Raw genomic sequence first — 51,194 nt, 5'->3', positions numbered from 1 at the left:
GGGATCGGCGATCAGCGCCCGCAGGGCCGCGGCGAGGGCCGGCGCGTCGTCCGGCGGCACCTTGAGGCCGGCCGCGTCCGGCACCGTCTCGGCGGCGGCTCCCCCCGTGGTGGCGACGACGGGCAGGCCCCGGCCCAGGCTCTCGGCGAGCGCCATGCCGTAGCCCTCGAACAGCGAGGAGGAGACCACGAGGTCGGCCTCGGCGTAGAGCCGGTCCAGCGCCGCGGCCGGGACCGCGCCCGCGAGCGTGACGCGGCCCGCGAGCCCCGCGCCCGCGACCGCCTCCCGGAGCGCGGCGGCGCAGGCCGGGGCCCGGTCGAGGGCGCCCGCGATCGTCAGGCGCCAGTCGAGGTCGGCGAGGTCGCGCAGGGCCCGCACCAGGACGCCGTAGCCCTTGCGCGGCGTGACGGCGCCCACCGCCAGGAGGGCCGCGCGCGCGCCGGGGCGCGGCGCGACCCGGGCGGCGGGGGACGTCCCGGGCTCGGCCACGGTGATGCGCGCCGCCGGCACGCCGAAGGCGCGGGCGATGAGCCGCGCCGTGAACCGGCTCGTCGCCACCACGCCGCGGGCGAGCCCGAGGGCGGCCCGCTCGCTCTCGATCAGGACCGCCGCGCGCTCGGGCGCGAGGCCGGCCTCGAGGCCGACGGGATGGTGCACGAGGGCCACCAGCGGGCGCGGCGCCGCGGCCCGGATCAGCCCGGGCGGCAGGGCCCCGTAGGCCAGCCCGTCGACCAGCAGCACCGCGTCGGGCGCGAGCGCCGCGAAGGCCGCCGCCGTCGCGGCGAGGTCGGCCGGCGTCGGATCGGGGAAGGAGTCCGGCAGCCGCAGCGGCGCGACCGCGACGCCCGCCGCCGGCAGGTGGGCCAACAGCGCCCGCGCGTAGGCGTAGCCGCCGGTCGGCGCCGCGAGGTCGCCCGGGACGGCGAGGACGGCCTCAGGCACCGGGGAGCGGCCCCTCGAACCAGGCGCGCGCGAGGTGCGACTCGTGCAGCGTCACCCGGATGCGGCTCACGCCCTCGCCGCCGGGCCCGAGCTCGCCCGCCCGCGTCGCCGCCGCCATGGCGCCGTGGATGTGGCCGCACAGGAACTCGGTGGTGGTGTTCACCCCGGCGAAGTCCGGCAGGGCGTCGAGGTTGCGGTAGTTCAGGGGCGCCAGGACGCGCTTCAGGGCCTCGCCGGCCCGCCCGATATCCACCACGACGCCGTCCGGCGTCAGGCTCTCCCGGAAGAAGGCCACGTCGACCACGAAGGTCGCCCCGTGCAGGGCCTGGGCCGGGCCGAACAGGGCGCCCCGGAAGCTGTGGGCGATCATCACGTGGTCACGGACCTCGACGGCGTACATCTCGACCTCGTCTGCCTCAGTAGCGGATCGCGGTGCAGAGGCCCGGCGCCCCCGGCGCCAGCAGGCGCGGCAGTGCCCCCGGCAGGTCCGCGAAGGCGACCTCCTCGGTGATCAGGGCGTCGAGCCGGGGGTCGGCCAGGAGCGCCAGCGCCTTCGCGAGCCGCCGCCGGCGGCTCCAGCGCGGGCGGCGCGAGGCCGCGACCTCGCCCACCTGGCTCCCGAGGAGCCGCAGGCGCCGCGCGTGGAAGGCGAGGCCGAGGGGGACCGCGACCGTGCGGGCGCCGTACCAGCTCAGCTCCACCACCGCCGCCTCGTCGCCCGCGAGCCCGAGGGCCAGGGCCAGGCCCTCCTGGCTGGCGCTGGCGTGGAACACCACGTCGGCCTCCGGCGCGCCGCCGCCCGGGGGCCGGAAGGCGGCGCCGAGGCCGACCGCGACCGCCTCCCGGGCGGGGTCGCGGTCGATCACCGTCACCTCGGCCCCCGGCAGGCCCGCCGCCAGGTAGGCGACCAGGAGGCCGACCGCGCCGCCGCCGACCACCGCGATCCGGTCGCCCGGGCCCGCCCCCGAGTCCCAGACGGCGTTGAGGGCCGTCTCCATGGTCGCCGCCAGCACCGCCCGGCGGGACGGCACCGCCGCCGGCACCGGGCAGAGGCCGTCGCGGGGCGCCACGAAGGCCTCCTGGTGGGGCTGGAGCGCGAAGACCCGCTCCGGCGGGCCGTCCTCCGGCTCCGTCTCCCCGACGGCGCAGTAGCCGTACTTGACCGGGAACGGGAAGTCGCCGGCCTGGGCGGGGGCGCGCATCCGCGCCGCCACGGAATCCGGCACCTGGCCCTCGAAGACCAGCCGCTCGGTGCCGCGGGACAGGCCCGTCCACAGCGTGCGGACCCGGACCTCGCCGGGGCCCGGCGGGGCCGGGCGCTCGCTGCGCAGCTCGGCGCGGCGGAAAGCGCTATACCAGAGCGCCCGTACGGCGACGCTCTCCCGCGCCGCCCCGCTCCCGGATGCCGAATGATGCTGCACCCCGACTCCCCGGCCATGACCATGAGCGGCCCCCGGCGGAGTGTCGCACGGGCCGCCGGAAGCGACGAGGCGGCACCGGACGGGGCGCGGCCGGCGGGCGAGGGCGAGGCCGCGCCCGCCGACCCCCGCGGCGCTCCTCTCACGACGCCGGCGGGCCTGCAAGCCCGCGCGACGCTGCGACGCCGCCGCGCCCTGGTGCTCGGGCTGAACCTCGCCGCCTGCGCGGGCCTCGCGGCGGCGGCCGCCCGCGCGCTCGGCGCCGACGGCTGGGACGGCCTCGACGTCGCGCTGCTCGCCTGCTTCCTCACGACGCTGCCCTGGACGGTGCTGGGCTTCTGGAACGCCGTGATCGGCTTCCGGCTGCTGCGGGCGGGGCCGGCCGGGCTCGCGGCGGCGGCGCCCTTCGCGGCGGCGGGCGACGGGCCCGAGGCGCCGCGCCTCACCACCGCCGTGGTCATGACCCTGCGCAACGAGGATCCGGGCCGGGCGCTCGCGCGCCTCGCGACCGTGCGCGAGAGCCTGGAGCGCACCGGGCACGGCGCCTGGTTCAGCTACCACGTGCTCAGCGACACCGACGATCCCGCCATCGCGGCCGCCGAGGACGGGGCGGTGGCGGCCTGGCGCGCCGCCCTGCCGGCCGCCGCGCGCGGGCACGTCACCTACCGGCGGCGCGCGGGCAACGACGGCTACAAGGCCGGCAACCTGCAGGAGTTCTGCGCCCGCAGCGGGCACGACCTGATGCTGCCCCTCGACGCCGACAGCCTCGTGACCGGGGCCTGCGCCCTGCGGCTCGTGCGCATCATGCAGGCCCATCCGCGCCTCGGCATCCTCCAGAGCCTCGCGGTCGGCGCCCCGGCGGCGAGCGCCTTCGCGCGCCTGTTCCAGTTCGGCATGCGCCACGGCATGCGGCCCTACACCCTCGCGGCGGCGTGGTGGGGCGGGGATTGCGGCCCGTTCTGGGGCCACAACGCGCTCGTGCGCATCGCGCCCTACGCGCAGCATTGCCGGCTGCCGGACCTGCCGGGCGGCCCGATCCTCTCCCACGACCAGGTCGAGGCGGTGCTGATGCGCCGCGCCGGCTACGAGGTGCGGGTGCTGCCCGTGGAGGGCGGCAGCTACGAGGACAACCCGCCGACGCTCCTCGACCACCTGCGCCGCGACCTGCGCTGGTGCCGGGGCAACCTGCAGTACCTGCGGCTCCCGCGGCTGCCCGGCCTGCTGCCGATGAGCCGCTTCCAGCTCGCCTGGGCGGTCCTGATGTTCCTCAACGCCCCGGCCCTGACCCTGGGGCTCGCCCTCCTGCCCCTGCGGGCCGCGACGGCCGGCGGGGAGGGGGCGCCGGGGGCGGCCGGGCTCTACGGCCTCTGGCTCCTGCTCTCCCTCGCGCCCAAGCTCGCCGGCTACGCCGACGTGCTGGCGAGCCGGGCCGCCCGCGCGGCGAACGGGGGCGCGGCCCGGTTCCTGGCGGGCATCGCCGCCGAGACCGCGTTCTCGTTCCTGCTGCTCGGGGTCTCGGCCGTGCGCCTCACCGCCTTCCTGGCCGTCCTCGCGGCGGGGCGCGGCGAGGTCTGGACGGCCCAGGGCCGCGACGCGCGCGGCGTCGCGGCCGGCGAGGCCTGGCGGGCGCTGCGGGGCGTCGTCCTGTTCGGGGCCCTCCTGTGCGGGGCCCTCGCGCTCGCCTCGCCGGCCCTGCTCGCCGCGACGCTGCCCCTGACCCTCGGCGCGCTCCTGGCCGTGCCCTTCGCGGTCCTCACCGCCCTCCCGGGCCTCGGCCGCGCCATGGCCCGGGCCCGGCTCTGCGCCACGCCGGAGGAGATCGCGCCGCCCTGGGAGATCGCGCGGGTCGCCGCCGGCCCGGCAGGGGCCGGGTGATCCGGGCGCGGCCGTCCCGGCGCCGGTCGCGGCCCCCGCGGGCCGGATCGGGCCGGCCGCCGGTCGAAATCGCTCTCGGCGGGGTAGACAGGCAGCCCGCCGGCCGCCTAACCCCCGCGAGGATCCACGATGACGCTCTCCCCGACACACGCCTCCCGGCCGCAGGAGCCCGCGCCCGGCCCCGCGCTCGGCGCGGCGGTGATGGACCGGCTCGCCGCGCTCGCCGGGTTCAGCGGCGACGCCGACGGGTTGACGCGCCTCTACCTGACGCCCGCCCACAAGGCCGCCGCCCTCGCGGTCGCGGGCTGGATGGAGCAGGCCGGCATGGCGGCGGGCCTCGATCCCGCCGGCACGGTGGTGGGCCGCTACGAGGGCGCCCGGGCGGACGTCCCGACGCTCCTCCTCGGCTCGCACATCGACACCGTGCGCCACGCCGGCCGCTACGACGGCAACCTCGGGGTGGTGGTGGCGATCGCCGCCGTCGCGGCCCTGCACGCCGCGGGCGTGCGGCTGCCCTTCGCCATCGAGGTGCTGGCCTTCGGGGACGAGGAGGGCGTGCGCTTCCCCGTCACCCTCACGGGCTCGCGGGCGGTCGCCGGGACGGTCCCGCCCGCCTTCCTCGAGGCCCGCGACCCGGACGGCGTCAGCCTCGCGCAGGCGCTGCGGGATTTCGGCTGCGACCCGCTCGCCCTCGGCCGCGCGGCCCGGGACCGGGCCCGCATCCTCGGCTACCTCGAGGTCCACATCGAGCAGGGGCCGGTGCTCGAGGCCGAGAACCTGCCCGTCGGCATCGTCACGGCCATCGCGGGGGCGAGCCGCCTCGCCGTCACGGTCGAGGGGCGGGCCGGCCACGCCGGCACGGTGCCGATGCGGCTGCGCCGCGACGCCCTGGCGGCGGCGGCCGAGATGGTGCTGGCGATCGAGGCGGCGGCCTGCGCGACGCCGGACCTCGTCGCCACGGTGGGGCGGATCGCGGTGCCGCGGGGCGCCGTCAACGTCATCCCGGAGCGCGCCGAGTTCACGCTCGACCTGCGCAGCCCGAGCGACCGGGTGCGCCGCGAGGGCCTCGCCGGGATCCTGCGGGCCTGCGAGGCCATCGCGGCCCGGCGCGGCGTCGCGATGCGGGCGACGGCCTCCTACGACGAGCCCGCCGGCCCTTGCGCGCCCTGGCTGATGGAGGCGATCGCGGAGGGCGTCGGGCGCCTCGGCCTGCGCCCGCTGCGGCTCCCGAGCGGCGCCGGGCACGACGGCCTCGCCCTCGCGGGCTTCTGCCCGATCGGCATGATCTTCGTGCGCTGCGCCGGCGGCCTCAGCCACTCCCCGGCCGAGTCCGTCGCGGTCGAGGACGTCGACGTCGCGACGCGGCTCCTCGTCGACGTCCTGCGCCACCTCGATCCCGCCCGGCTCCCGGGCCGGGCCTGAGCCCCGTCCCTCCCGCGAGCCTCCCACCCCCGTGAACCGGAGACCACCCCCGTGCAGGAACTCAAGATCAAGGCGGGTCCCTACGACCTCGTCGGACGGCTCGAGCTGGAGAAGGCGCCCGCGACCTGCGCGGCCTTCGTCAAGGCGCTGCCCTTCGTGAGCGAGATCATCCACGTGCGCTGGAGCGGCGAGGGGGTGTGGATGCCCCTCGGCGATCTCAGCTTCGGCGTCGGCTACGAGAACCACACCAGCTACCCGGCGCCGGGCCAGTTGATCCTGTATCCGGGCGGCATCAGCGAGACCGAGATCCTGCTCGCCTACGGCGGCGTGCACTTCGCCAGCAAGGTCGGCCAGCTCGCCGGCAACCACTTCCTCACGATCACGACGGGCCTCGAGCACGTCCACGACCTCGGCCGCATGACCCTGCTCAAGGGCGCGCAGCCGATCCGCTTCGAGGCGATCTGATCGCGCGAGGGCGCCCGCCCGTCCCCGGGGCCGGGCGGGCCCCCCGCCCGCGCCGGCCGGGCGGGCCCCGGCGGTCAGGCCGAGCGGCGCCCGCCGCAGGCCGTGCCGGGGGCCGCGGCCTTGCGCCCGCGGGGCGTGTGGCCGCTGATGTCGGAGCCGGCCTCGGGGGCGAAGCGCAGGTTCCAGAGCGTCGCCGAGAGCGAGACCGCGCTCACCGCCAGGAAGGCCGCCGAGAAATCCGCGAAGGCGGGCGCGGCGTGCCCGTTGACCCACATGGCGCCCTGGAGCACCCCCGCCGCGACGCAGATCCCGACCGACAGCATCAGCTGCTGGAACGTGGTGTAGAAGCTCGTCGCCGCGCTCATGCGGGACGCCGGCACCTCCGCGTACGCGACCGTGTTGTAGGCCGTGAACTGGAACGACATCAGGAACCCGCACGCCGCCAGCGCCCCGAACAGCGCGGGGCCGGGCCAGTCGGGGCGGAGCAGCGCGCAGGCCGCGGAGCCGCCGCTCGCCAGCACGCCGTTGGCGACGAGGCTCGTGCGGAAGCCGAAGCGCCGCAGCAGGCGCGGCGCCAGCGCCTTCATGGTGAGCGAGCCGCCGGCGCTCGCGAGGGTGAGGGCGCCGCTCTGGGCCGCGCTCATCCCGAAGCCGACCTGGAGCATCAGGGGGAGCAGGAAGGGCTGCGCGCCCTGCGCGACCCGCGTGAGCGAGCCGGCGACGACCGAGAGGCGGAAGCTCGGCAGGCGCATCAGCGAGAGGTCGAGGATCGGGTGGGCCACCCGCCGGGCATGCACCCCGTAGGCGGCCCCGGCCGCGAGGCCGACGGCGACGAGGGCGAGGGCCGCCCGGCCGTTCCCGCCGTGGCTCGCGAGCTCGAAGCCGAGGAACAGGGTGCCGAGGGCCAGGCCGGACAGGGCGAGGCCGGCGAGGTCGAAGGGGCGGCGCGCCTCGCCGCGCACCTCGTCGATGAAGAGGCCGGCCAGCACCACGCCCAGGAGGCCGACCGGCACGTTGACGAGGAAGATCCAGCGCCAGTCGAAGTAGGTCACCACGAGCCCCCCGAAGGGCGGGCCGAGGATCGGCCCGATCAGGGCCGGCACCAGGAGCCAGGACATGGCCGAGACGAGGTCGCGGCGCGCCACGCTGCGCAGGAGGACGAGGCGCCCGACCGGCATCATCATGGCGCCGCCGAGCCCCTGGACCAGCCGCGCCGCCACGAAGGCCCCGAGGGTGGGGGCGAGCGCGCACAGGATCGACCCGAGGGTGAACACCGCGATGGCGGCGCGGAACACCGTGCGCGACCCGAAGCGGTCCGCCACGGAGCCGCTCGCCGGGATGAAGACCGCGAGGCTGAGGAGGTAGGAGGTCAGCGCCACGCTCATCCCGGGCGCCGTCACGCCGAAGTCGCGCGCCATGGTGGGCAGGGCGGTGGCGAGCACCGTCGCGTCGAGCTGCTCCATGAACATCGCGCTCGCGATGATCAGCGCGGTGGTGCGGTAGCCCCGCGGCCCGGCGCGGCCGGGCGGGCCGGCACGGCCGGGCGGGCCGGCGTGGCCGGGCGGAGCGTCGGCGGGGATCGGGTCGGGACCGGGGGCCGGCATGGTGTCGGGCTCGTGGGGACGGGCGCGGACCCGTCGGGCGGGCAGGAGGGGAGGGCGGGCCCCGGCGCCGCGCGGGACCGCCGTCGGGCCCGCGCATAGCATCTTCGCGCGCCGGCCGGTCATGCAACCCCGCCCGGCCTCCCATGCTCCGGCGCCGCGACGCCCGCGCCGGGCCGCCCGGCCCGCGCCGGCCCGCGTCCATGCCGCCCGGCGTCCATGCCGCGTAGCGCGCGGGAGGGCGGCTCCTGTAAGGATAGCCGGTCCGCGCGCCGGTGAGCGGGCGCCCCGGGGCCGGGGTGGGCCGGATGCGCGGCCCGGGGTCCGGGGGCGGGGCGGTCTCGGAGCGTGGCATGAGCTTGAGGCGGTCTTATCGCAGTCTCGTCGCGGGCATCTGGGCCGGCGTCCTCACGACCTGCCTGACGCTCGCCGCCGTGACCGCCTGGACCGACATCCGCGACCACGACCGCACCATCCGCGACGCCAAGGGCACCGCCACGGCCCTGGCCCAGGCCCTCGACCAGGAGGCGAGCCGCCTCGTCGCGGCGGTCGACATGATGCTGAACGCCGCCGCCGTGCGGGTGGACGCGCACACCGAGGGGGCGAGCAGCCGCAACACCCACCGCCTCCTCGACGGGCTGATGGGCCACGTCCCGGCGGTCCTCGCCCTGCGGGTGCTCGACGGCAGTACCGGCAGCGCCCTGTTCGTGCAGGGCGGCGGCCAGGGGTCCGGCCCGGTCCCGGGCGACGCCGACCTCCTGCGGGCCTTCGAGGCGGCGCCCGGGACCGGGCTGCTGATCGGCCGTCCGGCCCGCCTCGGCGGCGGCTGGATCGTGAGCCTCGCCCGCAGGGTGGTGCCGCGCCCCGGCGAGACCCCGCTCATCGCGGTGGCGGACCTCTCGCTCGCCGAGCTGCAGCGGCTCTACGGCCGCCTCGATCTCGGCCCCCGGGGCTCCATCGCCCTGCTGCGGTCCGACGGCGTGCTCCTGGTGCGCCACCCCTACACGCCCGAGAAGGTCGGCATGAGCGTCGCCGGCGGGTCGCTGATGCGCGCCGCCGAGGCGGCGCCGGCCGGCAACCTCGACGTCGAGGCCTCGATGGTCGACGGCGTGGGGCGCTACGGCAGCTTCCGCCGCCTCAAGGACGCCCCGCTCCTGATCGCCACCGCGGTCTCGCGGGACGAGGCCCTCGCCGCCTGGCGCACCGCCGCCCGGCAGGACGCCGCCATCGTGCTCGGCGTCAGCGGCGTCCTCGTGGCGCTCGGCTTCGGCCTGACGCGGGTGCTCGCCCGGCACCAGCACCTGGAGGAGGAGGCGCGTCGGGCCGCCGGGATGCTGTCGGCGGGCGAGGCCCGGTACCGGCTGCTGGCCGAGAACACCAGCGAGCTGATCGTGCTCGCCCACGACGACGGGCGGCGCAGCTACGTCTCGCCGGCGGTGCGGCGCCTGCTCGGCTTCACGGTCGAGGAGGCCGAGTCCCTGACGCTGCGCGACTGCGTGCACCCGGACGACCTGCCGGCGCTGTTCGGCCGGACGCGGGCCCTCGGCGCCGGCGAGGCGCAGGTGAGCGTGGTCTGCCGCGCCCGGCACAAGGTCGAGGGCTGGGTCTGGGTCGAGGGCGCCTTCCGGCGCATCCCCGACGCGGGTCCCGGCGAGCCCGCCATCATCGCGACCTTCCGGGACGTGAGCGAGCGCCAGCGGCAGGCCCAGGCGCTGGAGGAGGCGCGGGTCGCCGCCGAGCGCGCGAGCCAGGCCAAGTCCGACTTCCTGGCCGCCATGAGCCACGAGATCCGCACGCCCCTGAACGGCGTGCTCGGCCACGCCGACCTGCTCCTCGCCGACCGCACGCTGACGGCCCGGCACCGGCGCTACGCCGAGCGCATCGCCAACGCGGGCGGCGCCCTGCTGACGGTCGTCGACGACATCCTGGACGTCTCGCGGATCGAGGCCGGCGGGATCTCCCTCGCGCAGGAGCCCTTCGCGCCGGAGGCCCTCGTCGACAACTCGGCCTCGATCGTGCGCGGCCTCGCGGAGCAGAAGGGCCTCGCCCTCGACGCCGTCCTGGACCCGGACGTGCCCGCCTGGGTGACCGGGGACGCCGACCGGCTGCGCCAGATCCTGCTCAACCTGCTCAACAACGCGGTCAAGTTCACCCCGGCCGGGGGCGTGACGCTGCGGGTGAGCGTCGCGGCGCCCGGGCGGCTGCGCTTCGCGGTGGCGGATACCGGCATCGGCATCGCGCCCGAGCAGCACGGCCGCCTGTTCCGGCGCTTCAGCCAGGTCGACGGCTCGATCCGGCGGGAATACGGCGGCAGCGGCCTCGGGCTCGCCATCTGCAAGGGCCTGGTCGAGCTCATGGGCGGCGCGATCGGCTTCGAGAGCCGGCCCGGCGCCGGCTCCTGCTTCTGGCTCGCCGTGCCCCTGCCGGCCTGCGCCCCGCCGGCGGCCGAGGCGGAGGCGAGCCGGCCCGCGCCCGCGCGCCCGGCCCGCCTGCTGCTGGTGGAGGACGTGCCGGTGAACCAGGACCTGGCCCGGGCCGTCCTGGAGGCCGACGGGCACGCCGTCGACCTCGCGGGGGACGGTGCGGCCGCCGTGCAGGCGGTGCAGGCGCGCGCCTACGACCTCGTGCTGATGGACGTGCAGATGCCCGGCATGGACGGGATCACGGCGACCCGGGTGATCCGGGGCCTTCCCGGCCCGTCCCGGTCCGTCCCGATCGTCGCGATGACGGCGAACGTGCTGCCGGCGCAGATCGAGGCCTTCCGGGCGGCGGGCATGGACGGCCACGTCGGCAAGCCGTTCAAGCGCGCGGAGCTGGCGGCGGCGATCGCCCGCCACCGCGCCGACCGGGGCGCGGCCCCGTCCCTCCGCCCCGCGCCGCTCCAGCTCGCCGGCGCGGCGGCCCCCGGGTTCCCGTCCCCGGCCGTCATGGATCCGGCCGCCTTCGCGGCGATGCAGGCGCTCATGGGGGCCGAGCGGGTGGACGCGCTGCTGCAGCTCCTGGCGACGGAGCTGCGCCAGCGCTTCGGCCCGCCGGCCGGCGACCGCCAGCGCCTCGCCCACGACGCGCACGCGATGATCTCGGCCGCCGCCGTCCTCGGCTTCACGAGCCTGTCGGACCTCTGCCGCGAGGTCGAGGATGCCTGCCGGGCCGGCCGCGACCTCGCGGTGTTCCAGGCCCGCCTCGAGACGGCCGGGCAGGCGGCGCTGGCCCAGATCGCCGCGATGCGCGCGGCGGCCTGAGGCGCCGGCCCGGCTCCGGGCCGGGCCGCGGGGCCGCAAGTTTCTGGGCGGCCCCGCCGGGCGGCATTGCGCGGCCGGCTCAGCCCAGGGCCGCGAGGGCGAGCCGCACCTCCGGCGCGCCGACGACGCGCCCGCCCGCGGCCTCGGCCTGCCGCGCGGCGGCCTCGACCCAGTCCCGGTTTCCCCGCGGGCTGCCCCAGGGCGCGTCCTCCAGCCCGACCCGGACGTGCCCGCCGCGCGCCACCGCCTGCGGCACCAGCGGCAGGATGTCGACCCCGAGGCCCGCCACCATCCAGGGCGCGCCCGGCGCCGCCTCGGCGAGCAGGGCCAGGTGCGCGTCGAGGTAGGGCGCGCGGGGCGGGAAGCCCCAGGCGAACTCGTCCGAGAACATGAAGCGGTAGACCGGCGTCGGCGGCCGCGGCGCGAGGGCCGCCAGGGCCGCGCCGAGCCGGGTGAAGCCCGGCTCGTAGATGGCGTAGCCGGGGCGCACCCGGTGAGTGCGGGCGATGCGCAGGCCCTCGCGGATGTCGGCGAGCGGGTTCTGGTAGAGGAAGCCGCTGTCCGCCTCGGCGACCTCGTCGAAGCGCATGAAGGTGGTCGAGCCGGGGTCGAGCACCGCCCACTCGATCAGGCCGCGCCGGGCGAGCTCCTCGGTGTGGGCGTAGCGCCGGGCCGCGCTCGCCGCGTAGTCGGACCCGGCGAGGGGGATCGTCGGGTAGACGATCACGTCGGCCCTCGCCCGGATGCCCTCGATGATGCGGGCGTAGGTCTCCCAGGCGTCGTTCTGGCGCCCGGTGGCGGGGTCGTAGGCGTGGACGTGCACGATGGCCGCGCCGGCCCCCGCCGCCGCGAGCCCGTCCGCCACCACCTCGTCCACCGTGATCGGGATGCCGGGCTGGCGCTCCCGCCCCCACGGCCCGTTGAGGGCCGCCTCGATCCACACCTCGCCCATGCGGCGCTTCCTCCCCCGGCGGGCGCGCGCCCGGCGATCCTGCGGCCCCGGTCCCGCCCTGCGGAGGCATCATGCGCCACGGCGCGGCGGGCGGGAACCGGGCGGCGCGCCCGCGGCCGCCGGGCCCTCGCCTCCGGGATCTGCCTCCGGGACTTGCCTCCGGGATCTGCCTCCGGGACTTGCCTCCGGGATCTGCCTCCGGGATCTGCCTCCGGGACTTGCCTCCGGGACTTGCCTCCGGGACTTGCCTCCGGGACTTGCCTCCGGGACTTGCCTTCGGGACTTGGCGTCAGGATTGGCCCCCGATGCGTGCCGCCGGGATCTCCCGGCCTCGCCTCCGGCCGGCTCGCGTTTTGCAGGCGGTGCACGGTCTGCGCCCCGGGGGCCCCGCGCCCCCAGATCCGGAGATCCGCCTTGCCGTCGCACCACGAGATCCCCGCCACGCCCGACACCATGGTGCTGGGCTACTTCGACGCCAGCCTGCCGCCGGTGCTCACGGTCGAGTCCGGCGACACCGTCACGCTCCACTCCCACCCGGCGGGCGGGCGGGCCACGCTGCATCCCGATCCCGCCCGCAACCCGGCCGACTACCTCGCGGCCCTCGACGCCCTCTCGCCGGGCATCGGCCCGCACTTCGTCACCGGCCCGGTCCACGTCCGCGGCGCCGTGCCGGGCGACGTGCTCCAGGTCGACATCCTCGACCTGAAGTTCCGGATGGACTGGGGCTTCGTCTCGATCATGCCGCTCCTCGGCACCCTGCCGGACGAGTTCACCGAGTACGAGACCATCCACCCCGACATCGACGCCGCCCGGGGCGTCGCCGTGCTGCCCTGGGGCACCGAGCTGCCCCTCGAGCCCTTCTTCGGCATCCTCGCCACCGCCCCGCCGCCGGCCTGGGGCCGGGTCACCTCCCCGGTGCCGCGGCGCTTCGGCGGCAACATGGACAACAAGGAGCTGAAGGCCGGCACCACGCTCTACCTGCCGGTTCTCGCCGAGGGCGCGGGCTTCTACGCCGGCGACGGCCACGGGGTGCAGGGCGACGGCGAGGTCTGCATCACGGCGCTGGAGACGGGGCTGACCGGCACGGTCCGGCTCACCCTGCGCAAGGACCTCGGCTACGACTGGCCCTTCGCCGAGACGCCGAGCGACCTCATGTCGATCGGCCTGCACGAGAGCCTGGACGAGGCGATGCGCCAAGCCGTGCGCGAGATGGTCAGGCACGTCTGCGCCCGCACCGGGCTCACGCGCAACCAGGCCTACATGCTCTGCTCCCTCGCCGGGAACCTGCGCATCACCCAGACGGTGGACGGCAACAAGGGCGTGCACATGCTGATGCCCCGCGCCGCGCTGCCGGGCTGAGGCCGGGGCGTCCCGCCGGGACGCGTCCCGGCGGGACGAATTCCGCACGGTGCGACGCCGCGCGGGACTCGTCCCGGGGCCGGGCACGCGCTATGGGCTCCGGGGTATTGTGCGGCGCAGCACGCCCCGCCCCGCCTCCTCCCGCCCCGCCGGTGCCATGCTGCAGATCGAGAAGCTCACGTTCAATGCCTGGGGCCGCCGCTTCTTCGACGAGGCGAGCGTGGCCCTGCCGCCCGGCGCCAAGGTCGGGCTCGTCGGGCGCAACGGCATCGGCAAGTCGACGCTGTTCCGCCTCATCCTCGGGGACCACGTGCCCGACAGCGGCGAGATCCAGATCCCGAAGGGGGCCCGGATCGCCTCGGTGGACCAGGAGCACCCGGCGACGCCGGTCTCCCTCCTCGACACCATCCTGGCCGCCGACGTCGAGCGCGACGCGCTGAACGCCGCCCTGGAGACGGCCGCGCCCGAGCGCATGGGCGAGATCTACGCCCGGCTGATCGAGATCGACGCCGACCGGGCGCCCGCCCGGGCGGGGGAGATCCTGGCCGGCCTCGGCTTCTCGACCGCCGACCTCGCCCGGCCGATGGCGGACTTCTCGGGCGGCTGGCGCATGCGGGTGGCCCTCGCCGCCGCCCTGTTCGCCGAGCCCGACCTGCTGCTCCTCGACGAGCCGACCAACTACCTCGACCTCGAGGGCGCCCTCTGGCTCGAGGCGCGCCTGCGCAAGTACCCGAACTCCGCCCTGATCATCAGCCACGACCGGGAGCTGCTCAACAACTCGGTCGACGCGATCCTGCACCTGTCGGAGCAGAAGCTCGACCTCTACACCGGCGGCTACGACGCCTTCGAGGCGCGGCGGGCCGAGCGGGCGCGCCTGCTCGCGGCGACGCGCTCCAAGCAGGAGGCCGAGCGCGCCCACCTCCAGGGCTTCATCGACCGCTTCAGGGCCAAGGCGTCGAAGGCCGCGCAGGCGCAGTCGCGCATGAAGCGCCTCGCCAAGCTGGAGCCCGTGGCGGTCACGCTCGAGGCGCAGGTCGCGCCCTTCCACCTGCCCTCGCCGGCCCGGCCCCTGGCGCCGCCCCTGATGCAGCTCGACGACGCCGCAATCGGCTACGGCGACGGCGCGGCGGTGCTCGAGGGCCTGAACCTGACCCTCGACGTCGACGACCGCATCGGCCTCCTCGGGGTCAACGGCGCCGGCAAGTCGACCTTCGCCAAGATGGCGGCCGGGGCGCTCGGGCTCCAGGCCGGGCGCATGACCCGGGAGGCGCGGGTGCAGGTCGGCTGGTTCCACCAGCACCAGATCGAGGCCCTCGACCCCGCCGACACCCCGCTGGCGATCATCCGCCGGGCGATGCCGGAGGCGGGCGAATCCGCGCGCCGCGCGCGCCTGGCGCAGTTCGGGCTCGGCTTCGACAAGCAGGAGACCACCGTGGCCGACCTCTCGGGCGGCGAGCGGGCGCGGCTGCTGCTCAACCTCGTCGCCATGCGGGCGCCCCACCTCCTGATCCTCGACGAGCCGACGAACCACCTCGACATCGACAGCCGCCGGGCGCTCCTCGACGCCCTCAACCGCTACGAGGGCGCCGTGATCCTGATCACCCACGACCGCTCGCTCATGGAGATGGTGGCGGACCGGCTCTGGCTCGCCGCCGACGGCACCGTGACGCCCTTTTCGGGCGACATGGACGCGTATGCCCGCTACGTCCTCGACCGCGCCCGCACCCGCGCGCCCGGGCAGACCCGCAAGGGCAGGAAGCGCGCCGCCTGACGCCGGCCGGACCCCGGCCTCACGCCACGAGGAGGAGGGCGCCGCTCACCGCCAGCGCCCCGCTCCAGACCGCGTCGAGGTTGACCCAAGCCCGGCGCAGCACCCCGACGCCGCTCCAGGCGTAGACCGCGAGGGCCGTGCCCAGCATCGCGGCGAGCATCGCGCCGGTGTGCAGGCCGAGGCCGAGGAGCGCCGTCCCGAGGCCGGCCGCGCCGCCGCCGGAGGGCCCGCAGAGCGGCAGCAGGGCCGGGGCCAGCATCAGCCCGGCGCCGTGGGCGCTCGCCACCAGGAACGACCACGGCGCCAGGGCGGCGAGCCCCGCCTGCATGCCGATGCGCGGGTGCCGGCGGTGCCCGTAGGCGGCGTGCCACAGGGCCCAGGCCAGGAGGGCGAGGCCCGCCACCGTGGCGGGGCTGACGGCGCCGGCCGAGAACCCGAGCCCCGCGACGGCGGCGAGCACCAGGGCGGCCGAGAGGGCGTGCCCGAGGGCGATCGGCACGAGGGCGAGCAGCAGCACGCCGCGGCTGCGGCGGTGGATCCCGAGCGCCACCGCGAACAGCCAGCCCATGCCGGGGTTGAGGCCGTGGAAGGCGCCGAGGCCCGCGAGGGCGAGCCAGGGCCAGGCGTCGCCGGACGGGGCGCTCACGGGAAGCAGTAGGAATCCGACGAGCAGTCGCCGCCCTGGAGCCGGATCTGGTGGGGCAGGTGGCCCTGGGGCCACTCGAGGAAGAAGCGCTCGTCGAGGTCGAGGCCGCCGTTCGGGCCGGCGTCGAGCTTGACCATCCAGCCGTCGAAGCCGCGGTGGTAGAACTGCTTGTCGATGGCGCCGTAGAGCGAGTTGGTGAAGTAGATCCGGCGGCCGTCGCGGCTGATCTCCACCATCTGCGGCCCGCCGGTCAGGAACTCGCGCCCCGCGCCGGGGTGGGGGGTCCGGGCCGCGATGCCGCCGAGGCGGACGCTGCCGGTCAGCTTCGGGTCGTGGGGGTCGGAGACGTCGTACTGGCGCAGCTCCCCGGTGCCCCAGCACGAGACGTAGAGGAAGCGGTCGTCGAGGGAGAGGTCGATGTCGGTGACGAGGGGCGGCACCGCTCCGAAGCCCTTCAGGAGGTCCGGCAGGTGCGCGGGGTCGGTGGGCTCGGCCGGGATCGTGATGATCTTGCGCGCCGCCCAGCGCGCGCCGTCCCGGTACCAGGTCCAGATCGAGGAGGAGAGGTCCTTCAGGCTGACGACGCAGTTGACGAAGCCGTAGGCCTTGGTCGGGTCGTGGGCCGGGCGCAGCTCGAACACGAGCTGGTGCTCCGCGCCGAAATCGAGCTCCTGGAGGTGCTTGCGCTTGTAGAGGTCCCAGAAGTGGAGCTTGTGCCCGTAGCGCCCGCCGAGCAGCACCTCGGGGATCAGCCCGTTCTCGAAGGTCGCCGGCAGGCCCCACTCGCTCGTCACCATGGTGTCGTGCCCGAGGTGCCACCAGGCGTCGTACGCGAGGGTCTGGGGCCCGCGGTCGATCTCCCAGCGGCCGAGCGGCGCGAAGCTCTCGTGGTCCATGAGGAAGATGCCGCCGGGCGCCTCGCCCTTCCCGTTGGCGAGGGCCGTGACGTAGATCCCGTCCGGCCCGCAATGCACCGTGTGGGGCCGGGAATAGTCCGCGCGCTCGGCCAGCTCCTCCGGCTCCACCACCCGGACGATCTCGGGGGCGCGCGGGTCGGGCTTGGTGTCGAGGATGTGGATGCGCGAGGAGCGCAGGCCCGGCACCACGAGGTAGCGCCGCTCCACGTGCGGGTGCGGCGCGTTCGGGCACAGGCAGGACGAGCAGGCGTTCCAGCCGAAATGGTGCAGTTCGTCGCCGACATTCGGCATCGGCACCCGGCCCACGATCGTCGCGTAGGCGGGCGAGGCGGGGTCGAGGTCGACGACCGCGATCTCGTCCGGCCGCGTCCGGTCGGGGTCGAACGCCGCCACGTAGGCGAGGGTCTCGGGCGGCGCCTTCTGGGCCATGCGGGGCGAGGGGTAGAAGCTCGGATCGGGCTGCCAGCGTGCCATGTCGTCCTCCTCCTGCCGTGCGCCGCGCCGGAGGCCGGCCGCTGGGCGTCTTCAGGGCGCGAGGACCCCGTCCCCGTCCTCCCGGACGGCGGCGTCCGCCGTCGCGTGTGCGGTTTGCGCATTCTGTCGGGGCGTACACTCGCCCGGCTCACCCCGGGGCGCAAGTCCCGGCCGCCCCGGAGCGCAAGTCCCGGCGGCCCCGGGGCGAGGTGCGGGGACCGGGCCCGGCCAGTTGCGGCAGGATCGGTGCCGGCGCGGCAGGATCCGGCCGGGTGCCGCGGGCCCCCGCGCCGCGGCTCGTCTCGGCGCTGCTGCCGGCCCGGCCGGCGCGACGGGCGCGGGCCGGCCCGTCGACCGGCCTCGACTTCCCCGACCTCGGTCCTGACCTCGCCCGCGGGCGCGCCTCAGCGCGGCTCGAGCTTCGCGCCGTAGCGCCGCGTCCACTCGGCCAGGATGCGCGGGCGGTTCTCGGCCGTCCAGGCGAGGTCGTTGCGGATCATCCGGGCCTCCGCGTGGGCGGGGTAGATCCGCGGCGGGGTCGAGACGCCGGGATAGGCCACGACCGCGAAGGTCTGGGCGTAGAGCGCGTTGGCGGCCCGGCTCGCGGCCCAGTCCGCCACCCGCCTGGCGAGGTCGGGGTGCGGCGTGGTCCTGACGATGGCAAACGCCTCCAGCTCCCAGCCGGTGCCGTCGACCGGCACGACGATCCGGATCGCCCCGCCCGCCGCCTTGATGGCGGCCGCGCGCATGTCGTAGGTCAGCCCGACGGCGTGGCTGCCGGCGGCCGCCGCCGCGCAGGGGGCCGAGGCCACGCTCGGGTAGGCGGCGACGTTCTCGTGCAGGGCGTCCATGAAGGCCCAGCCCGCCTCCTCGCCCATGCTCTGGAGCCAGCCCGCGACGAGCAGGTAGCCGGTGCCGGTATGGACCGGGTCCGGCATCAGGATGCGGCCCTTGAGCGCCGGGCTCAGGAGGTCGCGCCAGAAGGTCGGCACGGCGAGCCGGTCCCGCTCCGCCACCGGCTCGTTGAAGCAGACGACGCCCAGATACGCGTCCATCCCGGTCCAGGCATAGGCCTCGCCCGCGTCCCGGAAGAAGGGCCGGAGCCGGTCGGCGCCGGCCGGCCGGTAGCCGAGGAGCAGGCCGGCCCGCTTGAACTGCAGCAGGCTCGTGGCGGCGAGCCCCAGCACCATGTCGGCGCGGGGGCTCTCGCGCTCGGCGAGGAAGCGGTCCGTGATGGTCCCGGTCTGGTCCCAGACCCAAGCGATCTCGACCTCCGGCACCGCCGCCTCGATGGCGGCCTTGAACGGCGCGTGCTGCTCGGGCTCGAGCGCCGTGTAGACGGTCAGCCGGGTCCGCTCCGCCGCGAGCGCGGATCCCCACAGCAGGACGCCGGCGCACCCGAGCGCCAGCCTGATGGTCGACAGCATGTCCGGCCTCGCCAAGGCTCCCCTCCCGCGCGCCCCGCCCGTTCGCGGCGCGGGCGCTCCCGCGGCGCAGCAAGCGCCGCGCCAGCCTCGTAGGCGGGCCTCCGGCCCGCGGCGGTGCGGTCCGGCACCGGGCCGCGGCGGGGCGTCCGCGGCGAACCGGTTTCCACTTCGCCGGAAAATGCTCCGGAGCAGCATCCGATCGCGCTGCGATCGGATGCTGCTCCAGGTTTTTGATTCTGCCGCATTTTCTGCGGCGAACCGGTGTCCACTTCGCCGGAAAATGCTCCGGAGCAGCATCCGATCACGCTGCGATCGGCCGCCGCTCCAGGTTTTTGATTCTGCCGCATGTTCTGCGGCGAACCGGTTTCCACTTCGCCGGAAAATGCTCTAGTTGGCGCCGCCGGACGGCGCTCCGGCGGCCCGGACCTCTCGGGTCGCGCGCCGCCCGGCGGCAGGAGGCGCGCGGCCGTGTCGGACACCCTCGAAGCCATCTTCGCCCACGTGGCGCAGAACCGCGACGCCTTCGTGCGCCGCCTCATGGAGTACGTCCGCCATCCGAGCATCAGCGCCCAGAACGTCGGGATCGCCGAGGTGGCGGCCCTCGTCGCCGGGATGCTGCGGGACCTCGGCCTGAAGACCGAGACGATCCCGACCGAGGGCCACCCGATGGTCCTCGGACGCTGGGACGGGGTGCCCGGCGCCCCGACCGTGCTGCTCTACGGCCATTACGACGTGCAGCCGCCCGACCCCCTCGAGGCCTGGATCAGCCCGCCCTTCGAGCCGACGATCCGCGACGGCCGGATCTACGCCCGCGGCGTCGGCGACAACAAGGGCCAGCACTTCGCCCAGCTCCTCGCCCTCGAATCCCACCTCGCGGTGGCGGGGCGCCTGCCCTGCAACGTCGTCGTGCTGCTCGAGGGCGAGGAGGAGGTCGGCAGCCCGCACATCGCGGCCTTCGTGCGCCGCCACCGCGAGGCGCTGAAGGCCGACCTCGTCGTCACCGCGGACGGGCCGATCCACGCCTCGGGGCGGCCGACCGTCACGTACGGCGTGCGGGGCATCGCCTCCTTCGAGCTGCGGGCCCGGGGCGCGGCCCGCGACGTCCACTCGGGCAATTTCGGCGGCGTGGTGCCGAACCCGATCTGGACCCTGGTCCACCTCCTCGCGACGATGAAGGACGCGGAGGGCCGCATCACCATCGCGGGCTTCCACGACAGCATCGTGCCGCCGAGTGCGGCCGAGCTCGAGGCCGCCGCGCGGCTGCCCCTCGACGCCGGGACGGTGATGGCCGACCTCGGCCTCGCCCGCCTCGACGCGCCGCACGACCGCCCGGTGGCCGACCGGCTGATGTTCCACCCGACCCTCACCATCAACGGCTTCCACGGCGGCTACGGCGGGCCCGGCACCAAGACCGTCCTGCCCCACGAGGCCTTCGTGAAGTGCGACATCCGCCTCGTGGAGGCGCAGACGCCCGACGAGATCCTGGGGAAGGTCGAGGCCCATGTCCGCCGCCACGCGCCCGACGTGGAGGTGGTGCGGCTCGACGGCATGCTGCCCTCGAAGACGCCGCTGGATTCCCCCTACGGCGCGGTGATCCGCGAGGCGGTGCTCGCCGCCCAGGGCGTCGAGCCCCTGGTCTACCCGACGCTCGGGGGCAGCCTGCCGGACTACGTCTTCACGAAGATCCTCGGCGTGCCGGCCTTCGTGGTGCCCTACGCCAACGCCGACGAGGCGAACCACGCCCCCAACGAGAACCTCGTGATCGACTGCTTCGTGAACGGGATCCGCACCGGCGCGGCCCTGCTCGACGGCCTGTCGCGGGTGCGGACCGGGGCGATGCGGGCCTGACGGGCCCCCGCCCGATCCCCGCGCATGCAAGGGAAGAGAACCCCACGATGGATGTCCGGCTCGACGATCTCGCGGCGCGCGACCGCTACCGCCTCCTCACCGCCCTCGTCACGCCCCGGCCGATCGCCCTCGTGACCACCCGGTCCCGCGCCGGCCACGACAACGCCGCGCCGGTCAGCTTCTTCCAGGTCCTGTCGGAGGAGCCGCCCGTCCTGGTGCTGAGCTTCAACCTGCGCTCGGACGGGACCCAGAAGGACACGCCGCGCAACATTGCCGAGACGCAGGAATTCGTGGTCAACCTCGTCGACGAGGCCCTGGTGCAGGCCATGACGGTCTGCGCCGCCGAGTTCCCGCCGGACGAGAGCGAGATCGCGGCCGCCGGCCTGACGCTGCTGCCCGCCGGCGGGGGCATCGCGGCCGGCCGCCTCGCGCAGGCGCCCGTCAGCCTCGCCTGCCGGACGCACACGGTGATCGACCTCTCGCCCGAGCGCCGGATCGTGCTCGGCTGCGCCGTCCACCTCCACGCCCGGGACGACCTGTTCTCGGAGGACGGCACCCTGCGGCTGCGGGACGGCGCCTGGCTGCCGATCGGGCGGCTCTACGCCGACCTCTACGCCCGCACCGGGGACCGCTTCGCGGTGCCCCGGGTCTCGCCCGAGGAGGTGCGCGCCGGGGTCACGCCCCGGGCTCCCTGACCGCGGCCGGCACGCCGAAGAGCGCGAGGGTGCTCTCGCCCGCCGCGATCTGACGCTCCCAGCCGATCTCGGCCTCCGCCCGGGCGCGGGCCTGGTCGATCAGCCCGGCGGCCGCCTCGCGGGGGATCACCACGACCCCGTCGTCGTCGCCGAGGATCAGGTCGCCGGGGCGCACGGGTGCCCCCCCGATCGTCACCGGGCCGTTCACGACGCCGCCGTCCTTCGAGGCCGGGCCGCGGGGCGTGACGTGGCGGGTGAAGGCCTGGAAGTCGCTCCAGCCCGCGAGCGTGCCGGTGTCGCGGATCGCGCCGTCCACCACCAGGCCGGCAACGCCCTTGCGGCGGGCCGCGGTCGAGAGCAGGTCGCCGATCATCGCCACGTCGCCGCGCCCGCCGGCGTCGATCACCACGACGTCGCCCGCCCCGGCCGCCGCGATGGCGTGGTGCACGGCGCCGTAATCCTGCGGCGGGCAGAGCGCCGTGACGGCGGTCCCCAGCAGGGCGCCGCCGCCCGCGACGCGGCGCAGCGGGCGGATCGCCGGGTCGACGAGGGTGCGGCCCTCCAGGAGGTCGACGACGATCGGCACCGGGATCGCCGCGAACCGCGCGATCAGGTCCGGCGCGAGCCGGGGCGGGGTCCCCTCGATGATGCGGGTCGGCATGGCGTCTCCTCTCCGGCGTCCCGGCCGGTTCTTGCGGCCGTGCCCGAACTCTATAGGGTGCCGCGCCGAAGGCCGACAGGCCGAAGGCTGCGAGCCGCCGCGCGGCGGTCCCCCGGGAGGATGCCCGATGAGAGAGAGCCCAGGGTCCGGGACCGCCCCGGTGACGCGGCGGCTCGACGGCAAGGTGGCGCTCCTGTTCGGCGCCGGCTCGTCCGGCCCCGGCTGGGGCAACGGCAAGGCCACGGCGGTGACCTTCGCGCGCCACGGCGCCCGCGTGGTCTGCATCGACCTGACGCGCGAGGCGGCCGAGGAGACCGCCGAGATCATCCGCCGGGAGGACGGCGCCGCCACGGCGGCGGCCTGCGACGCTACCGATTCCGAGGCCGTGGCCGGCCTCGTGGCCGAGGTGGTGGCGGCCCACGGGCGCATCGACGTGCTGCACAACAACGTCGGCTACGCCCAGATGGGCGGCCCCGTCGAGCTCGACGAGGCCGCTTGGCACCGCGCCATCGACCTCAACCTCACGACCTGCTTCCTCACCTGCAAGCACGTGCTGCCGCAGATGCTGGCGCAGCGCTCCGGCGCCATCGTCAACATCTCGTCGGTCGCGGCGATCCGCTACACCGGCTACCCCTACGCGGCCTACTACGCCGCCAAGGCGGCGGTGAACAACTTCACGCTCGGCCTCGCCCTGCAATACGCCCGCGACGGCATCCGGGCGAACGCGATCATGCCCGGGCTGATGAACACGCCGCTGATCTTCCAGCAGATCTCCGGCCAGTACGCCGACGCCGCCGCGATGGTGGCGGAGCGCGACGCGGCCTGCCCCATGGGCCGGATGGGCACCGCCTGGGACATCGCCAACGCGGCCCTGTTCCTGGCCTCCGACGAGGCCGCCTACATCACCGGCGTCGCCCTCCCGGTGGACGGAGGCCTCACCGGCCGGATCGCCTCGTGAGGGGAGGGGACGGGATGGAGCGCGCCATGGACCCGGACGCGGCCCGGGCCGCCGCCGACCTGCTCTGGCGGCACTGGCAGGAGGGCCGGCCGCTGTCCGCCCTGCCGGCCCCCTTGCGCCCCGCGACCCGGCGGGACGGCTACGCCGTCCAGGCCCACGTCGCGGCGCGGAGCGCCGCCCCGCTGTTCGGCTGGAAGATCGCCGCGACGAGCCTGGCGGGCCAGGAGCATATCGGGGCGGCGGGCCCGATGGCCGGGCGGCTCCTCGCCGAGCGGGTCGTGGCCCCGGGCGGCGAGATCCCGCTCGCCGGCAACCGGATGCGGGTCGCCGAGGCCGAGATCGCCTTCCGGATGGCGCGCGACCTGCCGGCGCGGGACGCGCCCTACACGGTCGCGGAGGTGACGGCGGCGGTGGCGGGCGCGCACCTGGCGATCGAGTTCCCGAACTCGCGCCTCGCGGACTACGCCGCCGCCGGGGAGGCGGCGCTCATCGCCGACAACGCCTGCGCGCACCTGTTCGTGCTGGGGCCGGCCCTGGCGCCGGGCTGGCGCGACCGCGACCTCGCGGCGCTCCCCACCGCCATCGCGGCCCCGGGCCGGCCCCCGCATCGCGGCCGGGGCGGGAACGCCCTCGACGACCCGCGCATCGCCCTCGCCTGGCTCGCCAACGAGGTCGCGGGGCTGGGGCCGGGGCTGCGGGCCGGGGAGGTGGTGACGACCGGCACCACGACGGTGCCGCTGCCGATCGAGGCCGGCGACGTGGTGACGGCGGAGTTCGACGGCCTCGGGACGCTGTCGGCCCGGGTCGGCGCCTGAGCAGACCTGCGCTGGCGGGCCGGCGCCTCGGCCACTCGGGTTCTTTCCGGAAGTCGCCGGTTTTCGTCGCAGAACCGGCGGCCACGTTTGCGAACCCCGCTCAGGGCGGCACCCGCTCGCGCGGCCCGCGGGGTGCCGCTCCCCGCCCTCGATGCGGCGCGCTCTCCGGCCGAACCGGCGCCCGCCCCGGCGCCGGAGCGCTCCCGGGTGCGGCGCCCGCGCCGCCGCGGGGGCGGCCGGCCAACCGCCAGGAGGCGAACCATGTCCGGGCCGCTCCTCAAGGCCGCCCTGCTCGGGTTCGGCAGCGCCGTCGCGCTGGTCGGGCTCGGCTTCGCCCTGTTCCTCGCCGTCGCGACGTTCCTGCCCGGCCGGGCCGTGCCGGCCGTCCCGGCGATGCTCCTCACCGCGCCCGTCCTGCTCCTCGTCGCGGGCGCCGGCGTCGCGCTCGGCCTCTGGGTCGCGCACCGGGCCGGGCGGCGCCGGGCCGGGAGCCTGCCGGCGGGCCCGGGAGGACCGAGCCCGGACGCCGCGCGGCACGGGTTCGAGCCCGGGGGAGGGCCCGGCGCGGACGCTGCCGGCGCGAGCCCGTCCCGGGACGGATGCGGGAGCCCGGAGGCCGGCGCCCGCCTCACGCCGCCTTGACGCCGGTCAGGAAGTCCGCGACCTCGCGCTCGAGGTCGCCGGCGTAGCGCCCGAGCTGGTCGGCGGCGCCGAGCACCTCGGTGGCGGCCGCGCCCGTGCTGCCGGCCTCCCGCTGCACCTCGACGATCCCGCTCGTCACGACCTGCGTGCCCTGCGCGGCGTGCTGGACGTTGCGGGCGATCTCCTGCGTCGCCGCGCCCTGCTGGTCGACCGCCGTCGCGATCCCGTCGGCGATGCCCGACATCTGCTCGATCACGCCCGAGATCTCCCGGATCGCCTGCACGACGCTGCCGGTGGTCTCCTGGATGTGCCCGATCTGCTGCGAGATCTCGGCGGTCGCCCGCGCGGTCTGGCCGGCGAGGTCCTTGACCTCGGCGGCGACGACCGCGAAGCCGCGGCCGGCCTCGCCGGCCCGCGCCGCCTCGATGGTGGCGTTCAGCGCCAGCAGGTTGGTCTGGCCGGCGATCGCCGAGATCAGCGCCACGATGTCGCCGATCTGGTCGGCCGACTTCACCAGCCGCTGCACCGTCTCGTCGGTGCGGCGCGCCTGGTCGACGGCGGTCCGGGCGATGTCGGAGGATTGCACGACCTGGGCGGTGATGCCCCCGATCGAGACGGAGAGCTCCTCGCTCGCCGCCGCCACCATCTGGACGTTGGCGAGGGTCTGCTCGGCGGCGCCCGCCACCTCGACGGAGCGGCCGTTGGTCGTCTCCGCCGCCGCCGTCATGGTGCGGGCCGTAGCCTCCATGCCGGAGGCGGCCCGGCCGAGATTCTCGGTCAGCGCCACCACGTTGGCCTCGAAGGCGCGGGTCACCGCCTCCAGGCGCTCGGCGCGCTCGGCCTTCGCGGCGGCCTCGCGGGCGGCCGCCCGGTCGGCCTCCTCCTTGGCCACCAGCGCGTCGCGGAACACCTGCACGGTGCCCGCCATGGCGCCGATCTCGTCGCGCCGGCCCTGGGCCGGGACGTCCGTGGCGAGGTCGCCGCCGGCGAGGGCCCGCATGGCGCGGCCGAGCCGGTCGATCGGGCGGGTGATGCCGCGGCCGATGAGCAGCGCGAGCGCGAGGCCGATCGCGCAGGCGAGCCCGACCCCGCCGACGAGGAGCCAGGTCGCCCGGTCGCGCTCGGCGGCGAGCTGGCGCAGCTCGCCGGCCCCGACGCCCCGGGCGCTCGCGACGAGCTCCGCCACCCGGCGGTCGAGGTCGGCGAAGATCCGGGCCTGGGCCTCGTTCGCCTTCACGATCTCCGGGATGCTGTCCTTGAACTGGCGCACCTTGGCGGTCAGGTCGCGCAGCACCCCTTGCGTCCTGTCGTCGATCACGCCGTACAGGATGGTCTCGGCCTGGTCGAGCAGGGTCGCGGCCGCGGCGTCGAGGTCCCGGGCCTGCGCGTCGCTGCGGCCCTGGATCAGCTGCCACTCGAGCGCCTGCGCCTCCTTGGCGGCCGCGATCGCCTTGGCGCTCGCCGCCAGGAGCTTGACGCCGGAGCCGACCCGGTCCTGCTGCTCCTGAAGCTTCACCTGGGTGCCCGTCTGGGTGTTGTTCTGCGCCTGCTCGATCTTGCGCAGGCCCTGGAACAGGACGTCGAACAGGGGCGTCAGCTCGGCCTGGCGCTCCGCCAGCGCGGCGGCGCGCTCGCTCCCGGCGGCCTCCGGCGCCGTCAGGCGCGCGCGGTAGCGCTCGAGGGCCTCGCTCGCCGGCTGGACGATCTCGAGGGACGTCATCGCGCCGAGGCGCTTGATCAGGACCGAGATCGCGTTGGCCTTCGCCTCGACTTCCATCTCGGTGACGTCGGCGTTCCCCGAGAAGAAGCCGTACTGCAGGGCCCGCAGCTCGAGGGCGGAGCGGATCGCGAAGGAGACGACCACGCCGGTGTTGTAGGCCGCCTTCTGGTCGGCGAGGCCGCGCTCGAGGGCCTGGCCCGCCTCGGTGAGCTGCGTCTCCTGCGCCGAGCCGACCCCGGCGACCGCGCTCTGGAGCTCGCCGATCAGGGCCGCGTGCTTCTCCGCGAGGGCCCGCTTCTCGGCCTTCTGGAGGCCGAACGCCTTCACGGCGCCCTCGAAGCCGTCGACCGCCGCGCCGATGCCGGCGGCCTGCCGGCCCGCCTCCGCGCCGTCCGCCGGACGCCCGGCGAAGGCCCTGGCGCCGGCGCGCACCTGCGCGATGGCCCGGCCGAGGGCCGCGTCCTGGCGCTCGTCCTCGCTCTTGAGCGCCCGGTCGGTGGCGAGCGCCAGGTCGCCGATCTCGCCGACGAGGGTCTGCGCCGCGTTGGCGGTGTCGACCCGCCGCGCGAAACCGGTCAGGCTCTGCCAGCCGACCACCGCCACCGCGATCGTCAACAACAGGATGAGGCCGAAACCTCCGAACACCCGCGACCTGATCGACATCGTACCCCGTCTCCTCGCCGTGTTGCTGTTATGGCTTGGAGTCCTGAAGTATTTGCTACCCGGGCAGCACAACCACAGATCGAAACAGGCGCGCCGCGCTCAGTCGCGCGGCGTGTCGGCCTTGCGCGGGCGCGGCGGCCCTCACGGCGCCGCGCAGGCTTGCGGGCCCGCCGCGAGGGCGTCGCGCACCCGCCCGCCGGGCAGGCCCCCGGGGATCGCGGCGCCGTCGCGGGCGACCGGGATCAGGGCGTCGAGGTCGAGGCCGGTCGGCACGCCCATGCGGGCGAACATCCAGGCCACGTCCTCGGTGGCGACGTTGCCGGTGGCGCCCGGCGCGAACGGGCAGCCGCCGAGGCCCGCGAAGGAGGCGTCGAACACCCGCACGCCGCCGCGGTAGGCCGCGTGCACGTTGGCGAGGCCGAGACCGTAGGTGTCGTGGGCGTGGAAGGCCCAGCTCCTCGCCTCGGGGAAGCGCGCCTGCGCCGCCGCGAACAGCGCGGCGACGTGGGCCGGGTCGGCCCGCCCGGTCGTGTCGCACAGGCAGATCTCGGCCTCGGGGCGCATCGGCACCAGGCTCTCGAGCAGCGCCAGGACCCGGGCCTCGCCGATGCGGCCCTCGAACGGGCAGTCGAAGGCCGTGGCGAGGTTGAGCCGCACGAAGGTGCCGGCGGGGAGCGCCGCGAGCAGGCGGGCGTACTCGGCCGCCGATTCCGCGGGCGCGCGGCGGACGTTGTTGCGGTTGTGGGACTCGGAGACCGAGAGCACGTAGGCGATCTCCCGGGCGCCCGCCGCCGCCGCGTCGCGCCCGCGCCGCTCGCTCGGCACCAGCACCTGCGGCCGCAGGGCCGGCCAGCGCCCGCAGGCCGCGAGGAGGGCCGGGGTGTCGCGCATCTGCGGCAGGGCGCTGGCGCTCACGAAGGAGCCGATCTCGATGCGCGTGAGGCCCGCCGCGTGGAGCCGCTCCAGGAAGGAGAGCTTCGTCTCGGTCGGGATGAAGGGGCCGATGCCCTGGTAGCCGTCGCGCGGCCCGACCTCGACCACCGCGACGCCGTCCGGGTTCGTCGTCATGCCACCACTCCCTCGTTGCGCAGGGCCGCGATCGCCCCGGGCGACAGCCCGAGGGCGTCGCGCAGGATCGCGTCCGTGTGGGCGCCCGGGCCGGGCCCGGGCCAGCGGATCGCGCCGGGATCGTCCGGCACGTGCGGCACGATGCCGGCGTGCAGCACGGTGCCGAACGCCGGGTCCTCGACCTCGCGCACCATGCCGCGGGCCCGGAACTGGGGGTCGGCGGCGATCTCGGCCGCCGTGTAGGCGATGGTCGCCGGCACGTCGGCCTCGGCCAGCATGCGGTCGAGGTCGCGGGCGGCGTAGCCCGCGCTCCAGGCCCCGATCAGGGCGTCGAGCGCCTCGACGTTGCGCACCCGGAGCGCGTTGCCCCGGAAGCGCGGGTCCGCGGCCAGCTCCGGCCGGCCCATCAGGGCGGTGAGGCGCTCGAAGATCGGGTCGGAATTGCCGCCGATCAGGATCCAGGCCCCGTCCGCCGTCGGGTAGGCGTTCGAGGGGGCTGCGGTGGCGATGCGCGAGCCGGTGGGATGGCGCACGGTGCCGAACGCCCCGTATTCCGGCAGCATCCCCTCCATCATGCTGAGCACCGACTCGGTCAGCGCCACGTCGAGGGTGCGCCCGCGCCCGTCGCCGCCCCGGCGGTCGCGCGCGAACAGCGCGGCGGCGACCCCGAAGGCGGCGTAGAGCCCGGCGATGGAATCGCCGATCGAGACCCCGACCCGCACCGGCGGCAGGTCCGAGGCCTCGGGCGGGTGGTTCGTGAGGTAGCGCAGGCCCCCGATCGCCTCGCCGATGACCCCGAAGGCGGCCCGGTCGCGGTAGATCCCGTCCTGCCCGTAGCCCGAGACGTGGGCCACCACGAGGCCGGGCCGGGCGGCGTCGAGCCGCGCCCGCGTCAGCCCCATCCGGGCGAGCTGGCCCGGCCGGTAGTTCTCGACCAGCGCGTCGCAGCCCTTGACGAGGTCGAGCACGATCCCGACGGCCTTCGGGTGCTTCAGGTTGAGCACGAGGCTCTGCTTGTTGCGAGCGTGCATCGACCACCAGGGTGCCCCGCCGCCCTCGACCTGCCGGCCCCACTGGCGCACCGGGTCGCCGCCGGGCGGCTCGACCTTGATCACCTCGGCGCCGAGATCGGCGAGGAGCCGCGTGCAGAACGGCGCCGCGATGAAGTGGCCGAGCTCGAGGACGCGCACGCCCGCGAGGGGTCCGGAGGGCGGGGGAGCGGGGTCGTTCATGGGCGCACCGACGGGCAGGCGTTCCGGGGAGGGCGACGGCACGGCCGTCTTGGCCCGTGTCTTGGCCCGCGTCTTGGTCCGCGTCTAGGCCCGGCGCGCGCCCGCCGTGAAGGCGCCGGGCCGCGCCGGGCCCCGCCCGTCACGGGATGAGCCGGTCGGCGCGCAGGCGCGCGAACAGGGCGAGGAAGGCCTCGTCCGTCGCCTGGTACTCGAGGAAGCCGAGCCGCCGGCTCTTGCTCATGTCGGTGACCACCTCGATCGGCCGGCCGAGATCCGCGTCCGTGTGCCAGGGCGAGGCGAGCCGGCCGAGATCGGCCTCCGCGAGCCCGTGGCGCGCCGCGATCCCGGCCCAAGCCGGACCGTCCTGCGCCATCTGGTCCGCGAGGGGCCGCACCGTGCCGTCGAAGGGCGCGGGCTCGATCCCGAACCAGGAGGCGAGGCGCCCCCACATCCAGCTCCAGCGGAAGACGTCGCCGTCGACCACGTTGAAGGCCTGGTTCGCCGCCCCGGGCGTGCGCGAGGCCCAGAGCAGGTGGCGGGCGAGCAGGCGCGCATCGGTCATGTCGGTGAGGCCGTTCCACTGCACGGCCGAGCCCGGGAAGCGGAACGGCCGGCCGGTCTCCCGGCACAGCACCGCGTAGGCGGCCAGGGTCGTGCCCATGTTCATGGCGTTGCCGACCGCCTTGCCGATGATCGTGTGCGGGCGGTGGACGCTCCAGGTGAAGCCGTCCCGGGCGGCGGCCTCGAACACCGCGTCCTCCTGCGCGTAGTAGAAGTTCTCGACGTCGAGCCGGCCCTGCTCCTCGCGGAACGGCGTCTGGGGCACGCGGCCGCGCCCGTAGGCCTCGAAGGGCCCGAGGTAGTGCTTGAGGCCGGTGACCAGGGCGACGTGCCGGACCGACCCGGCGGGCCGGAGCGCGTCGAGCAGGTTGCGGACCATGGCGCCGTTGACCCGGATCATCTCGGCCTCCGTGGGCCTTCGCATCCAGGTCGACAGCACGACGCGGGTCGGCCGCAGCCCGGCGAGGCCCGCGCGGAGGGAGGCCGGGTCCTGGAGGTCGGCCGCGACGGGCACGAGCCCGGCCTGCGCCGCCGGCGAGCGGGCGAGGCCCGCCACCTGCCAGCCCTCGGCCGCCATCACCTCCGCGGCGGCGCTGCCGACGATGCCGCTCGCGCCCACGATCAGTGCCGTCTCGCTCATGTGGATGTCCCCGCTCGTCCGGATCCCGTGAACCGGCAACGCCCGCGGCGGCCGGACGGTCCCGGCGATCCGGCCGGGCTGCCGCGGGGCGCCCGCGCTCACACCCCGAACACGATGCCCTCGCGGGCGTAATCCTCGTGCACGCACTGGAGGATCAGCTCGATCTCCGGCGAGGGGTCGTCCCGGCGGCAGCTCATGATGACGGGGATCTGCGCCTCGTCCTCGTCGAGGGGCCGGTAGGCGACGCCGTCGCGGCGCAGGCGCTCCACCGAGGCCGGCACGAGGCAGAATCCGATCTCGGCCGCGACGAGCCCGAGGGCCGTCTGGAGCTCGCGCACCTCGTGCACCACCGGCGGGCGGACGCCGCGCTGGCGGTAGAGGGCGAGGATGCGGTCGGAGTAGTTCGGCCGCGCGCCCTTCGGGTAGACGATGAGCGGGGTGCCGGCGAGGTCGCGCAGCCGCAGGGAGCCCCGCGGCCCGGCGCCGTCCCAGGCCGCCGGCACGGCCGCGACGATCGACTCGTTGCGCAGGAGGATGCGCCGGATCGCCGGGTCGTCGATCTCGATGCGGCCGAAGCCGACGTCGATGCGCCCCTCCTTCAGGGCCGAGATCTGCTCGAGGGTCATGAACTCGAGGAGCGTCAGGTCGACGTCGGGACGCTTGATCCGGTAGCCCCGGATGATCTCGGGCAGGCGCCCGTAGAGCGTCGAGGAGACGAAGCCGATCCGGAAGCGGTTGCGCTCGGCCTGGCGCAGGCGCCGCCCGAGCGTCCTCATCTCGTCGGCCCGCTCCAGCACCTCGACGGCCTGGTCGTACATCAGGCGGCCGGGCTCGGTGAGGCGGACCGGCCGCGAGCCCCGCTCGATCAGCGCCACCCCGAGCTCGTCCTCGAGCGCCTGGATCTGCCGGCTGAGCGCCGGCTGGGCGACGTGCAGCGTCTCGGCGGCCCGGGTGAAGCTCTGCTCGCGGCCGACCGCCACGAAGTAGCGCAGGTGCCGCAGCTCCACTTATTCCTCCCGGGCATGATGCCGTGCCTATTCGGTCTTGGACCCCGGTATCGCCCGTCCCTAGAACTAAAAAAAGAGGAAACGCACGGGAGCGCAGGACGGCGCGCCGCGACAGGCCCGGAGGGCCCGCGCCGAGGTCCCACGCCCCTCTGCACAGGACAGGCCGGAGCTCGGACATCGGGGCGCCTCGCGCGGACCGGGGGCGACCTCCTGCGCCCGCAAGACCTGAGACCGAGGTCGGGAGGTAACCGTGCTGGAAGATCTGAACCAGGTCGTCGAGACCGCCGTCGAGGACAATTTCGAGACCGGGAGCTTCCGGTGCCGTCGAGACATCTTCACGGATCCGGATTTGTTCGAACTCGAGATGCAGCACATCTTCGAGGGAAACTGGATCTACATGGCCCACGAGAGCCAGATCCCGAACCGGAACGATTACTTCACGACCTTCATGGGCCGGCAGCCGGTGGTGATCACCCGCAACCGCGCGGGCGAGCTCGGCGCCTTCATCAACGCCTGCAGCCACCGCGGGGCGATGATCTGCCGGCACAAGCGCGGCAACAAGTCGACCTTCACCTGCCCGTTCCACGGCTGGACGTTCAACAACGGCGGCAAGCTCCTCAAGGTCAAGGACCCGGACGGCGCCGGCTATCCCGAGAGCTTCAACCGGGACGGCTCGCACGACCTGACCCGGGTGGCGCGCTTCGAATCCTACCGCGGCTTCCTGTTCGGCAGCCTGAACCCCGACGTGAAGCCCCTCGCCGAGCACCTCGGCGAGGCGACCAAGATCATCGACATGATCGTCGACCAGTCGCCCGAGGGCCTCGAGGTCCTGCGCGGCAACTCGACCTACGTCTTCGACGGCAACTGGAAGCTCCAGACCGAGAACGGGGCCGACGGCTACCACGTCAGCGCGACGCACTGGAACTACGCCGCCACCACGAGCCGCCGCAAGGAGGCCCAGGTGGTCGACAAGACCCGGGCGATGGACGCGGGCGGCTGGGCCAAGCAGGGCGGCGGCTTCTACTCCTTCGAGCACGGCCACCTGCTCCTCTGGACCACCTGGGCGAACCCGCAGGACCGGCCGAACTGGGACCGGCGCGAGGCGCTGAGCGCCCGGTACGGCCAGGCGATGGCGGACTGGATGATCAGCCGCTCGCGCAACCTCTGCCTCTACCCGAACGTCTACCTGATGGACCAGTTCTCGTCGCAGATCCGGACCTACCGGCCGATCGCCGTCGACAAGACCGAGGTCACGATCTACTGCATCGCGCCGAAGAACGAGGGCCGGGAAGCGCGGGCCCAGCGCATCCGCCAGTACGAGGACTTCTTCAACGCGAGCGGCATGGCGACGCCCGACGACCTCGAGGAGTTCCGCGCCTGCCAGATCGGCTATCGCGGCCGGGCGGCGGCGTGGAACGACCTCTGCCGGGGCGCCACGCACTGGCTCCAGGGCCCCGACGAGGGCGCCCGGGCGATCGGCCTCGCGCCGCTGATGAGCGGCGTCAAGACCGAGGACGAGGGCCTGTTCGCCATCCAGCACCGCTACTGGATGGAGACGATGCGCAAGCACCTCGACCGGAGCCGGGACGGCTAGGCGCGTCCCGCCCCGTACGCCGCGCCGCGCCCCGGCCCGCGCCGAGCCCACGACCAGACCATGACGGCAGCACCGGCCGCCCCGCGGGCGACCGAGCGGGCTGCCGCGCCCGGAGGAGACCCGTGATGACCCTCACCCTGGAGCAGGTGCAGCAGTTCCTCTACCGCGAGGCGCGCTACCTGGACGACCGCGACTTCGACGCCTGGCTCGCGCTCTACGCCCCCGACGTCGAGTTCTGGATGCCGGCCTGGGACGACGACGACCGGCTCGTCACCGATCCCCAGGGCGAGATCTCGCTGATCTACTACGACAGCCGCAGCGGCCTGGAGGACCGGGTCTTCCGCATCCGCACCGAGCGCTCCAGCGCCACCAGCCTGCCGGAGCCCCGCACCTCGCACAACATCTCGAACGTCGAGATCCTCGAGCAGGACGCCGGCGCCTGCCGCCTGCGCTTCAACTGGCTCACCTTCAACTACCGCTACAAGACCATCGACACGCATTTCGGCACGTCGTTCTACACGCTCGACACCGGCGGCGGGACGCCGTTGATCAAGAACAAGAAGGTCGTGCTCAAGAACGACTACATCCATCACGTCATCGACATCTACCACATCTGAGGAGGCGTGGTCATGTACAGCGTCGCGCTCAACTTCGAGGACGGGGTCACCCGCTTCGTCGAGTGCCGCCCGGGCGAGACCGTGGCGGACGCCTCCTACCGGATCGGGATCAACATCCCGCTCGATTGCCGCGACGGCGCCTGCGGCACCTGCCGGGTCCGGTGCGAGGGCGGCCGGTACGATCCGGGCCACTACATCGAGGACGCGCTCACCGACGCGGAGGCGGCCGAGGGCTACGGGCTCGCCTGCCAGATGCGGCCGCGGAGCGACCTCGTGCTCGGCATCGCGGCCGCCTCGGACGTCTGCAGGACCCGGGCCGCCACCCACCGGGGCACGGTCGTCGAGGCGCGGCGCCTCTCGGGCACCACCTTCGGGCTCGTGGTCGAGAGCGAGGCGCCCCTGGGCTTCCTGCCCGGGCAGTACGTCAACATCACGGTCCCGGGCAGCGGCCAGGCCCGCTCCTACTCGTTCAGCTCGGTCCCGGGCCGCGCCCGGGCCGAGTTCCTGATCCGCAACATCCCGGGCGGCGCGATGAGCACCTTCCTGTCGGAGGGCGCGGCGCCCGGCACGGCCCTCGACCTCACGGGGCCGGCCGGGAGCTTCTACCTGCGGGAGATCCGGCGCCCGGTCCTGATGCTCGCCGGCGGCACCGGGCTCGCGCCCTTCCTGTCGATGCTCGGGCGGATCGCCGAGACCGGCAGCGCCCACCCGATCCACCTCGTCTACGGCGTCACGCACGATGCCGACCTCGTGGAGGTCGGGGCCCTGGACGCGGCGGCCGCGCGCCTGCCGGGCTTCACCTACGCCACCTGCGTGGCCGCGCCGGAGAGCGCGCATCCGCGCAAGGGCTACGTCACCGGGCACCTCGGCCCCGAGCACCTGAACGGCGGCGCGGTCGACGCCTACCTGTGCGGCCCGCCCGCCATGGTGGACGCGGTGCGCCGGCACTTCGCCGAGGCCGGGGTGGTCCCGGCGAGCTTCCACTACGAGAAGTTCTCGGCGAGCGGCGCCGCGGGAGGCCGCGCGTGAGCGGGGCCCTCGTCGCGCCGGGCCGCTTCGCCGGCAAGGTCGCAATCGTCACCGGCGCCGCGCAGGGCATCGGCCGCGAGGTGGCGCTGCGCCTCGCCCGGGAGGGCGCCCGCCTCCTCCTCACCGACCGCTCGGCCCTCGTCGAGGAGACCGCCGCGGCGGCCCGGGACCTCGGCGCCGGCGCGGCGGTCCGGCTCGCCGACGTCGAGGGCTACGAGGGCTGCGCGCAGGTGATGGCGGCGGCGCTCGCCCGCCACGGCCGGCTCGACGTGCTCGTCAACACCGTCGGCGGCACGATCTGGGCCAAGCCCTTCGCGCACTACGCGCCCGACGAGATCGAGGCCGAGATCCGGCGCTCCCTCTTCCCGACCCTGTGGTGCTGCCGGGCGGCCCTGCCGGCGATGATCGCGGCCGGCGGCGGCAGCATCGTCAACGTCTCGTCGGTGGCGACCCGGGGCGTCAACCGGGTGCCCTACGCGGCCGCCAAGGGCGGCGTCAACGCCCTCACGGCCTGCCTCGCCTGGGAGTACGCGGCCCACGGGATCCGGGTGAACGCGGTGGCGCCGGGCGGCACCGAGGCGCCGCCCCGGCGCATCCCGCGCAACCCCGCGGAGCCGAGCGGGCAGGAGCGGGCCTGGATGGACGAGGTCGTCGCCCAGACCCGGGCATCGAGCCTGATGGGCCGCTACGGCACCGCCGCCGAGCAGGCCGCCGCGATCCTGTTCCTCGCCTCCGACGAGGCCTCCTACGTCACCGGCACGGTCCTGCCGGTGGCGGGCGGCGACCTCGGCTGACGACCCCCCCGATGCAGAAACGAGAGGAGACGCCCCCCATGACCCACATAGCCACGACCCACATGGCCACGACCCACCCCGCCACGACCCACCGCGCCGCGGCGCCCGCCCTCGTCGAGACCCCGGAGGTCCAGGCCCTGCTCGACCGGGTCGCGGGCCTCGACAACGACCGCGGCAACCCGCGCCTCAAGCGCATCCTGCGCCGCGTCGTCGGCGACGCCTGCCGGATCATCGAGGACCTCGAGGTCACCCCGGACGAGTTCTGGACCGCCATGAACTACCTGACCGAGACCGGCCGGGCGAACGAGTTCGGGCTCCTGATGCCCGGCCTCGGCATCGAGCACTTCCTCGACCTGTGCATCGACGCCCAGGAGCGCAGGGCCGGGATCGAGGGCGGCACGCCCCGCACCATCGAGGGCCCGCTCTACGTCGCCGGCGCGCCGCTCGCGAAGGGCGAGGCCCGCCTCGACGACGACCCGGAGGAGGGCGAGGTGCTGATCGTCGAGGGCCGGGTCACCGGCACCGGCGGGGCGCCCCTGGCGAACGCCGTCGTGGACGTCTGGCACGCCAACACGGTCGGCAACTACTCGGTCTTCGACAGGAGCCAGAGCACCTGGAACCTGCGCCGGCGCATCGAGACGGACCGGGAGGGCCGCTACCGCTTCCGCAGCATCGTGCCGAAGGGCTACGGCTGCCCGCCGCAGGGCCGGACCCAGGCGCTCCTCGACCAGGTCGGCCGGCACGGCCAGCGCCCGGCCCACATCCACTTCTTCGTCTCGGGGGCCGGCCACCGCCAGCTCACGACGCAGATCAACCTCTCGGACGACCCCTACCTGTACGACGACTTCGCCTTCGCGACCCGGGAGGGCCTCGTCGCCGAGGTGGAGCGGGTGACGGAGCCGGCGGCCCTGGCGCGGGCCGGCCTCGACGCGCCGTTCTCGAGGATCCGCTTCGACTTCGCCCTCAACCCCGAGGTGGCGAACGCGCCCGCCGCCGTGGTGGTCCGCGCCCACGCCGAGGCGGCGTGAGGCATGCGGATCCCCTCGCCGACGTGCCGGGAGGGGATCCGGCCCCGCCCCCGGGCGCGCTCATCCGTGAACAAAGGCCCTGCCATGCTCGCCTCCCGCCAGCCCCGCCCCGCGGCCCTCGCGCCGGACCGCGCCCCCGCGCCCGACCGCGCCCTCGCCCCCGACCTCGCCCGCGACCTCGCGGTGGCGGCGGTGCGGGCGACCATCGTGGACGTGCCGACCGTCCGCGCGCACAAGCTCTCCCAGACCTCCGTGACGGCGCAGAGCTACGTCGTCGTGCAGGTGCGCCTGCGCAACGGCGTCGAGGGTGTCGGCGAGGCCGCGACCCTCGGCGGCCCGCGCTGGAGCGAGGAGAGCGTCGAGGGCATCAAGGCCACCATCGACGCCTACCTGGCCCCGGCCCTGATCGGGCACCCGGCCGACCGGCTCGTGGCCGCGGGCGCGCGCCTCGACGCGGCGGCCAAGCGCAACAACGCCGCGAAGGCCGCCCTCGAGACCGCCCTGTTCGACGCCGTCGGCCGGACCCTCGGGCTGCCGGTCTCGGCGCTCCTCGGCGGGGCGGTGCGCACCGCCTTCCCGGTGCTGTGGACGCTGGCCTCCGGCGATCCCGACCAGGAGATCGCCGAGGCCGAGGCCAAGCTCGCGGCGCGCCTGCACCGCACCTTCAAGATCAAGATCGGGGCGCTGGCGCCGGAGGCGGACCTCGCGCGCCTCGCCCGCCTCGCGGCGGCGCTCGGCGGCCGCGCCACCCTGATCGTCGACGCCAACCAGGCCTGGGACGAGACCACCGCCCGGCGCTGCCTGCCGCGCCTCGCCGACCTCGGCGTCGCCCTCGTGGAGCAGCCCCTGCCGGCCTGGAACGTCGCCGGGCTGGGGCGCCTGCGCGCCCGGGACGGCGTGCCGCCGCTCCTCGCCGACGAGTGCGTGTTCACGCCCCACGACATGCTGGCGGTGGCCGGGGCCGCGGCCGCCGACGCGGTGTCGCTGAAGCTCGTGAAGCACGGCGGGCTGCTGGGCACCCGGGCGGTCGCCGCGGTGGCGCAGGCCGCCGGAATCGGGCTCTACGGCGGCTGCCTGCTCGAGAGCTCGCTCGGCGCTTCGGCCCACCTCCAGGTCTTCGCGACCCTGCGGGACCTCGCCTGGGGCTGCGAGCATTTCGGTCCCCAGATCCTCACCGGCGACCTCGTCACCGAGCCCCTGCGCTTCGCGGATTTCGAGGTCCACCTCCCCGGCGGTCCCGGCCTCGGCGTCACGCTCGATCCCGACCGGCTGCGCCACTACGCCCGGAGCTGAGCCATGCTGTACTGCGTCGAGATGGAGGTCGTCGTGCCCCCCGGCACCGACCCCGACACCCTGGCCCGGCTCAAGGCCGACGAGAAGGCGCGGGCGCAGGACCTCCAGCGCCGGGGGCAGTGGCTCCACCTGTGGCGGGTGGCGGGACGCTACGCCAACGTCAGCGTCTTCGACGTCGAGAGCCACGACGCGCTCCACGACATCCTGTCCACGCTGCCCCTGTTCCCGTTCATGACCCTGAGGGTGACGCCGCTCGCGCGGCACCCGTCCTCCCTGGCCTGAGCCGGGAGCCCGGCAGGCCCGCGGCCCGCCGCGGCCCATCCGCGGGCGCCCCGGGGCGCCCGCGGCAACGAGAAACCGCTCTCCAGACGGGACAGAGGACATGCCCCAGACGCGCACCATCGACATCCAGAGCTTCATCAACGGCCACACGGTCTCCGGCTTCCAGATCCGCATCGTGCTCCTGTGCTTCCTCGTCGTCGCCATCGACGGCTTCGACACGGCGGCGATCGGCTACATCGCGCCGGCGCTGCGGGCGCAGTGGCGGGTGAGCCAGGCGCAGCTCGCGCCGCTGTTCGGCGCCGGCCTGTTCGGCCTGATGGTCGGGGCCTTCGTGTTCGGCCCGCTCGCCGACCGCATCGGCCGCAAGGCGATGCTGGTCGTCACCACGGCCTTCTTCGGCCTCGCCAGCCTCGCGTCGGCCTGGTCCACCTCGATCGAGATGCTGACGGTGCTGCGCTTCGTCACGGGACTCGGCCTCGGCGGCGCGATGCCGAGCGCCATCACGCTCACCTCCGAGTACTGCCCCGAGAACCGCCGCTCGTTCCTGACGATGGCGATGTTCTGCGGCTTCACCGTGGGCTCGGCCCTGGGGGGCTTCGCGGCCGCGCACCTCATCGCCGATCACGGCTGGGGCGCGGTCCTGGTGCTCGGCGGCGTCCTGCCGCTCCTCCTCGTGCCGCTCCTCGTCGTCGGCCTGCCCGAATCGGTCCGCTTCCTGGTCCTGAAGCGGGCGCCGGCGGAGAGGATCGCCGGGCTCCTGCGCCGCATCGGCCCGCAGGCCGACCTCGGGGGCGCCGTCTTCACGGGCATCGCGGCGCCCGCGGGCTCGCCGATCGGCCAGCTGTTCCGGCCCGGCCTCGTCGCCGGCACGCTGTGCCTGTGGGTGACCTTCTTCATGAGCCTGCTGATCTTCTACCTGCTGTCGAGCTGGCTCCCCACCATCATCAGCAGCGCCGGGCTCAGCCTGAAGGAGGCCTCCCTCGTCACCGTGATGCTGGCGACCGGGGGCACGGCCGGGGGCCTCGTGCTCGGGGCGCTCATGGATCGGGCGAACCCGCACCTCGTGCTCGGCCTGTCCTACCTCTGCGCCGCCGGCTTCGTGGCGCTGATCGGCAGCGCCACCGGCTCGGTCGCCCTCCTGGCGCTGGCGGTGTTCGGCGCCGGCTTCTGCGTCGCCGGCTCGCAGATCGGCATCAACGCCCTCGCGGCGAGCTACTACCCGACCGCCAGCCGGGCCACCGGGGTGTCGTGGGCGAACGCCGTCGGGCGCGTCGGCTCGGTGGTCGGCTCGATGATCGGCGCCTCCCTGATCGGCCTCGGCCTCGGCCTGCCGACGACCTTCGGGATCGTGGCGGTGCCGGCGCTCGCCGCCGCGGTGAGCATCGTCCTCAAGGGCCGGCTCGGCGCGCCCGCGGCGCCGAGCCTCGCCCCGGCGCTGCAGAACACCTGACGGGCCGCGGCCCCGCCCGGAGCCCCGCCCGCCCGCGGCCCCGCCCGGGCCCGCGAGCGGGCCGGGCCCGGTCCCCGCGGCATCCGGCATAACCCGTCGGGCCGAGCGGAGCCGGACGGCGCAGGGCGCGTTCCCCACGCGAGCGCCGCTCGGCCGTCCGGACGGGCCGTCCTCCTCGCAAGGGGCCGGGTCCGGGCGCCGGCCGCCGGAGGTGTCGTGGTGACCCAGCGCGTCGAGGCGTCAGCGAACCAGGAGGGACCGCCCCGGGAGGCGGGCGGGCGGCGGCTCAGGCCGGCGCTGCTGCTCGGCGCCCTCGGCGTCGTCTACGGCGACATCGGCACGAGCCCCCTCTACGCCCTCAAGGAGGCGGTGCGGGCCGCGGGCGGCGGGCCCGCCGAGCCGGCGGCCGTCGTCGGGGCGGTCTCGCTGATCCTGTGGGCCCTCGTCCTCGTGGTCTCGCTCAAGTACGCGGTGCTGATCCTGCGGGCCGACAACCACGGCGAGGGCGGCATCGTGGCGATGCTGGCGCTGCTCGGGGCGCGCCGGGCCGAGCCCCGCACCTGGGCCGGCGCGCTCCTCGTCGTCGGCCTCGTCGGGGCGGCGCTCCTCTACGGCGACGGCGCGATCACGCCGGCGATCTCGGTGCTCAGCGCCGTCGAGGGCCTCAAGGTCGAGGCCCCGGGCCTCGCGCGCGCCGTGGTGCCGGTCACGCTCGCGATCCTGCTCGGCCTGTTCCTGATCCAGAGCAAGGGCGCGGGCTTCATCGGGCGCATCTTCGGCCCGGTCATGCTGGTCTGGTTCCTCGTCATCGCGCTCCTCGGCCTCGGCGGCATCCTGCACACGCCGCGGATCCTCGCGGCGCTCAACCCCTGGCAGGCGGTCGACTTCCTCACCCATGCGGGCTGGCACGCCAGCTTCGCGATGCTGGGCGCCGCCTTCCTGGCGGTGACCGGCGGCGAGGCGATGTACGCCGATCTCGGGCATTTCGGCGCGCGGCCGATCCGGCTCGTCTGGTTCGGCCTCGTGCTGCCGGCCCTGGTGATCAACTATTTCGGCCAGGGCGCCGTGCTGCTGGCCGCGCCCGAGGCGATCGACAACCCCTTCTACCGCCTCGCGCCCGGCTGGGCCCACTACCCGCTGATCGGCCTCGCGACGCTCGCCACCGTGATCGCCTCGCAGGCGATCATCTCGGGCGTGTTCTCGCTGACCCAGCAGGCGATCCAACTCGGCTTCCTGCCGTTCATCCGCATCGTCCACACCGCCCGCGACGAGCGCGGCCAGATCTACGTGCCGGTGGTGAACTGGCTGCTCGCCGGCGCGACCCTGAGCGCCGTCCTGATCTTCGAATCCTCCGACGCCCTGGCGGGCGCCTACGGCATCGCGGTCTCGCTGCTCATGGCGATCACGACCCTGCTCGCCGGCCTGATCGCCCTGCGCTGGGGCTACCCCCTCGCCGCCGTGCTCGCCGTCAACGGCGTGTTCCTGGCGGTCGACCTCGTGTTCCTGGCCGCCAACAGCGTGAAGCTCCTCGAGGGCGGCTGGTATCCCCTCGTCCTCACGGCCGTCGTCGCCCTGATGATGCTGACCTGGCTCAAGGGCACGCGGGCGGTCGAGCATTCCCGCGCCGGCGCCCGCCAGGCCGAGGCCGCCTTCCTGGCCCGGCTGCGGCACGACGCCCCGATCCGCCTGCCCGGGGCGGCGGCCTTCCTGTCCTCGGCCACGAAGGGCATCCCGCTGCACATGACGCGCTTCCTCGAGCGCAGCCACGCCCTGCCGGCCCGTTGCACGATCGTCACGGCGGTCTACGAGGAGAGCCCGACCGTGCCCGAGAGCGCCCGCGCCGACGTCACGCGGCTCGCCCCCGACCTCTACCGGGTGACGCTGCACTACGGGTTCATGGAGGACGCCTCGGTGCTCGGCGGGCTGGGCTGCGCGGTGCGGGCCGGCCACCTGCCGCAGGACTTCCTCGACGACGTCACGGTCTTCATCGGCCACGAGACGATCCTGCCCAGGCCCGACCGCCGGGGCATGGCCGCCTGGCGCGAGGCCCTGTTCGCCTTCATGGTGCGCAACGGCGAGCGCACCGGCGCCTATTTCTGCGTGCCGACCCGGCAGGTGGTGGAGGTCGGCACCGAGATCGAGGTCTAGAGGATTTACCGGCGCAGTGGACACCGGTTCGCCGCAGACGATGCGGCGGAATCAAAAACCTGGAGCAGCGGCCGATCGCAGCGCGATCGGATGCTGCTCCAGGGACCGCCGCCTCCCGGGCCCGGGGAGCCGCCCGGCCACGATCCCGCCGGCGCCGCGCCGGTGCTGCCCCGTGCGGCGCCGCGCCCGGTGCGGGCCCGTGCGGTGCCGCACGCGCCCGCACCTGGGGCAGGCGTAGAAGTGTCCGGGCGGGCTCCCGGGTCGCGGCTGTTGAACGCGGGCGAATACGGTCCGGATCGCGCGCGGCCGCCTTCGCCGGCCCGGGAACTCCGCCGCTATTCGATGTCGAGAGGACTGTAATCTTTCTGGATGACGGCGATACGTATTTCAAATACAAACATCGGGTGGGTGATGCGCGTCGACAACAGAGACGTGCATCCCGGCAGGGAGGCGACTGCTCGGCTGACAGGTCCGGCCCACCCCGGTATATTCCGAGCCGAAGAAGGTGGTGCCGGATGTCCTGGAACAGCAAGGTCGTGTGGTCGGAAGGGCTGTTCCTGCGGCCGCACCATCTGCAGCAGAGTGACCGCTACCTGGAGAGCCTGGTCGAGAGCCGGGTCCGGCACGTCACGCCCTATCCCTGGGGCTTCTCCCACATCGAGATCGACCGCGACCTCGCGCAGCAGAGCAAGTTCGCGGTCCGGCGCGCCTCGGGCGTGATGGCGGACGGCACGCCCTTCGACATCCCGGACCAGTCGCCCCTGCCGCCCGCCATCGACGTGCCGGAGGCGGCCGCCGGGCAGGTGGTCTGGCTGATGATGCCGGTCGTCGCCCCCAACAGCCCCGAGGTGGAGGGCGCGGAGCTGGAGAGCGCCAGCCGCTACTACCCCGGCAAGGAGACCCTGATCGACTCGACCTCGGCGCTGCGCGTCGAGGAGGAGATCGACGTCGCCCATCCCCGCCTCTCGTTCGAGCTCAGGCGCACCGCCAAGCCCGGCTACCAGGGCCTGCCGATCGCCCGGGTGATCGAGGTGCGCGACCGCGCCGTGGTGTTCGACGAGCGCTTCGCCCCCCCGGTCCTCACCTGCGCGGCCCACCCGGTGGTGAACGGCTGGGCCGACCGGGTCATCGGCTGGATCGAGAACAAGCTCGAGGGCCTCTCCCGCTACGCCGCCGACCCGACGGCGGGCGGCGGCCTCCAGGCGGCCGACTACTTCGTGCTCCAGCTCCTCAACCGGCACATCCCGGTCCTGCGCCACTTCCGCGAGTCGCGCTACATCCACCCGGAGCGGCTCTACGAGGAGTTCCTGCGCATCGCCGGCGAGCTCGCCACCTTCGTCACCGCCGAGCGGCGCGCCCGGCTCTACCCGGCCTACGACCACAACAACCTCGAGGCGGTGTTCGGCCCGCTCCTGCGGGACATCCAGGACTTCCTGTCGATCCACCTCGACCGGCGGGCGATCCGGCTCGAGCTCGTCGAGCTCGCCCGCAACGCCTTCACGTCGACCATCCGCGACCGCAACCTGTTCCGCAACGCCTCGCTCGTCGTCGAGGTGGCGGCGCGCCTGCCGCTGACCGAGATCCAGAACCAGTTCCCGCACCTGTTCAAGATCGGTCCGAACACCAAGATGAACGAGATCGTGCACGCCCACCTGCCGGGCGTCGGCCTCGTCCACCTGCCGACCCCGCCGCCCCAGATCCGGGCGATCACCGACCACGTCTACTTCCTGCTCGACCGGCAATCGCCGCTCTGGCCCGAGTTCAGCGTCGCGAGCGCCATCGGCCTGCACTTCTCCGGCGACTGGCCGGACCTGGAGCTGGAGCTGTGGGCGGTCCAGGAGGGGCGGCGATGACGCGGGCGGGACGGCGCCCGGGCCGCGATGAGGCCGCCCCACGCCCGCGGAGGCGGCCGTGAGCCGCCCCTACGACCCGTTCGGGCGCGGGGGCGAGCGCACCATCGTGGTGCCGAACCCGGCCGGGCGCCGGCCGGTGCCGCCGCAGGGCCAGCCCACCCCCGCCCCCTACCCGCCGCCGGAGCCCGCCCGGCCCGCCTACGGCCAGCCCGAGCCCGCGCGCCCCGAGCCCCCGCCGCGGCCCGAGTACGGCCGCCCGGATCAGGGCCGCCAGGATTACGGCCGCCAGGAACACGGGCGCCAGGATCAGGGCCGCCAGGATTATGCGCGCCAGGATTACGCCCGCCCCGAGCCGGCGGCCCGGGGCTACGCCCCGCCCGATCCGGGCTCCAACGCCTGGGCCTCGCCCGAGCCGCCGCCCCCGCCGCCGCCCCCGCCGACGAGCGCGGAGCGGGCCCGGGCGCTGGTGCTCAAGCGCGACATCGTGGTGGCGCCCAACCAGAACCCCTACCTCAAGGCCGCCGGGCCGCTGCTGCTGCTGTTCGGGCGCCTGCGGGTGCAGCTCTCGCGCGCCTCGTTTGCCAACCTGATGGAGCAGGTCGCCTCCGCGATCGAGGATTTCGAGAAGGACGCCCGCGCCGCCGGCGCCCCGGCCGAGCAGACCGTGACGGCGAAGTACGTCGTCTGCGCCACCGCCGACGACGTGGTGCAGAACATCCCGACGGACGAGCGCCACGTCTGGACCCAGTACAGCATGCTGAGCCGGTTCTTCCGCGAGCGCATCGGCGGCGTGCGCTTCTTCGAGGAGCTCGACCGCGCCAAGATCGACCCGTCCGGCAACTACCACCTGCTGGAGCTGCAGCACGCCTGCCTGGCCATGGGCTTCCAGGGCATCCACCGCACCAGCGCGGGGGGCTCGGCGACGCTCCAGCAGATCCAGCGCAACCTCTACGAGCTCCTGCGGCGCACCCGCCAGATCAACCGGGAGATCTCGCCGCGCTGGCAGGGGCGCAGCCTCGCCTCGGTGGCGGCCCAGGCGCAGGTGCCGCTCTGGGCCACCGGCTCCGTGGTGGCGCTGCTGCTCCTCGGGTTCTACCTGCTGCTGCGCTTCATGCTCGCGGGCACGACCGAGAGCGCCGCGACGGCCCTCGTCACCGTGCATCCGCAGACCGAGCTCGGGATCCAGCGCCGGATCTACACCCCGCCGCCGCCGCCCCCGCCGCCGCCGCCGACGAGCCCGACGGGCAAGCTGCGCGCCGCCCTCCAGGACGACATCGCGGCCCAGCGGATCTCGGTCGGCGAGTCCGGCAACCAGATCGTGCTGCGCCTCGCCGCGGCCCTGTTCGCCCCCGGCGACGCCGGCGTGAAGCCCGAGTTCAAGCTCCTGCTCGACCGCCTCGGCAAGCTCCTCGAGATCCAGGGCGGCGCCATCAAGGTCGTCGGGCACACCGACAGCGCGCCGATCAAGAACGTCCGCTTCCCGTCGAACTTCCACCTCTCGCTCGAGCGCGCGAAGGCGGTCGCCCAGCTGCTGCGGACGAACCTGTCGAAGGCCGACCGGGTCGAGGTCGAGGGCAAGGGAGCCGACCTGCCGATCGCGCCGAACGACACGCCGGAGGGCCGCGCCCGCAACCGGAGGGTGGAGATCCTGATCCCGCGCGGCGGCTGAGGCCGGGCCGCGGCCGACGATTCCGAGCGGCGGGGCGCGGCGGGCGCCCCCGCCGCCCCGCCCCGGGTTCCCGAAGTTCCCGCATCATTGGTCCCGCGGACCCTGCGAGCCTCCGCGCAATGGTGCCCAGAAGGTCACGAGCGTCATGAGCGTCGCCACCTGGCTCCGCCTCGGAGCCACCGTCCTCGGAGCCCTCGCGCTCTGCGCGCTGATCTGGTGGGCCGGCCCCCTCGTGGCGGTGGGCGAGGTGCGCCCGTTCGAGGCCGCCTGGGTCCGGGCCCTGATCTGCGCCGTCATCGTGCTGGCGGCGGGCGGGCACGTCGGCTGGGAGCTCTACAAGCGCCGGCGCGCCGTCAAGGCCCTGGAGAAGGAGCTCGCCGAGACCGACGCGCCCGAGCACGACGGCAGCGTGCTCCAGGCCGGGATGCGCGACGCCCTGGCGACCCTGCGCAAGTCGCGCGGCGTGCGCAGCGACTACCTCTACGAGCTGCCCTGGTACGTCATCATCGGGCCGCCGGGCTCGGGCAAGACCACGGCCCTGGTGAATTCGGGCCTCAAGTTCCCGCTCGCGCAGGGCACGACCCCGGAGGCGGTGGCCGGCAGCGGCGGCACCCGCTACTGCGACTGGTGGTTCACCGAGGACGCGGTGCTGATCGACACCGCGGGCCGCTACACCACCCAGGATTCCGACCCCCGGGTGGACCGCCAGAGCTGGACCGCCTTCCTCGACCTCCTGAAGAAGCACCGGCCGCGCCAGCCCATCAACGGCGTCCTCGTGGCGATCAGCCTGGAGGACCTCCTCACCGTCGGCGAGGTCGAGCTCACGGCCCACGCCAACGCGGTGCGCAAGCGCCTGCTCGAGCTCCACGAACGGCTCGGGGTCGACTTCCCGGTCTACGCAGTGTTCACGAAGGCCGACCTGATCGCGGGCTTCACGGACTTCTTCGGCCACCTGTCGGAGAGCGACCGGCACATGGTCTGGGGCCACACCTTCCAGACCGACGACAAGACCCGCAACATGATCGGCGAGGTGCCCAAGGAGTTCGACGCCCTGGTGGAGCGGACGAACGAGTGGCTCCCCGACCGGCTCCAGGACGAGCCGACGCCGACCGCCCGCGTGGTGCTGTTCGGCTTCCCGAGCCAGCTCGCCTCGATCAAGCCCCACGTGGTCGACTTCCTGAACCGCATCTTCGAGCCGTCGCGCTACCACGCCAACGCCACCCTGCGCGGCTTCTACTTCACGTCGGGCACGCAGGCCGGCACGCCGATCGACCTCCTGATCGGCTCCCTGTCGCGCAGCTTCGGCTCCGAGGACGTCGCGGCGGGCGCCTATTCGGGCCGGGGCAAGAGCTACTTCCTCACCGACCTCCTGAAGAAGGTGGTGATCGGCGAGGCCGGCTGGGTCTCGACCGACCGGGCGGCGGTGCGCCGCGCGAACATCGTGCGGCTCGCCACCTACGGGGGCCTCGCGGTCCTGTGCGCGGGCCTCGTCGGCCTGTGGTGGACGAGCTACCTGCGCAACAGCCAGCTCGTGCAGCAGAGCCAGACGCTGCTGACGAAGTACCGCGGCGAGGCCACCGACACCTTGCGCGAGCCGGTGGTGGCGGACCGCAACTTCGCCCGGGTGGTGCCGCTCCTCAACACCCTGCGGTACATGCCCGCCGGCTACGCCTCCCGGGACGAATCGGTGCCGGTCCTGGCGGGCTTCGGCCTGAGCCAGCGCGACCGCCTGAACTCCGCCGCCCTCACGGCCTACCACGTCGGGCTCGAGCGCCTGCTGCGGCCCCGGCTGATCTTCCGCCTGGAGGAGCAGCTCGAGGCCAACCGCAACAACCCGAGCTTCCTGTACGAGGCGCTCAAGGTCTACCTGATGATCGGGGGCCGCCCGGAGGCCCCGCCGGACCGCGACCTCGTGCTCGCCTGGATGCGGCGCGACTGGGCCGAGAACCTCTTCCCGGGCGCCGGCTACGCCAAGGGCCGCGAGCTCCTGGAGGAGCACCTGCGGGCGATGCTCGACCTCGAGGACGCCTCCCCGCTCCTCGTCAGCATCAACCAGTCCCTGGTGGACGATTGCCAGCGCACGCTGGCCCGCCTCAGCATCGCCGAGCGCGCCTACGAGCTCCTGAAGTCCGACGCCCGCACGGCGACCCAGCGCGACTGGACGGTGCTGCGCGCCGGCGGGCCGGACACCGCCCTGGTGTTCGAGGTGGCCGGCGGCGGCGACCTCGACCGGGTCCGGGTGCCGTTCTTCTTCACCTACGCGGGCTTCTTCGAGGCCTTCATCGACCGCTTCGGCGACGTCGCGGAGGCGGTGGACCGCGACCGCTGGGTGCTCGGGCCGGCGGGCGAGCAGCAGGCCTACACGAACCAGTACGGGTCCCTGTTCGCCGACCTCCTGAAGCTCTACGCCCGCGACTTCGTCCCGGCCTGGAACCAGTCCCTCGCCCGGCTGAAGATGCGCTCGCTGTCGAGCGACAAGCCGCGCTACCTCGCCCTCCAGGCCGTCGCCTCGCCGACCTCGCCCCTGAAGCAGATCATCGAGTCGATCCGCGACGAGACGCGGCTCACCCGCGAGCGCCCGGCCGGGGCCGGGCGGGCCGAGGCCGACCCGCGCGTGGCCAAGGCCAAGACCATCCTGGGCCAGGCCGCCGGGTCGGCGGCCGAGCGGGCGGCCTCGAGCGTGCTGCCCTCCAGCGTCGCCTCGACGGCGTCCGCCCTCGGCCGCGTCGGCCTCGAGGGGCGCGGCGGGGCGGCCGGCCGGCCCGGCGGGCCCGACCGCTTCGCGATCCCGACGAACGAGGCGCCGGGCGCCAACATCGAGGCCGCCTTCCGCCAGTTCCACGTGCTCGTCGACGGCGAGCCGGGGCGGCGGGCCGTCGACCAGCTCGTCGCCAACCTGAACGAGATCAAGAACGCCGCCCTCACGGCCCTGAACCCGGCCGAGGCCACCCAGGCCAACATCACGCTCGTCACGCAGGCCCGCTCCCTCAAGGCGCTGGCGGCGCGCTTCCCGGCCCCGTTCGAGCCGATGATCCGGCAGGTCTCGAACGAGTTCGAGGGCACCGCCAACGGCGCGGCGGTCTCGCAGCTCGGCCAGGCCCTGGCCGACCAGGTGATCCGCGACTGCCAGCAGATCGTGGCGAACCGCTACCCCTTCGTGCGCACGAGCGACCGCGAGACGCCGCTCGCCGACTTCGCCCGCCTGTTCGGCCCGGGCGGCATCGTCGACCGCTTCTTCACCCAGAACCTGGCGGCGCGCGCCGACCGCTCGCGCCCGCAATGGGTCTGGCGCCAGGACGACCCGATCGCCCGCTCGTTCTCGGCCGCGACGCTGCGGGAGTTCCAGCGCGCCGCCGAGATCCGCGACGCCTTCTTCCCCACCGGCGGCAACATGCCGGCCTTCGGCTTCGCGGTCACGCCGCTGACGCTGAGCGCCGACGTCTCGAAGGCGAAGCTCGAGGTGAACGGCAGCCAGATCGAGACCCAGCAGGGCATCAACACCCCGGTGGCGATGCAGTGGCCCGGCCCCACCGGCCTCGGGCGGACCGCCATCACCCTCGAGTTCGGCTTCGGGACCCAGCCGGTCGTCTCGGAGAAGTCCGGCACCTGGTCGCTCTACCGGATGCTCGACACCGGCTCCGTCCTCAAGCAGGGGGAGGGCATCGTGGCGACCTTCGTGATCGGCGGGCGGCAGCTCTCCTACCAGGTCAACGTCAGCTCCCTCCTCAACCCCCTCGCGCTGCCGGCCCTGCGCGAGTTCCGCTGCCCGACCGGGATCTGACCACGATGCGCTGCGGCCTCTACGGCAAGCTTCCGGCCAAGCGCGACTTCGTCGCCACGGGCGCCCCCCGCGAGTTCCTGGCCGTGTGGGAGCCCTGGGTGCAGGGCGGCGTCGCGGCGAGCCGGCTGAGCCTCGGGGCGCAGTGGCAATCCGCCTTCCTGCAGGCGCCGATCTGGCGCTTCTGGCTCGGCCGCGACCTCTGCGGCGCCACCACGCTCGGCGCCCTGATGCCCTCCGTCGACGGGGTCGGCCGCTACTTCCCGCTCGCGCTGTTCGCGCGCGCCGAGCCCGGCGAGAGCCCGGCGCCCCCCGAGATCGACGCCCAGGACGCCTGGATGGCGGCCCTCGAGGAGATCCTGCTCTCCGCCCTCGCCCCCGAGACGAGCCTCGAGCAGGTCACGGCCTCCCTGGAGGCCCTGGGCCCGCCCGCCAGCCCCGCCCCGGCCGCGCACGAGGGCGTCGCCCGCCTGGTCCCGGCCGGCTGGACGAGCGCCTTCTCGGAGGAGGAGGGCGCCGCCCCCGCCCTCGGCCGCCTGCGCCAGGCCGATCTCGGCCGGGCCTGCGCGGCCTCGAGCTTCTGGTGGACCCTGGGCGGCGGCGACTTCGCGCCCCGGGCCCTCGTGACGCCGGGCCTGCCCGCCAACGCCCTCTTCTCCGCGATGCTGACCGGGGCCCTGCCGCTCCAGTCGGGCGCGGGGCGGTTCGAAAAATAGAGCGTTGCCCGACGAAATGCTTGCGGTTCGTCGCGGACAATGCCGCACAATCGGACGGCCGGGGCCGCGCCCGGCCCGACCGGGGCGGCGACGGCGCTTGCCGGCGGTCCGCCGCCCAGCAGGGAGGACGCTCATGACGCTCGACGAGCCCTCGCTCGGTCTCAGGACCCCGGTGGCGCCCGAGGTGCTCGCCTGCGGGGCGGCGAGCCATGCCGGGCGGGTCCGGCAGCTGAACGAGGACCGCTACTTCGTGGCCCCGGAGAACGGCGTCTTCGCGGTCGCGGACGGGATGGGCGGCCACGAGGCCGGCGACGTCGCGAGCGCCACCCTGGTCGAGTCCCTGGCCACGATCGGCACCGCCGTCACGCCGACGGACCTGCGGGCCCGGCTCGAGGACCGGGTACTGCGCGCCAACGCGGCGATCCGGGCGATGGGGCAGGCCCGCGGCAAGGTGATCGGCACCGTCGTGGCGGTGCTGCTCGTGTTCGAGCGCGACTTCGCCTGCCTCTGGTCCGGGGACAGCCGGATCTACCGGATCCGCCGGGGCGGGATCGCCCAGCTCACGCGCGACCACACCGAGGCGCAGCAGCTCGTCGACAGCGACATCCTGACCCCCGAGGAGGCCAGCGTCTGGCCCCGCCGCAACGTGATCACCCGGGCCGTCGGCGTGCAGCCCGAGCCGGAGCTGGAGCTGCTCAACGGCCAGCTCGAGGACGGGGACGCCTTCGTGATCTGCTCGGACGGCCTCACGGCGCACGCGCAGGCCGACGAGATCCTCGCCCTGGTGGAGGGGGCGGAGCCGCAGGCGGCGAGCGACGCCCTGGTGGCGCTGGCCCTGGAGCGGGGCGGCAGCGACAACGTCACGGCGGTGGTCGTGCGGTTCGACCCCGATCCCCCGGCGACGGCGGCGGCGGCGCCCGAGGACCCGCCCGCCGACTCACCGGCACCCTCAGGCGCCGCGGCGGAGCGCGGCGCGTGAGGCAGGAGACGCGGCTCGCGCCCCGCCCGGCCCTCCGGCTCGCGCCCGGGACCCGCCTGAACGGGATCTACGAGATCGACCGCTACATCACCGCCGGCGGCATGGGGGCGATCTACAAGGGCCACGCCATCGGCACCGGCGACGTCGTGGCGATCAAGACCGTGCGGCCGGAGCTGGCGCAGGACGACACCGTCCTGATGCTGTTCCGCCGGGAGGCCTCGGCGCTGCACACCCTCAACCACGAGGCGATCGTCCGGTACTTCCTGTTCTCGGTCGAGCCGGTCCTCGGCGTGCCGTTCCTCGCCATGGAGTACGTCGAGGGCGTGTCGCTCTCCGAGATGCTGCGCGACGGCCCGCTCCCGACCGAGCAGGTCCGCGTCCTCGTCCGCCGGCTGGCGGGCGGCCTCGACGCCGCCCACCAGCTCGGGATCGTCCACCGCGACCTGTCCCCCGACAACGTCCTGGTGCCGCGCGGCGACGTCGGGCGTGCCAAGATCATCGATTTCGGCATCGCCCGCTCGCCCCTGGGCGGCAACGCGCCCCCGGGCGACGGCTCGCCACTTGGCGACGGCACCGTGATCGGGAGCGGCTTTGCCGGCAAGCTGAACTCCGTCTCGCCCGAGCAGCTCGGGTTGTTCGGCGGCGAGGTCGGCCCGCGCTCCGACATCTACAGCCTCGGCCTCGTGATCGCCGAGGCGGCCCGGGGCACGCCCCTCGCGATGGGTCGCAGCCACGCCGACATCGTCGACGGGCGCCGGCGGCTCCCCGACCTGGCGGGCATCGACAAGACCCTGCGGCCGATCCTGCAGCGGATGCTCCAGCCCAACCCGAAGGACCGGCCCGCCAGCATGGCGGAGATCGCCGCCTGGGCGCCCCGCCCGGCCGCGCGCCCGCGCACCGCGCTGGCGGCCCCGGGGCCCGCGCCCCGGCGCGGCCGGCGGCT

General features: G+C 74.9%; 40 protein-coding genes. 26 read left to right on the top strand and 14 right to left on the bottom strand.

The window, feature by feature from the left end; translation table 11 throughout:
- From DT057_RS14625 to DT057_RS14615, 3 genes are all read right to left on the bottom strand, one after another.
- On the bottom strand, positions 1 to 942 hold a 942-nt coding region (locus tag DT057_RS14625), incomplete at its 3' end, for a glycosyltransferase family 4 protein (RefSeq protein ID WP_128562830.1).
- A complete protein-coding gene (locus tag DT057_RS14620; RefSeq protein WP_128562829.1) occupies positions 935 to 1,342 on the bottom strand; it encodes a 6-pyruvoyl trahydropterin synthase family protein in 408 nt (135 codons plus the stop codon). The genes DT057_RS14625 and DT057_RS14620, both read right to left, overlap by 8 nt.
- A 16-nt stretch (positions 1,343 to 1,358) precedes the next feature.
- Positions 1,359 to 2,273, bottom strand: a complete 915-nt coding sequence (locus tag DT057_RS14615) for a zinc-dependent alcohol dehydrogenase (protein ID WP_407068065.1) — start codon at positions 2,271 to 2,273, stop codon at positions 1,359 to 1,361.
- A gap of 81 nt (positions 2,274 to 2,354) precedes the next feature.
- Here DT057_RS14615 and mdoH point away from each other — a divergent pair, with 81 nt between their 5' ends.
- The 3 genes from mdoH (at position 2,355) to DT057_RS14600 (ending at position 6,122) form a co-directional block, all read left to right on the top strand.
- Positions 2,355 to 4,235 carry a glucans biosynthesis glucosyltransferase MdoH gene (mdoH, locus tag DT057_RS14610; protein ID WP_238312731.1) on the top strand — a complete coding sequence of 627 codons (1,881 nt, stop codon included), beginning with the start codon at positions 2,355 to 2,357 and terminating at the stop codon, positions 4,233 to 4,235.
- A gap of 129 nt (positions 4,236 to 4,364) precedes the next feature.
- Entirely contained in the window at positions 4,365 to 5,657 is a 1,293-nt protein-coding gene (locus DT057_RS14605) for an allantoate amidohydrolase (protein ID WP_162501411.1), read from the top strand.
- Positions 5,658 to 5,708: 51 nt separating this feature from the next.
- Complete coding sequence (locus tag DT057_RS14600) at positions 5,709 to 6,122, top strand: DUF3830 family protein (RefSeq protein WP_128562828.1); 414 nt, start codon at positions 5,709 to 5,711, stop codon at positions 6,120 to 6,122.
- A 74-nt stretch (positions 6,123 to 6,196) separates the two neighbouring features.
- Here DT057_RS14600 and DT057_RS14595 read toward each other — a convergent pair whose 3' ends face one another.
- The gene (locus DT057_RS14595; protein ID WP_238312780.1) at positions 6,197 to 7,591 is read right to left on the bottom strand and encodes an MDR family MFS transporter; all 1,395 of its coding nucleotides are present in this window, start codon (positions 7,589 to 7,591) and stop codon (positions 6,197 to 6,199) included.
- Positions 7,592 to 8,076: 485 nt separating this feature from the next.
- Between DT057_RS14595 and DT057_RS14590 the strand changes: the two genes are divergently transcribed.
- The gene (locus DT057_RS14590) at positions 8,077 to 10,965 is read left to right on the top strand and encodes an ATP-binding protein (RefSeq protein WP_203236281.1); all 2,889 of its coding nucleotides are present in this window, start codon (positions 8,077 to 8,079) and stop codon (positions 10,963 to 10,965) included.
- 79 nt (positions 10,966 to 11,044) lie between these two features.
- On the opposite strand, the gene DT057_RS14585 is transcribed toward DT057_RS14590, so the two are convergent.
- Positions 11,045 to 11,917, bottom strand: coding sequence for a beta-keto acid cleavage family enzyme (locus tag DT057_RS14585; protein ID WP_128562826.1), 873 nt, complete (start codon positions 11,915 to 11,917; stop codon positions 11,045 to 11,047).
- A 414-nt stretch (positions 11,918 to 12,331) separates the two neighbouring features.
- Between DT057_RS14585 and DT057_RS14580 the strand changes: the two genes are divergently transcribed.
- Together DT057_RS14580 and DT057_RS14575 are read left to right on the top strand one after the other, a co-directional pair.
- Positions 12,332 to 13,276: an acetamidase/formamidase family protein gene (locus DT057_RS14580; RefSeq protein WP_203236280.1), complete on the top strand. Its 945-nt coding sequence runs from the start codon at positions 12,332 to 12,334 to the stop codon at positions 13,274 to 13,276.
- Positions 13,277 to 13,433: 157 nt separating this feature from the next.
- Entirely contained in the window at positions 13,434 to 15,047 is a 1,614-nt protein-coding gene (locus DT057_RS14575; RefSeq protein ID WP_128562825.1) for an ABC-F family ATP-binding cassette domain-containing protein, read from the top strand.
- A gap of 19 nt (positions 15,048 to 15,066) precedes the next feature.
- On the opposite strand, the gene DT057_RS14570 is transcribed toward DT057_RS14575, so the two are convergent.
- From DT057_RS14570 to DT057_RS14560, 3 genes are all read right to left on the bottom strand, one after another.
- Complete coding sequence (locus tag DT057_RS14570; RefSeq protein ID WP_128562824.1) at positions 15,067 to 15,693, bottom strand: hypothetical protein; 627 nt, start codon at positions 15,691 to 15,693, stop codon at positions 15,067 to 15,069.
- The gene (locus DT057_RS14565) at positions 15,690 to 17,084 is read right to left on the bottom strand and encodes a selenium-binding family protein (protein ID WP_128562823.1); all 1,395 of its coding nucleotides are present in this window, start codon (positions 17,082 to 17,084) and stop codon (positions 15,690 to 15,692) included. Before DT057_RS14565 ends, DT057_RS14570 begins: the two co-directional genes overlap by 4 nt.
- A 404-nt stretch (positions 17,085 to 17,488) precedes the next feature.
- Positions 17,489 to 18,511 carry an extracellular solute-binding protein gene (locus DT057_RS14560; RefSeq protein ID WP_128562822.1) on the bottom strand — a complete coding sequence of 341 codons (1,023 nt, stop codon included), beginning with the start codon at positions 18,509 to 18,511 and terminating at the stop codon, positions 17,489 to 17,491.
- Between the two features lie 468 nt (positions 18,512 to 18,979).
- On the opposite strand from DT057_RS14560, the gene DT057_RS14555 reads away from it, so the two are divergent.
- The gene (locus DT057_RS14555) at positions 18,980 to 20,359 is read left to right on the top strand and encodes a M20/M25/M40 family metallo-hydrolase (protein WP_238312733.1); all 1,380 of its coding nucleotides are present in this window, start codon (positions 18,980 to 18,982) and stop codon (positions 20,357 to 20,359) included.
- A 47-nt stretch (positions 20,360 to 20,406) separates the two neighbouring features.
- Positions 20,407 to 21,054: a flavin reductase family protein gene (locus tag DT057_RS14550; protein WP_128562820.1), complete on the top strand. Its 648-nt coding sequence runs from the start codon at positions 20,407 to 20,409 to the stop codon at positions 21,052 to 21,054.
- On the opposite strand, the gene DT057_RS14545 is transcribed toward DT057_RS14550, so the two are convergent.
- Entirely contained in the window at positions 21,035 to 21,715 is a 681-nt protein-coding gene (locus tag DT057_RS14545; protein WP_128562819.1) for an RraA family protein, read from the bottom strand. The two genes, DT057_RS14550 and DT057_RS14545, sit on opposite strands and share 20 nt — an antisense overlap.
- A 160-nt stretch (positions 21,716 to 21,875) precedes the next feature.
- On the opposite strand from DT057_RS14545, the gene DT057_RS14540 reads away from it, so the two are divergent.
- The 3 genes from DT057_RS14540 (at position 21,876) to DT057_RS14530 (ending at position 24,130) form a co-directional block, all read left to right on the top strand.
- The gene (locus DT057_RS14540; RefSeq protein ID WP_203236282.1) at positions 21,876 to 22,673 is read left to right on the top strand and encodes an SDR family NAD(P)-dependent oxidoreductase; all 798 of its coding nucleotides are present in this window, start codon (positions 21,876 to 21,878) and stop codon (positions 22,671 to 22,673) included.
- Positions 22,674 to 22,687: 14 nt separating this feature from the next.
- Complete coding sequence (locus tag DT057_RS14535) at positions 22,688 to 23,488, top strand: 2-keto-4-pentenoate hydratase (protein ID WP_128562817.1); 801 nt, start codon at positions 22,688 to 22,690, stop codon at positions 23,486 to 23,488.
- 261 nt (positions 23,489 to 23,749) lie between these two features.
- Positions 23,750 to 24,130, top strand: a complete 381-nt coding sequence (locus DT057_RS14530) for a hypothetical protein (RefSeq protein WP_128562816.1) — start codon at positions 23,750 to 23,752, stop codon at positions 24,128 to 24,130.
- On the opposite strand, the gene DT057_RS14525 is transcribed toward DT057_RS14530, so the two are convergent.
- The 5 genes from DT057_RS14525 to DT057_RS14505 form a co-directional block, all read right to left on the bottom strand.
- Complete coding sequence (locus DT057_RS14525; protein WP_128562815.1) at positions 24,117 to 26,513, bottom strand: methyl-accepting chemotaxis protein; 2,397 nt, start codon at positions 26,511 to 26,513, stop codon at positions 24,117 to 24,119. The two genes, DT057_RS14530 and DT057_RS14525, sit on opposite strands and share 14 nt — an antisense overlap.
- A 141-nt stretch (positions 26,514 to 26,654) precedes the next feature.
- Positions 26,655 to 27,581, bottom strand: a complete 927-nt coding sequence (locus DT057_RS14520; protein ID WP_128562814.1) for a hydroxymethylglutaryl-CoA lyase — start codon at positions 27,579 to 27,581, stop codon at positions 26,655 to 26,657.
- Positions 27,578 to 28,813, bottom strand: coding sequence for a CaiB/BaiF CoA transferase family protein (locus DT057_RS14515; RefSeq protein ID WP_128562813.1), 1,236 nt, complete (start codon positions 28,811 to 28,813; stop codon positions 27,578 to 27,580). The genes DT057_RS14520 and DT057_RS14515 overlap by 4 nt, the downstream gene beginning before the upstream one ends.
- Before the next feature lie 139 nt (positions 28,814 to 28,952).
- Positions 28,953 to 30,014: an SDR family oxidoreductase gene (locus DT057_RS14510; RefSeq protein WP_128562812.1), complete on the bottom strand. Its 1,062-nt coding sequence runs from the start codon at positions 30,012 to 30,014 to the stop codon at positions 28,953 to 28,955.
- 98 nt (positions 30,015 to 30,112) lie between these two features.
- Complete coding sequence (locus DT057_RS14505) at positions 30,113 to 31,021, bottom strand: LysR family transcriptional regulator (protein ID WP_128562811.1); 909 nt, start codon at positions 31,019 to 31,021, stop codon at positions 30,113 to 30,115.
- Positions 31,022 to 31,271: 250 nt separating this feature from the next.
- Here DT057_RS14505 and benA point away from each other — a divergent pair, with 250 nt between their 5' ends.
- The 15 genes from benA to DT057_RS14430 form a co-directional block, all read left to right on the top strand.
- Positions 31,272 to 32,615, top strand: coding sequence for a benzoate 1,2-dioxygenase large subunit (benA, locus tag DT057_RS14500; protein WP_128562810.1), 1,344 nt, complete (start codon positions 31,272 to 31,274; stop codon positions 32,613 to 32,615).
- A gap of 125 nt (positions 32,616 to 32,740) precedes the next feature.
- A complete protein-coding gene (benB, locus tag DT057_RS14495; RefSeq protein WP_128562809.1) occupies positions 32,741 to 33,232 on the top strand; it encodes a benzoate 1,2-dioxygenase small subunit in 492 nt (163 codons plus the stop codon).
- 12 nt (positions 33,233 to 33,244) lie between these two features.
- A complete protein-coding gene (gene benC / locus DT057_RS14490; RefSeq protein WP_128562808.1) occupies positions 33,245 to 34,261 on the top strand; it encodes a benzoate 1,2-dioxygenase electron transfer component BenC in 1,017 nt (338 codons plus the stop codon).
- Positions 34,258 to 35,055 (top strand): 1,6-dihydroxycyclohexa-2,4-diene-1-carboxylate dehydrogenase, encoded by a 798-nt coding sequence (locus DT057_RS14485; RefSeq protein ID WP_128562807.1) that lies wholly within the window; start codon positions 34,258 to 34,260, stop codon positions 35,053 to 35,055. Before benC ends, DT057_RS14485 begins: the two co-directional genes overlap by 4 nt.
- Before the next feature lie 62 nt (positions 35,056 to 35,117).
- Positions 35,118 to 36,083 carry a catechol 1,2-dioxygenase gene (gene catA / locus DT057_RS14480; RefSeq protein WP_128562833.1) on the top strand — a complete coding sequence of 322 codons (966 nt, stop codon included), beginning with the start codon at positions 35,118 to 35,120 and terminating at the stop codon, positions 36,081 to 36,083.
- A gap of 84 nt (positions 36,084 to 36,167) precedes the next feature.
- Positions 36,168 to 37,376, top strand: a complete 1,209-nt coding sequence (locus DT057_RS14475) for a muconate/chloromuconate family cycloisomerase (protein ID WP_128562806.1) — start codon at positions 36,168 to 36,170, stop codon at positions 37,374 to 37,376.
- A gap of 3 nt (positions 37,377 to 37,379) precedes the next feature.
- A complete protein-coding gene (catC, locus tag DT057_RS14470) occupies positions 37,380 to 37,658 on the top strand; it encodes a muconolactone Delta-isomerase (protein ID WP_128562805.1) in 279 nt (92 codons plus the stop codon).
- A gap of 100 nt (positions 37,659 to 37,758) precedes the next feature.
- On the top strand, positions 37,759 to 39,108 hold the full coding sequence (locus DT057_RS14465) for an MFS transporter (protein WP_128562804.1): 1,350 nt from the start codon (positions 37,759 to 37,761) through the stop codon (positions 39,106 to 39,108).
- A gap of 219 nt (positions 39,109 to 39,327) precedes the next feature.
- Complete coding sequence (locus tag DT057_RS14460; protein ID WP_238312739.1) at positions 39,328 to 41,256, top strand: potassium transporter Kup; 1,929 nt, start codon at positions 39,328 to 39,330, stop codon at positions 41,254 to 41,256.
- Positions 41,257 to 41,771: 515 nt separating this feature from the next.
- Complete coding sequence (tssK, locus tag DT057_RS14455; protein ID WP_128562803.1) at positions 41,772 to 43,109, top strand: type VI secretion system baseplate subunit TssK; 1,338 nt, start codon at positions 41,772 to 41,774, stop codon at positions 43,107 to 43,109.
- Positions 43,110 to 43,167: 58 nt separating this feature from the next.
- Entirely contained in the window at positions 43,168 to 44,778 is a 1,611-nt protein-coding gene (gene tssL / locus DT057_RS14450) for a type VI secretion system protein TssL, long form (protein ID WP_203236279.1), read from the top strand.
- Between the two features lie 145 nt (positions 44,779 to 44,923).
- Entirely contained in the window at positions 44,924 to 48,559 is a 3,636-nt protein-coding gene (tssM, locus tag DT057_RS14445) for a type VI secretion system membrane subunit TssM (protein WP_128562802.1), read from the top strand.
- 5 nt (positions 48,560 to 48,564) lie between these two features.
- Positions 48,565 to 49,272: a type VI secretion system-associated protein TagF gene (gene tagF / locus DT057_RS14440; protein ID WP_128562801.1), complete on the top strand. Its 708-nt coding sequence runs from the start codon at positions 48,565 to 48,567 to the stop codon at positions 49,270 to 49,272.
- A 133-nt stretch (positions 49,273 to 49,405) separates the two neighbouring features.
- Positions 49,406 to 50,251: a PP2C family protein-serine/threonine phosphatase gene (locus tag DT057_RS14435; RefSeq protein ID WP_128562800.1), complete on the top strand. Its 846-nt coding sequence runs from the start codon at positions 49,406 to 49,408 to the stop codon at positions 50,249 to 50,251.
- Positions 50,248 to 51,194 (top strand): serine/threonine-protein kinase (locus DT057_RS14430; RefSeq protein WP_244937381.1); only part of this gene is annotated, 947 nt, incomplete at its 3' end. The genes DT057_RS14435 and DT057_RS14430, both read left to right, overlap by 4 nt.

This window comes from Methylobacterium crusticola, assembly GCF_003574465.1.
Taxonomy (GTDB): Bacteria; Pseudomonadota; Alphaproteobacteria; order Rhizobiales; family Beijerinckiaceae; genus Methylobacterium; species Methylobacterium crusticola.
This window is presented reverse-complemented; position numbering and strand designations above follow the sequence as displayed.

Coding starts and splice junctions, on each gene's coding strand:
- DT057_RS14620 (WP_128562829.1), bottom strand. CDS start 1,342: ATGTACGCCGTCGAGGTCCGTGACCACGTGATGATCGCCCACAGCTTC.
- mdoH (WP_238312731.1), top strand. CDS start 2,355: ATGCTGCACCCCGACTCCCCGGCCATGACCATGAGCGGCCCCCGGCGG.
- DT057_RS14605 (WP_162501411.1), top strand. CDS start 4,365: ATGACGCTCTCCCCGACACACGCCTCCCGGCCGCAGGAGCCCGCGCCC.
- DT057_RS14595 (WP_238312780.1), bottom strand. CDS start 7,591: ATGTTCATGGAGCAGCTCGACGCGACGGTGCTCGCCACCGCCCTGCCC.
- DT057_RS14590 (WP_203236281.1), top strand. CDS start 8,077: ATGAGCTTGAGGCGGTCTTATCGCAGTCTCGTCGCGGGCATCTGGGCC.
- DT057_RS14585 (WP_128562826.1), bottom strand. CDS start 11,917: ATGGGCGAGGTGTGGATCGAGGCGGCCCTCAACGGGCCGTGGGGGCGG.
- DT057_RS14575 (WP_128562825.1), top strand. CDS start 13,434: ATGCTGCAGATCGAGAAGCTCACGTTCAATGCCTGGGGCCGCCGCTTC.
- DT057_RS14565 (WP_128562823.1), bottom strand. CDS start 17,084: ATGGCACGCTGGCAGCCCGATCCGAGCTTCTACCCCTCGCCCCGCATG.
- DT057_RS14560 (WP_128562822.1), bottom strand. CDS start 18,511: ATGCTGTCGACCATCAGGCTGGCGCTCGGGTGCGCCGGCGTCCTGCTG.
- DT057_RS14550 (WP_128562820.1), top strand. CDS start 20,407: ATGGATGTCCGGCTCGACGATCTCGCGGCGCGCGACCGCTACCGCCTC.
- DT057_RS14545 (WP_128562819.1), bottom strand. CDS start 21,715: ATGCCGACCCGCATCATCGAGGGGACCCCGCCCCGGCTCGCGCCGGAC.
- DT057_RS14535 (WP_128562817.1), top strand. CDS start 22,688: ATGGAGCGCGCCATGGACCCGGACGCGGCCCGGGCCGCCGCCGACCTG.
- DT057_RS14530 (WP_128562816.1), top strand. CDS start 23,750: ATGTCCGGGCCGCTCCTCAAGGCCGCCCTGCTCGGGTTCGGCAGCGCC.
- DT057_RS14525 (WP_128562815.1), bottom strand. CDS start 26,513: ATGTCGATCAGGTCGCGGGTGTTCGGAGGTTTCGGCCTCATCCTGTTG.
- DT057_RS14520 (WP_128562814.1), bottom strand. CDS start 27,581: ATGACGACGAACCCGGACGGCGTCGCGGTGGTCGAGGTCGGGCCGCGC.
- DT057_RS14515 (WP_128562813.1), bottom strand. CDS start 28,813: ATGAACGACCCCGCTCCCCCGCCCTCCGGACCCCTCGCGGGCGTGCGC.
- DT057_RS14510 (WP_128562812.1), bottom strand. CDS start 30,014: ATGAGCGAGACGGCACTGATCGTGGGCGCGAGCGGCATCGTCGGCAGC.
- benB (WP_128562809.1), top strand. CDS start 32,741: ATGACCCTCACCCTGGAGCAGGTGCAGCAGTTCCTCTACCGCGAGGCG.
- benC (WP_128562808.1), top strand. CDS start 33,245: ATGTACAGCGTCGCGCTCAACTTCGAGGACGGGGTCACCCGCTTCGTC.
- catA (WP_128562833.1), top strand. CDS start 35,118: ATGGCCACGACCCACCCCGCCACGACCCACCGCGCCGCGGCGCCCGCC.
- DT057_RS14475 (WP_128562806.1), top strand. CDS start 36,168: ATGCTCGCCTCCCGCCAGCCCCGCCCCGCGGCCCTCGCGCCGGACCGC.
- catC (WP_128562805.1), top strand. CDS start 37,380: ATGCTGTACTGCGTCGAGATGGAGGTCGTCGTGCCCCCCGGCACCGAC.
- DT057_RS14465 (WP_128562804.1), top strand. CDS start 37,759: ATGCCCCAGACGCGCACCATCGACATCCAGAGCTTCATCAACGGCCAC.
- tssK (WP_128562803.1), top strand. CDS start 41,772: ATGTCCTGGAACAGCAAGGTCGTGTGGTCGGAAGGGCTGTTCCTGCGG.
- tssM (WP_128562802.1), top strand. CDS start 44,924: ATGAGCGTCGCCACCTGGCTCCGCCTCGGAGCCACCGTCCTCGGAGCC.
- tagF (WP_128562801.1), top strand. CDS start 48,565: ATGCGCTGCGGCCTCTACGGCAAGCTTCCGGCCAAGCGCGACTTCGTC.
- DT057_RS14435 (WP_128562800.1), top strand. CDS start 49,406: ATGACGCTCGACGAGCCCTCGCTCGGTCTCAGGACCCCGGTGGCGCCC.